Source organism: Arthrobacter sp. UYEF20, assembly GCF_040546335.1.
Classification (GTDB): domain Bacteria; phylum Actinomycetota; class Actinomycetes; order Actinomycetales; family Micrococcaceae; genus Arthrobacter.
Map to the genome: position 1 here is coordinate 1 of NZ_JBEPNP010000009.1, position 55774 is coordinate 55774.

General features: G+C 66.4%; 48 protein-coding genes, 7 tRNA genes, 5 pseudogenes and 1 riboswitch. Of the genes and pseudogenes, 18 read left to right on the forward strand and 42 right to left on the reverse strand.

From position 1 onward, the window contains the following. Positions 1-274: 274 nt before the first annotated feature. The 6 genes and pseudogenes from ABIB26_RS11570 to ABIB26_RS11595 form a co-directional block, all read right to left on the reverse strand. Positions 275-654: pseudogene (locus tag ABIB26_RS11570) on the reverse strand (RidA family protein). Then, positions 654-1931 (reverse strand): flavin-containing monooxygenase, encoded by a 1278-nt coding sequence (locus tag ABIB26_RS11575; RefSeq protein WP_354242902.1) that lies wholly within the window; start codon positions 1929-1931, stop codon positions 654-656. Before ABIB26_RS11575 ends, ABIB26_RS11570 begins: the two are co-directional and overlap by 1 nt. Before the next feature lie 628 nt (positions 1932-2559). Further along, positions 2560-4005: an aspartate ammonia-lyase gene (locus tag ABIB26_RS11580; protein ID WP_354242905.1), complete on the reverse strand. Its 1446-nt coding sequence runs from the start codon at positions 4003-4005 to the stop codon at positions 2560-2562. 37 nt (positions 4006-4042) lie between these two features. Beyond that, positions 4043-5209, reverse strand: a complete 1167-nt coding sequence (locus ABIB26_RS11585) for a M20 family metallopeptidase (protein ID WP_354242908.1) — start codon at positions 5207-5209, stop codon at positions 4043-4045. Further along, positions 5199-5870, reverse strand: a complete 672-nt coding sequence (locus ABIB26_RS11590; RefSeq protein ID WP_354242910.1) for a DUF1028 domain-containing protein — start codon at positions 5868-5870, stop codon at positions 5199-5201. The genes ABIB26_RS11585 and ABIB26_RS11590 overlap by 11 nt, the downstream gene beginning before the upstream one ends. Next, positions 5867-6292, reverse strand: coding sequence for a RidA family protein (locus tag ABIB26_RS11595; protein ID WP_354242912.1), 426 nt, complete (start codon positions 6290-6292; stop codon positions 5867-5869). The genes ABIB26_RS11590 and ABIB26_RS11595 overlap by 4 nt, the downstream gene beginning before the upstream one ends. A 142-nt stretch (positions 6293-6434) precedes the next feature. Between ABIB26_RS11595 and ABIB26_RS11600 the strand changes: the two genes are divergently transcribed. Then, positions 6435-7355 (forward strand): LysR substrate-binding domain-containing protein, encoded by a 921-nt coding sequence (locus tag ABIB26_RS11600; RefSeq protein ID WP_354242914.1) that lies wholly within the window; start codon positions 6435-6437, stop codon positions 7353-7355. A gap of 334 nt (positions 7356-7689) precedes the next feature. On the opposite strand, the gene ABIB26_RS11605 is transcribed toward ABIB26_RS11600, so the two are convergent. After that, positions 7690-8469 (reverse strand): type 1 glutamine amidotransferase domain-containing protein, encoded by a 780-nt coding sequence (locus ABIB26_RS11605; protein ID WP_354242917.1) that lies wholly within the window; start codon positions 8467-8469, stop codon positions 7690-7692. Between the two features lie 305 nt (positions 8470-8774). After that, positions 8775-9806, reverse strand: coding sequence for an NADPH:quinone reductase (locus tag ABIB26_RS11610; protein ID WP_354242919.1), 1032 nt, complete (start codon positions 9804-9806; stop codon positions 8775-8777). A gap of 792 nt (positions 9807-10598) precedes the next feature. Between ABIB26_RS11610 and ABIB26_RS11615 the strand changes: the two genes are divergently transcribed. The 4 genes from ABIB26_RS11615 (at position 10599) to ABIB26_RS11630 (ending at position 11994) form a co-directional block, all read left to right on the forward strand. Beyond that, the gene (locus ABIB26_RS11615; RefSeq protein ID WP_354243286.1) at positions 10599-11210 is read left to right on the forward strand and encodes a helix-turn-helix domain-containing protein; all 612 of its coding nucleotides are present in this window, start codon (positions 10599-10601) and stop codon (positions 11208-11210) included. Beyond that, a complete protein-coding gene (locus ABIB26_RS11620) occupies positions 11207-11335 on the forward strand; it encodes a hypothetical protein (protein WP_354242922.1) in 129 nt (42 codons plus the stop codon). Before ABIB26_RS11615 ends, ABIB26_RS11620 begins: the two co-directional genes overlap by 4 nt. 217 nt (positions 11336-11552) lie before the next feature. Continuing rightward, positions 11553-11762: a hypothetical protein gene (locus ABIB26_RS11625; protein WP_354242925.1), complete on the forward strand. Its 210-nt coding sequence runs from the start codon at positions 11553-11555 to the stop codon at positions 11760-11762. A gap of 94 nt (positions 11763-11856) precedes the next feature. After that, positions 11857-11994 (forward strand): hypothetical protein, encoded by a 138-nt coding sequence (locus ABIB26_RS11630; protein WP_354242928.1) that lies wholly within the window; start codon positions 11857-11859, stop codon positions 11992-11994. Positions 11995-12784: 790 nt separating this feature from the next. On the opposite strand, the gene ABIB26_RS11635 is transcribed toward ABIB26_RS11630, so the two are convergent. Then, complete coding sequence (locus tag ABIB26_RS11635; protein WP_354242930.1) at positions 12785-13090, reverse strand: helix-turn-helix domain-containing protein; 306 nt, start codon at positions 13088-13090, stop codon at positions 12785-12787. Continuing rightward, complete coding sequence (locus tag ABIB26_RS11640) at positions 13090-13374, reverse strand: type II toxin-antitoxin system RelE/ParE family toxin (RefSeq protein ID WP_354242933.1); 285 nt, start codon at positions 13372-13374, stop codon at positions 13090-13092. Before ABIB26_RS11640 ends, ABIB26_RS11635 begins: the two co-directional genes overlap by 1 nt. 458 nt (positions 13375-13832) lie before the next feature. Between ABIB26_RS11640 and ABIB26_RS11645 the strand changes: the two are divergent. From ABIB26_RS11645 to ABIB26_RS11655, 3 genes and pseudogenes are all read left to right on the forward strand, one after another. Then, positions 13833-14576, forward strand: a pseudogene (locus tag ABIB26_RS11645) (thiolase family protein); the annotation flags it as partial. A gap of 2 nt (positions 14577-14578) precedes the next feature. Further along, a pseudogene (locus tag ABIB26_RS11650) lies at positions 14579-15237 on the forward strand (3-oxoacid CoA-transferase subunit A). Between the two features lies 1 nt (position 15238). Then, on the forward strand, positions 15239-15931 hold the full coding sequence (locus ABIB26_RS11655) for a 3-oxoacid CoA-transferase subunit B (protein WP_354242935.1): 693 nt from the start codon (positions 15239-15241) through the stop codon (positions 15929-15931). 840 nt (positions 15932-16771) lie between these two features. Here the strand turns inward: ABIB26_RS11655 and ABIB26_RS11660 are convergent. Continuing rightward, positions 16772-16853 (reverse strand) — tRNA-Leu (locus ABIB26_RS11660). Between the two features lie 206 nt (positions 16854-17059). Here ABIB26_RS11660 and ABIB26_RS11665 point away from each other — a divergent pair. Beyond that, positions 17060-17665: an ANTAR domain-containing response regulator gene (locus tag ABIB26_RS11665; RefSeq protein WP_354242938.1), complete on the forward strand. Its 606-nt coding sequence runs from the start codon at positions 17060-17062 to the stop codon at positions 17663-17665. A 100-nt stretch (positions 17666-17765) separates the two neighbouring features. Here ABIB26_RS11665 and pyk read toward each other — a convergent pair whose 3' ends face one another. The 11 genes from pyk to hisI all read right to left on the reverse strand — a co-directional run bounded on the left by pyk (position 17766) and on the right by hisI (position 33232). After that, complete coding sequence (gene pyk / locus ABIB26_RS11670) at positions 17766-19265, reverse strand: pyruvate kinase (RefSeq protein WP_354242941.1); 1500 nt, start codon at positions 19263-19265, stop codon at positions 17766-17768. A 103-nt stretch (positions 19266-19368) separates the two neighbouring features. Continuing rightward, positions 19369-20826, reverse strand: a complete 1458-nt coding sequence (locus ABIB26_RS11675; RefSeq protein WP_354242944.1) for a glutamate synthase subunit beta — start codon at positions 20824-20826, stop codon at positions 19369-19371. After that, positions 20819-25450 (reverse strand): glutamate synthase large subunit, encoded by a 4632-nt coding sequence (gene gltB / locus ABIB26_RS11680; RefSeq protein ID WP_354242946.1) that lies wholly within the window; start codon positions 25448-25450, stop codon positions 20819-20821. Before gltB ends, ABIB26_RS11675 begins: the two co-directional genes overlap by 8 nt. A 263-nt stretch (positions 25451-25713) precedes the next feature. Continuing rightward, positions 25714-27042, reverse strand: a complete 1329-nt coding sequence (gene lgt, locus ABIB26_RS11685) for a prolipoprotein diacylglyceryl transferase (protein WP_354242949.1) — start codon at positions 27040-27042, stop codon at positions 25714-25716. 3 nt (positions 27043-27045) lie between these two features. Continuing rightward, positions 27046-27879, reverse strand: a complete 834-nt coding sequence (gene trpA / locus ABIB26_RS11690) for a tryptophan synthase subunit alpha (RefSeq protein ID WP_354242952.1) — start codon at positions 27877-27879, stop codon at positions 27046-27048. Further along, positions 27876-29195 (reverse strand): tryptophan synthase subunit beta, encoded by a 1320-nt coding sequence (gene trpB, locus ABIB26_RS11695; protein ID WP_354242955.1) that lies wholly within the window; start codon positions 29193-29195, stop codon positions 27876-27878. Before trpB ends, trpA begins: the two co-directional genes overlap by 4 nt. A 40-nt stretch (positions 29196-29235) precedes the next feature. Continuing rightward, entirely contained in the window at positions 29236-30057 is an 822-nt protein-coding gene (trpC, locus tag ABIB26_RS11700) for an indole-3-glycerol phosphate synthase TrpC (protein ID WP_354242957.1), read from the reverse strand. Positions 30058-30059: 2 nt separating this feature from the next. Continuing rightward, a complete protein-coding gene (locus tag ABIB26_RS11705; protein WP_354242960.1) occupies positions 30060-30347 on the reverse strand; it encodes an HGxxPAAW family protein in 288 nt (95 codons plus the stop codon). A 75-nt stretch (positions 30348-30422) separates the two neighbouring features. Beyond that, positions 30423-31088, reverse strand: a complete 666-nt coding sequence (locus ABIB26_RS11710) for a Trp biosynthesis-associated membrane protein (protein ID WP_354242963.1) — start codon at positions 31086-31088, stop codon at positions 30423-30425. Continuing rightward, on the reverse strand, positions 31085-32653 hold the full coding sequence (locus ABIB26_RS11715) for an anthranilate synthase component I (RefSeq protein ID WP_354242965.1): 1569 nt from the start codon (positions 32651-32653) through the stop codon (positions 31085-31087). The genes ABIB26_RS11710 and ABIB26_RS11715 overlap by 4 nt, the downstream gene beginning before the upstream one ends. 126 nt (positions 32654-32779) lie before the next feature. After that, entirely contained in the window at positions 32780-33232 is a 453-nt protein-coding gene (gene hisI / locus ABIB26_RS11720) for a phosphoribosyl-AMP cyclohydrolase (RefSeq protein ID WP_354242967.1), read from the reverse strand. Between the two features lie 154 nt (positions 33233-33386). Between hisI and ABIB26_RS11725 the strand changes: the two genes are divergently transcribed. After that, positions 33387-34031 carry a TIGR03085 family metal-binding protein gene (locus ABIB26_RS11725; protein ID WP_354243289.1) on the forward strand — a complete coding sequence of 215 codons (645 nt, stop codon included), beginning with the start codon at positions 33387-33389 and terminating at the stop codon, positions 34029-34031. Positions 34032-34330: 299 nt separating this feature from the next. Here ABIB26_RS11725 and hisF read toward each other — a convergent pair whose 3' ends face one another. The 13 genes from hisF to def form a co-directional block, all read right to left on the reverse strand. Beyond that, positions 34331-35107, reverse strand: a complete 777-nt coding sequence (gene hisF, locus ABIB26_RS11730) for an imidazole glycerol phosphate synthase subunit HisF (protein ID WP_354242970.1) — start codon at positions 35105-35107, stop codon at positions 34331-34333. A gap of 67 nt (positions 35108-35174) precedes the next feature. Further along, positions 35175-36035 carry an ATP phosphoribosyltransferase gene (hisG, locus tag ABIB26_RS11735; protein ID WP_354242973.1) on the reverse strand — a complete coding sequence of 287 codons (861 nt, stop codon included), beginning with the start codon at positions 36033-36035 and terminating at the stop codon, positions 35175-35177. Between the two features lie 104 nt (positions 36036-36139). After that, positions 36140-36403: a phosphoribosyl-ATP diphosphatase gene (locus ABIB26_RS11740; RefSeq protein WP_123254457.1), complete on the reverse strand. Its 264-nt coding sequence runs from the start codon at positions 36401-36403 to the stop codon at positions 36140-36142. A 177-nt stretch (positions 36404-36580) separates the two neighbouring features. Next, positions 36581-37084, reverse strand: coding sequence for a 6,7-dimethyl-8-ribityllumazine synthase (gene ribH, locus ABIB26_RS11745; protein WP_354242976.1), 504 nt, complete (start codon positions 37082-37084; stop codon positions 36581-36583). Positions 37085-37138: 54 nt separating this feature from the next. Next, positions 37139-37834 (reverse strand): GTP cyclohydrolase II, encoded by a 696-nt coding sequence (gene ribA / locus ABIB26_RS11750; protein WP_354242978.1) that lies wholly within the window; start codon positions 37832-37834, stop codon positions 37139-37141. A 24-nt stretch (positions 37835-37858) separates the two neighbouring features. Next, positions 37859-38545 (reverse strand): 3,4-dihydroxy-2-butanone-4-phosphate synthase, encoded by a 687-nt coding sequence (ribB, locus tag ABIB26_RS11755; protein WP_354242981.1) that lies wholly within the window; start codon positions 38543-38545, stop codon positions 37859-37861. After that, on the reverse strand, positions 38542-39195 hold the full coding sequence (locus tag ABIB26_RS11760) for a riboflavin synthase (RefSeq protein ID WP_354242984.1): 654 nt from the start codon (positions 39193-39195) through the stop codon (positions 38542-38544). Before ABIB26_RS11760 ends, ribB begins: the two co-directional genes overlap by 4 nt. Continuing rightward, complete coding sequence (gene ribD, locus ABIB26_RS11765) at positions 39195-40379, reverse strand: bifunctional diaminohydroxyphosphoribosylaminopyrimidine deaminase/5-amino-6-(5-phosphoribosylamino)uracil reductase RibD (protein ID WP_502913658.1); 1185 nt, start codon at positions 40377-40379, stop codon at positions 39195-39197. Before ribD ends, ABIB26_RS11760 begins: the two co-directional genes overlap by 1 nt. Beyond that, positions 40376-41074 (reverse strand): nicotinamide riboside transporter PnuC, encoded by a 699-nt coding sequence (pnuC, locus tag ABIB26_RS11770; RefSeq protein ID WP_354242987.1) that lies wholly within the window; start codon positions 41072-41074, stop codon positions 40376-40378. Before pnuC ends, ribD begins: the two co-directional genes overlap by 4 nt. A gap of 92 nt (positions 41075-41166) precedes the next feature. Further along, positions 41167-41317, reverse strand: a riboswitch (FMN riboswitch). A gap of 183 nt (positions 41318-41500) precedes the next feature. Continuing rightward, positions 41501-42157, reverse strand: coding sequence for a ribulose-phosphate 3-epimerase (gene rpe, locus ABIB26_RS11775; RefSeq protein WP_354242989.1), 657 nt, complete (start codon positions 42155-42157; stop codon positions 41501-41503). A 69-nt stretch (positions 42158-42226) separates the two neighbouring features. Next, the gene (locus ABIB26_RS11780; RefSeq protein ID WP_354242991.1) at positions 42227-43903 is read right to left on the reverse strand and encodes an RsmB/NOP family class I SAM-dependent RNA methyltransferase; all 1677 of its coding nucleotides are present in this window, start codon (positions 43901-43903) and stop codon (positions 42227-42229) included. Further along, complete coding sequence (fmt, locus tag ABIB26_RS11785) at positions 43900-44820, reverse strand: methionyl-tRNA formyltransferase (protein WP_354242994.1); 921 nt, start codon at positions 44818-44820, stop codon at positions 43900-43902. Before fmt ends, ABIB26_RS11780 begins: the two co-directional genes overlap by 4 nt. After that, positions 44817-45389, reverse strand: coding sequence for a peptide deformylase (gene def / locus ABIB26_RS11790; protein WP_354242996.1), 573 nt, complete (start codon positions 45387-45389; stop codon positions 44817-44819). Before def ends, fmt begins: the two co-directional genes overlap by 4 nt. Positions 45390-46058: 669 nt before the next feature. Between def and ABIB26_RS11795 the strand changes: the two genes are divergently transcribed. Continuing rightward, a complete protein-coding gene (locus ABIB26_RS11795) occupies positions 46059-48029 on the forward strand; it encodes an HNH endonuclease signature motif containing protein (protein ID WP_354242999.1) in 1971 nt (656 codons plus the stop codon). A 494-nt stretch (positions 48030-48523) separates the two neighbouring features. Here ABIB26_RS11795 and ABIB26_RS11800 read toward each other — a convergent pair whose 3' ends face one another. Both ABIB26_RS11800 and ABIB26_RS11805 read right to left on the reverse strand, forming a co-directional pair. After that, positions 48524-49369 (reverse strand): cytochrome, encoded by an 846-nt coding sequence (locus ABIB26_RS11800; RefSeq protein ID WP_354243001.1) that lies wholly within the window; start codon positions 49367-49369, stop codon positions 48524-48526. A gap of 125 nt (positions 49370-49494) precedes the next feature. Then, a tRNA-Val gene (locus ABIB26_RS11805) sits at positions 49495-49566 on the reverse strand. A gap of 307 nt (positions 49567-49873) precedes the next feature. Here ABIB26_RS11805 and ABIB26_RS11810 point away from each other — a divergent pair. The 7 genes and pseudogenes from ABIB26_RS11810 to ABIB26_RS11840 form a co-directional block, all read left to right on the forward strand. Beyond that, positions 49874-49946 (forward strand) — tRNA-Gly (locus ABIB26_RS11810). A 46-nt stretch (positions 49947-49992) separates the two neighbouring features. Further along, positions 49993-50063: transfer RNA gene (locus tag ABIB26_RS11815), tRNA-Cys, on the forward strand. 39 nt (positions 50064-50102) lie between these two features. Beyond that, a tRNA-Val gene (locus ABIB26_RS11820) sits at positions 50103-50177 on the forward strand. 59 nt (positions 50178-50236) lie between these two features. After that, positions 50237-50309 (forward strand) — tRNA-Gly (locus ABIB26_RS11825). A gap of 37 nt (positions 50310-50346) precedes the next feature. Continuing rightward, positions 50347-50421 (forward strand) — tRNA-Val (locus ABIB26_RS11830). A 147-nt stretch (positions 50422-50568) separates the two neighbouring features. After that, a complete protein-coding gene (locus ABIB26_RS11835) occupies positions 50569-50856 on the forward strand; it encodes an antitoxin (protein WP_354243004.1) in 288 nt (95 codons plus the stop codon). A gap of 170 nt (positions 50857-51026) precedes the next feature. After that, positions 51027-51708 (forward strand): annotated as a pseudogene (locus tag ABIB26_RS11840) (IS5 family transposase); the annotation flags it as partial. Between the two features lie 233 nt (positions 51709-51941). On the opposite strand, the gene ABIB26_RS11845 reads toward ABIB26_RS11840, so the two are convergent. The 5 genes and pseudogenes from ABIB26_RS11845 to ABIB26_RS11865 form a co-directional block, all read right to left on the reverse strand. Beyond that, the gene (locus ABIB26_RS11845; RefSeq protein WP_354243007.1) at positions 51942-52355 is read right to left on the reverse strand and encodes a CBU_0592 family membrane protein; all 414 of its coding nucleotides are present in this window, start codon (positions 52353-52355) and stop codon (positions 51942-51944) included. 475 nt (positions 52356-52830) lie between these two features. Then, on the reverse strand, positions 52831-53340 hold the full coding sequence (locus tag ABIB26_RS11850) for a cysteine hydrolase family protein (protein WP_354243010.1): 510 nt from the start codon (positions 53338-53340) through the stop codon (positions 52831-52833). A gap of 44 nt (positions 53341-53384) precedes the next feature. After that, entirely contained in the window at positions 53385-54893 is a 1509-nt protein-coding gene (locus ABIB26_RS11855; RefSeq protein ID WP_354243295.1) for an NAD-dependent succinate-semialdehyde dehydrogenase, read from the reverse strand. Positions 54894-55061: 168 nt separating this feature from the next. Beyond that, the gene (locus tag ABIB26_RS11860; protein WP_354243323.1) at positions 55062-55166 is read right to left on the reverse strand and encodes a riboflavin kinase; all 105 of its coding nucleotides are present in this window, start codon (positions 55164-55166) and stop codon (positions 55062-55064) included. A 143-nt stretch (positions 55167-55309) separates the two neighbouring features. Further along, positions 55310-55648, reverse strand: a pseudogene (locus ABIB26_RS11865) (NUDIX domain-containing protein); the annotation flags it as partial. Positions 55649-55774: the final 126 nt, after the last annotated feature.

Below are 55774 nucleotides of genomic sequence, written 5' to 3' on the forward strand. Positions count from 1 at the left end.
TACGCCGCCCCGCCCGGAAACCACGCCGCTACGCGGAGGTATTCAACTGAGGCAACGTATCCAGCTACGCGGAGGTTTTCTATGAGTCAACGCGGCCCGTTGACTGAGCAGTTCACAGCTCGTAGAATCAGCGGCGCTAAGCATCGTGAGGCGGCGTAAGCATCGATCCCTGCACCTTCCCGGATCACCGGAGCGACTGAGGGACCATGCCTTCGTGGCATGGTCCCTCAGCCTCAACTCGGTATCCGGACTGACCCTTGAGGGTTTCGACCGGCTACCTATTAGTGATGACGGCAGTCGCGTCTATCTCAACAACCCATTCGGGCCGTGCCAGTGCTGACACTACGAGGCCGGTCGATACGGGAAACACGCCCGTCAACCACTTCCCGACCACGCGATAGACCGGTTCACGGTACCGCGGGTCTGTGAGGTAGACGACGACCTTGACGATGTCTTCGAGGCTGCTACCCGCCTCGTCGAGAAGGAGCCTGATGTTCGCCATCGCCTTTTCGGCCTGGACCTCCACGTCGCCTATGCCTACCGATTCCCTCGTTTCGAGGTCCTGGCCAATCTGACCACGTAGGTAGACGACGTCGTTGGCTCAGGGTAGGTGTCTATTGTGTTGAAAGGCCGGATGCGGGTGTGTGTCGACATCAGACTGCGCCGCTGGGCGCAAGCGCGGCCTGCTCGTTGTGGGCGAGGTAGCTCCGCTGAATTGAAATCTGGTCGGCGACATACTTAGCGTCGTGCCAGACCCCCCATATGAAGCTTGATCCACGCCGTGATTGCCAGGGCAGTCCGAGGAAGTAGACACCGGGCTCGGACGAAACCCCACGTTGGTGCTGCGGCCTGCCGGTCTCGTCGAAGGCGTCGACCTGCAGCCAGCTGTAGTCCTGGACGAAGCCGGTTGCCCAGACAATCGACGTGACTCCGGCTCCGGCGAGGTCGAGTTCGCGGAGGGGGTTGGTGAGACTCTCGGGGTCGGGGCGCACGGTGCTAGCCTCTGGTTCCTCGGGGAGATCGAGGCCATTGTGCTCAATGTACGCGTCGGCTTCGTCGAGCAGCTGCAGATAGTGAGCGTCACCGTTCGCGATGTTTTCGCGAAGATCCGGGGCAAAGCGCATGGTTCCGTTGTCGAATGCTTCGGTCCGGCCGACGAGCCTAATGCCGTCCGCGGCGAGGGCCCGGAAATCGACGGTGTGGCCGCCATCCGCTCCGCTCACCGCGATTGTTACGTGCTCCGCGCCCAGAGGAGGAGTGGCAGCGTCCCACATGCCGAGCACTCCGAGCCACCAGCAAAAATCCCGTCCGCGGTAACTGCGCGGGGGACGGTCATGCGGTCCCACCGAGAGGTAGACCTGACGACCCGACCGCTGGATTTCTGCTGCGATCTGCACGCCCGAGGATCCGGCGCCGACGACGAGGACGGCGCCCTCAGGCAGTTGGCCGGGGTTGCGGTAGCAGCTTGAGTGTATTTGTACGAGGCCGGCGGCGTCGGGAACGACGGCCGGGATTACGGGCTTCTGGAACGGCCCCGTGGCGGCCACGACGTAGCGTGCATTGAAGTCCCCGTCCGATGTCTTCACTTCGAAGCCGGGTGCGCCTATGTTTCTGCGCACGGAGTTCACCTCGATACCGCAGCGGACCGGCGCGCCGATTTTTTCCGCATAGGCGACGAAGTAGTCCGCGACCTGTTCCTTGGATGCGAAAGCACCGGGCTCGGGCTCGGTGAACTCCAGGCCCGGGAAGCGGTCATGCCAGACCGGCCCGTTCGCAACAAGAGAGTCCCACCGCATTGAGCGCCAACGCTCGGCGATGCGGTCGCGTTCCAGAACGACGTGCGCGATGCCGCGTTCGCTTAGATGCTCGCTCATCGCAATGCCGGCCTGACCGGCTCCTACGACGAGGACCTCAACCTCTTGGCTTGACATGTGAATCTCCTAATTTCGGGCAAAATTGCCACAGTGTGACTGGACGGGCACGACACTAAAGATTCGTGTCCTTTCGCCGGTCCCTTCCATGGAACGATCGACTGGGGTGGTTTGGTAGCGGACACTGCGGCCCTCTTGTGTCCATTCTCACTTGCCGGACTGCATCTGCATAGCGAATAAAATCGCTCAATCAAATCGCAAATTTAGATGTATTAGATGCGGCTGATACGACTGCTCATCAGAACCTAAACGGTTCGTTGGACCAGCGCTTCGACCAGGCCTGTCGGTCGCGCGCGCGAACGCCCAGCCAGGCAGTTGCAGCACATGGTCCTCCCGCGCTCTTCACGGGCGGGTGCTGGCCGCGTAGCAAGTGCGGTTCGTCGTCTCAGGGGCTTCGAGGTCTCGGGACACGGCGGTGTTTGCGATAGCTCGGCTCTCTTGTGACGTTTGACGTTGCTGCGCGTTGCGCCATAGTCCAGTCGAGCCGGGAACAGCAGCGCTGTGGTCGGTTAGGGCCTCTGCCGCGGACTCCCTGTAATCGAAGGCCCTGCGGCGGTGACCGTGGTCGGCAATGATCCAGAGGACGTGGTGTCCTTCGGCCATAGTGTTCATCCGAGGTGGTTTCTTGTCACTGTAGGAGAGGGACTTCGGGTAGTTCGCCGAGGCCCGCCATCGACCTGGCCGAAAGGGCACTTTCCATCTTCTGCCTGTCTAGGAGTCCACGCTCAATCACCAGGTCCGCGATGCCCCGGTTACTGGCGAGGGCCTCTTTGGCCAGCTCGGCCGCCGCGGCATAGCCGATCAAGGGGGCCAGACCAGTGACAACGCTTATCGATTCGAGCATGCGCTGCTGCAGGACTTGGGTGTTCGCTCTGATGCCATCGACGCAGTGGGTGCGGAGTTGACGGCAGGCGACTGCAAGCCAGGCAATTGACTCGAGGAGGGCGTCAGCTATGACGGGTTCGAAGGCGTTGAGCTGCAGCTGGCCGGCCTCCACAGCCATTGTCACCGTCGCGTCAGCGCCGACCACGCGGAAGGCAACCTGGTTGACCATCTCGGGGATGACCGGGTTGACCTTTCCCGGCATGATAGATGACCCTGCCTGTACCGCGGGCAGGAAAATCTCCGCGAAGCCCGTCTGCGGGCCAGAGGAGAGCAAACGAAGATCGTTGCAGATCTTTGAGAGTTTTACCGCCGCCCTCTTCAGGACACCGGACACAAGCATAAAGACGCCGGTGTCGCCAGTGGCTTCCACCAGATTGGTCGCCGAGACGAGCTGCAGGCCCGTAACCGCATTGAGTTCAACCATGACGGCTTCCCGGTATCCGGGCGGAGCGGTGATGCCGGTGCCGATGGCTGTGGCCCCGAGGTTGGATTCCCGCAAGTGCGGTAAGAGTTCCAGGAGCCTGTTCCTGTCCTCACGCAAAGTTTCGGCAAAAGCCCCGAACTCCTGGCCCATGGACATGGGTACCGCATCCTGGAGTTGCGTGCGCCCTACCTTAATGATGCCTGCGAACTCTACCGCTTTGGCATCAAAGGCTTCGCTAAGCCTGCTGTGCTCGGAACAGAATTCCGTAAGTTCCCGCTGCAGTGCGATTTTAATGGCGGTGGGGTAAACGTCGTTGGTGGACTGACTCCGGTTCACGTCGTCAATGGGGTGCAGTATGGCGTAGTCACCCTTTTCGTGGCCCATCAGTTCCAGAGCGCGATTGGCTATTACTTCGTTGGCGTTCATGTTGGTACTGGTTCCCGCGCCGCCTTGGATGGTGTCAACGACGAACTGGTCGTCCAAAGGCCCGTCCATGACCTCCCGGGAGGCCCTTTGTATGGCCTCGGATTTGACGGGCTCCAGGAGGCCGAGGCTTTCGTTGGCGCGCGCTGCCGCATACTTCACAGCCCCCAGTCCCCACAGCAGGGAACGTAGGCTGCCGATGGACCGTCCGCTGACGGGGAAGTTTTCCACCGCCCGCATGGTGCTGATGCCCCAGTAGGCCCCGGCAGGGACGTCACGGTCCCCGAGGCTGTCGTGCTCCCGCCGGGCGCCGGTGTTGGTCGACGAAGGTTGATCTGTCATGGTCCTGTTCCTGGGAAAATCGGGAGAAACCGCCTGGCTACTTTGCCAGGAAGTCCAATGCGGTCAGCGCCAGGGCTGCAGCACCGTCATGGATTGCACGGTTGGCTGCTTCGCCAACACAGTGCGCAGCGAACTCCGGCTGATGATTAGCTGCAGGGAAGCAGCCAAGACCGATATAGGGATGGATGGCCGGAACCACTTGGGAGACATTGCCCATGTCAGTGGAGGCCCGGTTCATGGTCGCCTGCTCCGGAGGTACGTCAAAGTCTCTGCCAAGAGACTCTGCATGCCCTATGTACAGTTCCAGCGCCCGCAGGTCTGTTCGGAACTCAGAATAGGGCTCCGATTCCGGTGTGACGGACAGTTCGCAACCGGACGCCAGGGCGCCAGCTTCAAAGCAGCGGTGGACGCGCTCTTCCAGGTTTTCCAGCTGGGCGAGTGACTCGGCACGGACGTACCAGCGGCCCTCTGTCCTTTCCGGGATGGCGTTAGGAGCTTCACCGCCACGGGTTTGGATGCCGTGCACGCGGGTGCCGGCGGGCAGTTGCTGGCGAAGAAGGCCCAGAGCAACCTGGGCGACGATGAAAGCGTCATTGGCGTTGACGCCCTGTTCGGGATAGGCGGCGGCGTGAGCCGACTTGCCCCGGTACTCCACGTGGTTGTGGGCCACCGCGAAGGGGCGGGCCTCGGCCGAGTCAACAGGGCTGGGGTGCGCCATCATCGCAAGGTCAAGACCGTGGAAGGCGCCCTTCTTGAGCAGTTCGATCTTCCCGCCCCCACCTTCTTCGGCGGGGGTTCCGTAAAGTTCCACCGTCAGATCCCGCTCAGCCGCGAACTCTGCGAGGGCCACCGCTGCGCCGCACGAGATGGCGGTGATGATGTTATGGCCGCAGGCATGCCCGAGGCCCGGCAGAGCGTCGTACTCAGCCATGATGCCGATGCGGCGGGTACCGTTCCCGAAGACCGCCCGCAAGGCGGTAGGAAAACCCAAATACCCCATTTCGACGTCGAAGCCGTGCTGCTCCAGGTAATCAGCTGTCCACCCGGCCGCGCGGTGTTCCTGCCAGCCGAGCTCCGGGTTCGCGTGCAGCGTCTCGGAGAGCCGGGTCAGGTCCGGCTGCTGGGCGGCCACGGCCTCCAGCACCCGGGGACGTTGTCCACGCTGAACCGCCGGACTCAGCGCGGTTGCCTGTTCAGCGTTCATCGCCTGGCACCCCATAGCCAATGGAAGACGCGGGATCAAGTCCCCGGACCACATAATCCTGACGCTGTGGAAGCCACACTTCCAGCAGCCGTTGAAGTTCCGCAATCGGGTCCTCGTGCCAGTCCACGCGCAGATCAGTGTCCCTCCAGCCGTGACCGGAGACCACGGAGATACCCGCGGACATCACGGGACCCACTTCCCCGCCGGCGGCCTCGGCGGCCCTCAGCGCAGCCAGCAGCCGCTCTTCCAGTTCCCCGGTGGCAGCTTCGAAACCATCGCAAAGTGCCTGGGCGACAGCCGGGCTTGCCAGCATGTTGCCGGCCGCAACGGTATTTTGCCCCCGGCCCTCGCCGACGACGCCAAGGGTATGTGCGCCACTGAACACAGCGGAAGCGCCCTTAGAATCCAAAACCACCAGCTGGCGGTAATCGACCTCGGGAACTTCGCGGACAACCGCATCCAAGGCCTCCTGCGCGGAGAAACCGGCCTCCAGACGATCCAGCAGGGCGCCGCCGAGTCGGGGATCGGTGATGTTTTGCGAGCTCACCGCGCCCACGCCGTCCCGCAGGTGGGCGCAACGTGCGGCGACGGCGGGGGAAGAGGAGGAGACGGCAAGGCCAAACCGGCCCCGCCCGTCCGTGGCGGCGATGCTGAACGTCACGATGTGACCTCGGAGGTTGAGAGCACCGCGGTGGCATCGATCTCGACCAGCCACTCGGGCCGCGCCAGTGCCTGCACGACGATCCCTGTGGAAACCGGGAAGACGCCCTTGAGCCAGCGCCCCATGACGCGGTAGACAGTCTCGCGGTAGCGCGGATCGATGATGTACACCGTGACTTTGACGATGTCTTCGAGGCTGCTGCCAGCTTCCTTCAGGAGCATGTCAATGTTGGCCATGGCCTTTTCCGCTTGGACTTCGACGTCGCCGATCCCCACGGATTCCCGTGTATCCAGGTCCTGTCCGATCTGGCCTCGAAGATAGACCACCCCGTTGGCCACCACTGCCTGACAGAGGTCGTTGTCCAGGTTCTGTTCCGGGTAGGTTTCCTTGGTGTTGAATGTACGGATGCGCTGGTGGTTCACGTCGCCGCTACCTTTCGTTCTACTGGCTTATCGAAGCTCATAAACTTCTTGCACTCAGCTTCCGTCCACGGCCCGAATCTGTCCAACAGTCCTTTTAGAACAGTTACATCTGCAAATCAGATGAATGCCGTATTCTGGTGAAATGGATGTCACACTCACGCAATTGCGGTATTTTGCGGAAGCGGCGGCTCAGCTGTCAATGACGGGCGCCGCCGTCCGCCTGAACGTGGCGCAATCTGCAGTGTCGGCTGCGATCGCGCAACTGGAGCGCCACATCGGTACCCAGTTCTTCATCAGGCAGCGCTCCAAGGGGCTGGTACTGACTCCTGCCGGCGAGCTGTTTTTGCGTGACGCCCAGGCCATTCTGGCCCATGTGGAGGAAAGCCTTGACCATGCCCGAGGCGAGCAGCAGAGCGTTAAGGGCCGCGTCCGCATGGCATGTTTCAGCACCCTCGCGCCGTTCCTGCTTCCCGGCGTTCTGAGCAGGCTGCGAGAGGAACACCCGGCCCTGGAAGTAGAGGTACTTGAAACGGACATTTCAGGGTGCGTCAGCGCGCTGATCAACGGTCAGACGGACTTGGCGTTGTGTTATGACCTTGACCTGCCGGGGGGGATCGCAGGATCCGTGGTGCATACCGCCAGGCCCTATCTGGCGCTTCCACCCAATCATGGGCTTGCTGGTGCAGACAGCGTCCCGTTGTCCGCACTCAGAGATGAGTCCTTCGTGCTGCTGGATCTGCCCCACACCCGTGATCTCATGCTTTCCATCGCCCGGCTGAGCGGCGCGGAGCCGGACATCAGATTCCGTTCGGCCAGCTACGAGACCGTGCGTACTTTTGTAGCCCGGGGCCTTGGCTACTCCATCCTTCACCAGCGCCCTCAACACAAGCTGACATACGACGGGGGGCAGATAGCAACTGTGGAGATCCGGGACGACGTACCGGAGCTGAGAACAGTACTGGCCCATTTGCAGTCGCAGCGCCCAACGGCACGGGTTCGGGCAGTCGCACAGGCGGTCCGCCACCAGATTGTTGCTGCGAAGGCGGAAGCCCCTAAGAAGTAGGCGCCGGACGGCCATTAGGAATCCGGGACGACAGCACGCCCCGTAACAGCCCATTCAGGTTCGCTGGCGGGACCCTGTCAGAGGGATCACGGTTTCCGCGTCCCTGCGGGCTGCGGAGCCGGGACCGAAGAGGGTCGATCATTAACCCGCTCCTGCGTTAATCATGTGTGGGCCGTCGTCCGATGCTTGATTTGTTGAGGTGGCCGTAGATCGTGGAGCGCGGAACCTGAAGCAGGTCGGCGATGCGTTGGACAGTGTGGTTGCCGGCGCACGTACGCGGGCTGGCGGCAGCCCCGTCGTCGGGGCGGCCGCCAGTTTCAGTGCGCTGCGGGCGTTAGTGCTCGGTGCCTGCCGCAGCAGCCTTCTTGGCGTTCTTCTCGGCGTCCTTCTCGGCGCGCAGAGCCTCCGTCTCGTGCTGTTCCTCGGCTTTTTCCTGGTGGATGACCTCTGCGAAGAGCTTCTCCATCTCCTTGGCCACGCCGGCGGCTGAGGCCGGGTTCTGGCCGGTCACCAGCCGGTCGTCGACCACGACCTTCTCCTCAAAGACACCAGCGGATACGTGGGTGGCGCCCTGTTCCTCTAGCCGTTCTGCCAAAAAGAACGGGATGACCTTGTCCTTCCCTGCGGCAACCTCCTCGTCGTTGGTGAAGGCGGCCACCTTCCGGCCCTCGACGAGGCGAAGCCCGTTCTCCAATTCCACGTTCAGCAGGCCGGCCGGTCCGTGGCAGACCGCGCCCACCAAGCCGCCGGCGTTGTAGACGCTGGCCACCAGATTCTGCAAGCCTTCGCTGTCCGGGAAGTCCCACATGGTGCCGTGGCCTCCCACGAGGAAGACGGCGTCGTACTGTTCGGGATCAACGACGTTGACGCGGGCAGTGTTGTAGAGACCGGCGCGCGTGGCCTCGTCCTCCGTGAAGGCGACCTGGATGGGATCTTCTGAGTCCACCTTGTCGCGCGGGGGCTGGCCGCCCTGGATCGACGCGAAGTCGACGAAGTGCCCGGAATCCTTGAAGACCTTCCAGGGATGTGCAGCCTCGGCCACGTTGTAGCCGGTCTTCTCGCCCGTATCGCCGATCTCGGAGACGCTGGTCAGTACCATGAGGATTTTCTTCATGAAGTGCTCCTTTCGTCTAACTTCCACCCTACGCCCAGCCCAATTCAGGTCCTCCCTCGTTACTGTTTTCTGGACCCTGGTTCTGGTGCAGGATTGAAGTGTGCTGGCCTGTTGGTCCCGGCACGGTTGCCCCTCTCGGTCGTTGATATCCACGGGGTGAAGCCGCGATATCTGACCGTCCGTTAAGTTGGCCCAAAGTAGCGCCGCATTGATCCATCACGGTCCGCAGTCCGGACTACTCGGCCCGCTCAGCCCCGCGGCTGCACGGCGTGATGATCCCCGCGAGGCTCCCGAAGCGTTATCGGCTAGCCCGCTGACACATCGATCAGCACCTTGCCGACGATGCTCTCTTCCACCGCCGCGTGGGCCGCAGCCGTGTCAGCCAGGTCAAAGCGATGCAGCGGCAGGCCTGCGGCCTCTCCCACCGGAAGGGCGCCGTCGGCGATGGCCGCATTGATGTCCTCGGCGGCGGCTTGCACCGCAGCCATGCCAACGGTGTAGAGCAGCACGAACTGGTAGCGGACGTTGAGGCTGAAATGCCTGCGCACGTCCAGGCTCACCTGATCGCCGCCGTTGTTGGCGTAGACCGCGACGGAGCCACGGATGCGGATCACTGCCAGGTCGAGTTCCGCGTTCTGCGCGGGTGCCACCTCCACGATCTGGTCGACGCCGTTGGGAGCGATCCGGCGGATCTCCGCAGCCGCGTGGGTTTCCCGGTAAGTGATGACGTGATCGGCGCCGGCGGCCGTGACCAGCGCAGCCTTCGCCGGTCCGCTCACGGTCGTGATCACAACGGCGCCGGCCCACTTGGCGAGCTGGATCGCCGCATGGCCCACGGCGCCGGCCCCTCCAGCGACGAGAACTACCGTGCCGTCCAAGGTTCCCGGGTGCAGCCGCCGCGGGCCGTCCTCGGCGATGGTCAGGGCCCGGTGGGCGGTGATCGCGGGAACGCCCAGGCTTGCGCCGAGGTCGAACCCGGCGTTCTCCGGCAGCGGAAAGACCCGCTCGGCCGGCAGGACGGCGAACTCCTGCGCTGTCCCGCCATCGGCGCGCTGGTAGGCGGCCAAGGCCAGCCAGACCCTGTCACCGACGTGGAGATGCTCGACACCGGGTCCGACGGCGTCCACCACTCCGGCGCCGTCTTGGTTCGGCACGACCTCCGCGAAGGGCAAGGGCTCGCCCGGTTTGGCGCCGCGGCGCGACTTCCAGTCGGTGGGGTTCACCGCGGAGACCATTATGCGTACGCGCGCCTCCCCGCGCCCCAGGTCGAGGATCTCGCGGTCGACGAGCTCGAGAACAGACGGATCGCCGGTGGCACGGTACACGATTGCTTTCATACTCAGACCCAACGCCGGCCCCGACCGAAAATTCCCGCGGGCGCCGGACCAGATGCGGGCAACGGTCCCTCCTGGCCGCAGAACCCACCATATGCGGCGCCTATCCCAAAGGATTTGAGATGCTGATCCGGGCATCCGCGCCCGCGTGTCTCTAGGGCATGAACCGGTATCCGATGCCCGCCCCGGTGAGCACATGGCGGGGTTTGGCGGTCAGGTCACACGGAACTCGCGGCCCCATGAATGCGTGTCAGCGGAAGTATGCAAGGAGGGAGCCACAAAGGAGCAACGGCAGAACACTCACTCCGGTGTGGACAATGTACACACCCCTCTTGGCCGGACAAACGGGAACCAGCCCCCCGGAGCTCCCGAAGCCGGCAGGCCCGGACCTCGTCGACAATGCGCTTCATATGGGCGTCCACAGCAACGCGGTCAACAGGCCGCTTGGCCAAGAGTCCCTCTAATGATTTCGCCGTCACGACGCCTCCTTCAACAACCCAGCGTCGTGGCGCAGCACAAAGTCCAAGCCAGCACTGACATCACGACCGCGGCCGTGACGATGACGGTCCAACTCGGGCCCTTGACGGACCACGTCCGGTTTGAAGGTGTGCGCGCCTCGTCAGCCAACTGCCCCGCTCGGGCGGACGCTGTCTTCTGGACAGGGCCGGTTCATATCCATGCCCGATAGTACCAACGCATCACGAAACGTAGTTCGTTGACGGACAGGTTCGTTAGGCCACCGCTGTCACCATTCGGTGACATAATGGAATATGTGAAGGAGGTCGCTTGACGAACATGACCAGCATCGACACGCCTGCGGCCGCCAGCGCGATCATCCGCGCGCGCCGCCAGGAGCGTGGCCTTTCGCAACAGTCGCTCGCGGAGGCGAGTGGTGTTTCACGGAAGTTCCTCGTTGCTCTCGAAGCCGGCCACGAGCGGGCCGAACTCGGCAAGACCATGGCCGTCTTCCGCACCCTTGGGCTGTCGCTGACTGCCGCCGACCCCATGCCGCGCGGAAGCGACTACGACCCGGCACGGCGGGACTACGCCGAAACCTTCACCCAGCTGATCGGCTCACGGGACTTCGAGTTCGCCATAAAGATGCTCGCCGACTACGCCACTGCATCCCTCAAAGCCGGAAGACCGCTACTCCAGCGCAGCCCACGGATCAAGGAACCGCATTGGTCCGCAGCCCTGGCCGGCATCACCAACTACACCGCACACCGGCTAGGGCAACCCACCCCGCCTTGGACCAGACGCGTCAAAGCCCTCGATGAGGCATGGATGCCGGCAGAGTCCTACCGGAGCATCCGGGAACCCATGAAGAAACTCACCATCTCCGAAACACCAGCCGAAATCGCCGCCATGAACGTGTTCATCCGCGAACGCAGCCTGGCCACCGCATGAGCGGCGGAGAACTCAACGCCACACAGATCCATGCTCTCCTCCAGGAACTCGGCCGGCGCCTGCAGGCCCGCGGCGTCCACGGCGACGTCAAACTCGTGGGCGGTGCCGCGCTCATCCTGCAATGAGTCGGCAACCGGCCCACCGCCGACGTCGACGCCAGCTACGCCGGCAAAGCCGCCGTCAACACCGTCGTCACTGAAATGGCCGCGGACTACGATCTAGCACCCGAATGGCTCAACTCCAACGCCGCAGCCTTCGTCCCAGACAACGCGACCTGGATCGAACTCGAACAACTCGACGGACTCACCATCCAGGCCGCAGACACCGAAAACGCTCCTGGCCATGAAAATCGCCGCCGAACGCGACAAAGACACCCTCGACATCGCCCGCCTCCTACGCCGGCTCAACATCACCAACGCCAACGACGCCGTCGACCTCGCCTACGACAAATACGGGCCCCACTCCATCCCCCTGGCCGCAGGCCGAGACAACTACCTCATCGTCGTCGACGACGCCCTCGACGCAGCCACAACCCTCGAAGCTGACGACTGATCCACCACCTTTCGAGGTACTAGCGTTCCGTGGGTCGGTAGTGTTCCGTGTTAGTGGTCGCACGTCCTCGAGGCCAGATGGGCAGCTCGGCGTCATGACTCATAACGAAACCCAGCCGCTCGCTAATATCGCGACGACGGGCATGGCGCTGGCAGAAGCAACTCGGCCCCTGAAGCACAAGCCCAATGACGGCGCCACCCACCTCGGCGGCGAATTGCCAAGGCCATTCTAGGAACCTGCCAACCCGACCTTCGAAGGGATGCTGTAGTAGCGACTCCGTCCGACGCGCTTAATGAGGCCGTGACGGACAAAGCCTTCGAGGAGATCCAGGACTTCAGCGCGATTGAGGTTCGCCGAAACTCGTTCTGCATGCGCTCGTCGGAGTTTAAGCAATGCCGGCATGTCCTCAAAGGTGGACGCGGCTTCGACAGTGAGGGTGCCGTACAGGGCGAGCAAATGTCCAACGTCGTGTCGGTTGAGTCGAGGTGTCCGCCCGGTGTGGTTGCGGTGGTTCAGTTTAACGAATACCTCTTCGAGCGTTGGCTCAGAGCGGTTCTCCGGGTAGCGACAGCCGCGGCAGACCCAGGGGCTCACATTAGAACGGCGCGATTCAGGCAACTTGAATATCCTGTCACCTAGGACGACAGTCCCTCCGCAAATTCCGCAGACACCGGGAAACTTGGCAACGATGCCAAACCTCTCCTCATAGTTTCCTCGAGCCTGCTTCATAACCGCCGGGGGTCGACAGTTTGCCAAGACCTCCGTGGTTGTCATAAGACAAACCTACTGCGATAGCAGCAAGAAACGACCCTGACCTGCCGAGACAATGTGCCCGAGGTTGGACTCGAACGGGCTTCCAGCTGGGCGCCGCAGAAAACACGCGGAATCCGGGCCCGTCGGGCAGCACGACGGGCCAGCCGGAAGCCCAGGGTGTGCACATCGTGACACCCTTCCTCCCGCATTTGAACCTCTCTGTCGGCATGGCAAAACGACTGCCGAGGCGGACCTGCCGAGTCGCTATGTCAGGCGATTTGGATTCGTTCGTCGCCGAGTTCAACCTCGACACGAAGCCGGCCACCCAGCGCCTCGACGTATTTTCGCAAGGTGTCTACCTGAGCACGATCAATGTCACCGTGTTCGATGCGGGACACCCTGTTCTGGCTGACATGCAGGCGCCCAGCCAGCTCCACCTGCGTCAGCTCAGAGGCCTCACGGAGCTCCCGAAGCCGGTAGGCCCGGACCTCATCGACCATGCGCTTCTTGTGGGCATCCACAGCAATCCGGTCAACAGGACGCTTGGCCAATAGTTCCTCAATGGACTTCGCCATTACCTCTCTCCTTTCAGAATCCTCAGATGATCGTCAAGCAGATCATCCGCAACCGGAATGTTCGTCTTGTACCACTTGGTCCAGCTTCCTGCCTTGTCCCCCGCGACAAGCAGGATCGCCCGCCGCTCCGGATCGAAGGCAAATAGGATTCGGAGTTCCGACCGCCCGCTCGATCCCGGCCGCAGCTCCTTCATGTTCTTATGCCGTGAACGAACCACAGTGTCGACCAATGGACGGCCAAGTTGAGGTCCGCGATCGGCGAGAAGCTCTAACAATCTGCTCATACGAGTCTTGGTCAAGACCTAACAGCCACGGCTCCACGAGTCCCACGTCAACATTCCACATCGAGTTCATCATACAACTCACGGGTGCTACAACTCAAGTGTTATATTGCCCGTCGAGAAGAAGGCCCGCAAAGCGGACGATCTCATCAAATTCGACGTGGGACTCACGCAATCGTTCACCGCACGCCGGCATGTTGAGAACGATGTCAGCGGATTGTGATTTTCCGCGGATCAGGGAACCCGAGCGAGACATAGCCCGGAGCCCGCTTGTTCAGGGATGCGGCCAGTACGGGTGTTGATTCGTCGTAGTAGTCGTGAACTGTCGCCACAGTTTTCCCTGGGTACGGCCGGATTACCCGGCCGACGTACTGGACCAATCTGCCTTTGAACGACACAGGCGCTGCAAGGAACAGGGTATCCAGTTTGGGGCAGTCAAAGCCTTCTCCAATGTATGAGCGGAGTGGACCATTTCCCTGGGCGAGGCCACTGAACGGCTGGCCGAAAAGTGCGGGATCACCCGCCAGGCGCAGGACGAGTTCTCCGCCAGTTCGCACAACTTGGCCGCCGCGGCCTGGGATGAGGGTTTCTACGACAGCCTCGTCGCCCCGGTCCCGGGCACCGGCCTGGTCCGGGATGAGGGCATCCGTCCCGGGTCCTCGGCGGCGAAGCTTGCCGGTCTCAAGACCGTGTTCCGGGCCGAGGACGGCACGGTCACGGCCGGGAATGCCTCCCCGCTCTCGGACGGCGCCTCCGCGGCCTGGCTGGGTTCCGAGGCCGCCGCCGGGATCCTGGGGCTGGAGCCGCTGGCCAGGATCGCCGGCCGAGGCGCGCACGCGAACGATCCCCAGTTCTTCGGCTACGCCCCGGTCGAGGCCGCGAACAAGGCCCTCGCGAAGGCCGGCATCGGCTGGGACCAGGTCGGCGCCGTCGAACTGAACGAGGCGTTCGCCGCGCAGTCCCTGGCCCGTATCAGCGCCTGGGGCATCGACCCGGCCATCGTGAACCGGCACGGCGGCGCGATCGCGATGGGCCACCCGCTCGGCGCCTCCGGCGGGCGGATCCTCGGCACCCTGGCCCGGTCCCTGCAGGCCTCCGGGCAGCGCTGGGGCGTCGCCGCGATCTGCATCGGTGTCGGCCAGGGCCTGGCCGTCGTCCTCGAAAACGTCACCGCATCCCCTAACACCAGCACCGTAAAGGGCTAACCATGCTGAACTTCTTAGACACCGTCGGCGAGGCCGTCGCAGGCATCAAGGACGGCTCCACCGTAATGATCGGCGGCTTCGGCAATGCCGGCCAGCCGTTCGAACTGATCGACGCCCTGCTGGACTGTGGCGCCACAGACCTCACCGTGGTCAACAACAACGCCGGCCAGGGCGACCAGGGGCTCGCGCTGCTCATCAAGGAGGGCCGGGTCCGCAAGATGATCTGTTCCTTCCCCCGGCAGTCCGATTCCTGGCACTTCGACGCCAAGTACCGGGCCGGCGAAATCGAACTCGAACTCGTCCCGCAGGGCAACCTGGCCGAGCGGATCCGCGCCGCCGGCGCCGGCATCGGCGGCTTCTTCACGCCCACCGGCTACGGCACCATGCTCGCCGAGGGGAAGGAAACCCGCATTCTCGACGGCCGCGGCCAGGTCTTCGAGACCCCCATCCACGCCGACGTCGCGCTCATCAAGGCGCTCAGGCCGACGGCAAAGGCAACCTCGTCTACCGCAAGACCGCCCGGAACTTCGGCCCGATCATGGCCGCCGCGGCCAAACACACCGTGGTCCAGGTGACCGAGATCGTCCCCACGGGCGGCCTCGATCCGGAGATCATCGTGACCCCCGGAATCTACGTCAACAGCATTGTGAAGGTGGCCTGAGATGAGCATCCCGACAAATGACCGGGCGGGTGTCCGGACAAGCATCCGGACTGCAGACAAGCCGCTGGGCCGCGATGACCTGGCCCGCTTGGTGGCCCGCGACATCAAGCCCGGCTCCTTCGTGAACCTCGGCATCGGCCAGCCGACCCTCGTCTCCAACTACCTCGAGCCGGAACAGAACATCACGCTCCACACCGAGAACGGCATGCTCGGCATGGGCCCCGAAGCCCCCGGGGACCAGATCGACGGCGACCTCATCAACGCCGGGAAGATCCCGGTCACCGAACTCCCGGGGGCGTCCTACTTCCACCACGCCGACTCCTTCGCGATCATGCGCGGCGGACACCTGGACATCTGCGTCCTCGGCGCGTTCCAGGTCTCCGCCACGGGCGACCTCGCCAACTGGCACACCGGCGCCCCGGACGCCATCCCCGCAGTCGGCGGCGCCATGGACCTCGCCACCGGCGCCAAGGACGTCTTCGTCATGATGACGCTCCTGACCCGCGAAGGCGTGTCCAAACTCGTCGAGACGTGCAGCTACCCGCTGACCGGCATCGGCTGCGTGACCCGGGTCTACACGGACAAGGCCGTCTTCCTCACCGGCCCGGCCGGCGTCGAGGTCCGCGAGACCTTCGGCTGCACGCTCGAGGAGCTGCAGGACATGGTTCCCATGCCGCTCCAGGCCGCCGATTGAAAGATGAGTAGCCGACGACATTTGCCGGCGGATGCCCGGGACAGGACGCCCTAGTGTCCGCTGATATACCGCCAGGCCTTCTTGCACTTGCAGATGAACGACCTGGCAGGAATTTGGCACATCGCCGGAGTCCCGCAGTTATCGATCCATTCACTGCCTCCAAGCGCTACGGCGGCTCCGCAACAGTCACCTCCTGAAGGTGGGCCCTCACGCGGGCAGCCAAGTCGCGAGAAGGCAACAGCAACCACTGAACCTTGAGCCCATCAACGATGGGCGATAACGTCGGGCTCCAGGCCCTCCAGCTCGATGTGAGGTCGAATAAGTGAACGAGAAGCCAATTCCCCAAGGCTGCTTTGGTCCTATTCAAAGCGCGTTCGTAGCGCGCCACGAGGCAAGCGTGAGGCGGGTGCGCAGCATCCGAGGCCTCGGTGGACAGAACCGCGAACAGGCTCACGATGCCTGGGTTCCGTGAGTTGTGCTCCATCACCTTGATGAGCCGGCTAACGTATGGGTTCTGAGGAGCCCTCAAGAACTCACCACGCCCCAGCCGTACGCGAGTTGAGTCGTGTGGTCATGCAGCAACTCTGGAACTCCGCCATGAACAGTCATGACAGCAGAGCTAGTTACGTCCGGCCCGAACCCTCAGTCCCCGATCGGTCATGCAGTTCCAGACGCTCCCCGCCATGAAGGAGTAAGCAGCAACACCGCTGTCCAAGCCAAGAGAAGGAGCCACCCGGCCACAGCAACGGCCGCCAACAAAAATGGGCCCCCGCAGGGGCCCATCAGTGAAGATTTGTGCACAGTCAGCGGCCCACAAGCCCCTGAACAGCGAAAACACTGTGCCCGAGGTGGGACTCGAACCCACACACCTTTCGATACCGCATTTTGAGTGCGGCGCGTCTGCCAATTCCGCCACTCGGGCGCGGAGTACACCGGTGTAACAATCGCTGAGCCACGGGGCTGTGAGCAACGCGATCGCTTCCAGTGCGCGAAATTACTCTACATGCAGATAGGCTGAATTCCAGAATCGCGCCAGTGACGCCGCATCGAACCCAAACCGGTCCCCAGTACACCAGCGGATAAAACCTATGATGGTCTAGTTCCGCCGTACCTTTCCAAGGAGTTCCCGTGTCAGAACAGACGGAGTCAACCCCCACTTCCAAGCCGGCGCGCCGCGTTGTCGTCGCCGAGGATGAGACCCTCATCCGCCTGGACATCATCGAAATCCTGCGGGGCGAGGGCTACGATGTCGTCGGCGAGGCGGACAACGGCGAGAAGGCCGTGCAGCTCGCCGAGGAACTGAAGCCGGACCTGGTCCTGATGGACGTCAAGATGCCGATCATGGACGGCATCACCGCCGCCGAGAAGATCGTCAAGGCCCGGATCGCCCCGGTGGTCCTGCTGACCGCCTTCAGCCAGAAGGAACTCGTGGAGCGGGCCCGCGACGCCGGTGCCATGGCCTACGTCGTCAAGCCCTTCACCCCGGCGGACCTCATCCCCGCCCTCGAAATCGCGCTCTCCCGCCACGAGGAAATCAAGGCCCTCGAAAGCGAAGTGACGGACCTGCAGGAGCAGTTCGCCACCCGCAAGCTCGTGGAGCGCGCCAAGAGCCTCCTGACCACCAAGATGGGCCTCACGGAGCCGGAAGCCTTCCGCTGGATCCAGAAAACCTCCATGGACCGCCGCCTCAGCATGCGCGAGGTTGCCGAGACCATCATCAACCAGGTCAACTAGCCCCGGCAGGTTAGAAGCAAACAAAGAAGCCAAACAAAAAGGGAGGGTCCCCGCCGCGAAACGATGCGGCGGGGACCCTCCCTTGCGTGGTGCGCAGGAACTAGTCCTGGGCACCGTTCTTCTTATTTTCCGGCCACGGGCCAAGCTTGTCCCTGGCCACGGCTGCCTCGCCGTGGCTGCCGGCGTCTGCCAGGTCGCCCACCTTGTGGACCTTCAGCATATTCGTGGAACCGGCTTTTCCGGGAGGCGAACCGGCGGCGATAACCACCAGGTCGCCGTCCTCGACGACGTCCATGTCCAGCAGGCTGCGGTCCACCTGGGCGGTCATCTCGTCGGTGTGGCCCACCATCGGGACGAGCACCGGCATGATGCCCCAGGTCAGTGCCAGCTGGTTCCAGACGTGCTCCACCGGAGTGAACGCGAAGACCGGACGGATCGGGCGCAGCCGGGACAGGCGCCGCGCGGAGTCGCCGGACTGGGTGAAGGTACAGATGTACTTCGCATCCAGCTGGTCGGCGATTTCGACGGCGGCGCGGGTGATGGCGCCACCGCGGGTCTTGGGCTTGGTGCCCAGCGGGGGGACGCGCTCCAGGCCGTGGACCTCGGTGGATTCGATGATCCGGGCCATGACCTTGACGGTCTCGATCGGGAACTTGCCCACGCTGGTCTCGCCGGAGAGCATGACGGCGTCGGCACCGTCGAGCACGGCGTTGGCGCAGTCGGAGGCCTCGGCCCGCGTCGGGCGGGGGTTGTCGATCATGGACTCAAGCACCTGGGTGGCCACGATGACCGGCTTGGCCCAGCGGCGTGCCAGTTCGATGGCGCGCTTCTGCACGATCGGCACTTCCTCGAGGGGAAGTTCCACGCCGAGGTCGCCACGGGCCACCATGATGGCGTCGAAGGCGTCGATGATCTCGTGCAGCTGTTCGACGGCCTGCGGCTTCTCGATCTTGGCGATCACCGGCACGCGGCGGCCTTCCTCGTCCATGATCTCGTGCACGCGCTTGATGTCCGAGGCGTCGCGGACGAAGGAAAGGGCAACCATGTCCACGCCGCGGCGCATGGCCCAGCGGAGATCGTCCTCGTCTTTCTCACTCAGCGCCGGCACGTTGACCGCAACGCCGGGCAGGTTGATGCCCTTGTTGTTCGAGACGTACCCGCCGACCGTCACCCGGGCGACCACCTTGACGTCGTCGACGTCGATCGCCCGGAGGGCCACCTTGCCGTCGTCGATCAGCAGGGCGTCGCCGGGATTGACGTCATCGGTGAGGCTCTTGAGGGTCGTGGAGGCGATGTCTTTGGTGCCCGGGACGTCCTCGGTGGTGATGGTGAAGGTGTCACCGACGGCCAGGAGGTGCGGGCCGTCAACGAAGCGGCCGAGGCGGATCTTCGGCCCCTGCAGGTCGGCCATGATGGCGACGGGCTTGCCGAGCTGGCCTGCGGCCTTGCGGACGTTCTCGTAGGTGCTGTCATGCACGGCGTAATCGCCGTGGCTCATGTTCATGCGGGCGACGTCGACGCCGGCTTCCAGCACGGCGAGCGTGTTCTCAAAGCTCGCGATTGCCGGTCCGAACGTGGCCACTATCTTAGCGCGTCTCATATACCTACCCTAGTAGTCGATTGCATGGATTAAGTTGTTGCGGTCGGGGTCCGGCGGGAGCCGTTCCGGCGGGAGCCGTCCTTGGGTGTGCAGGGGCTGCGGACTACAGGACGGCCATCGCCCGGTCGGTCGGCGCCACGGGAGCGGGCAGGATGGTGCTGCCCATCAGGAACTTGTCCACCGCGGCCGCGCACGCGCGGCCCTCGGCAATGGCCCAGACGATGAGCGACTGTCCGCGGCCGGCGTCTCCGGCCACGAAGATGCCTTCCGTGTTGGTCATGTAGTAGCCGTCACGGGCCACGTTGCCGCGGCCGTCGAACTCGGCGCTGACCTGCTCGGTGATCCCGGCGGGTTCGGCACCGGTGAAGCCGAGCGACAGGAACACCAGGTCAGCGGGGATGATCCGCTCGGTGCCGGCTTTCGGAAGGCGCTTGCCGTCGACGAACTCCGTCTCGGCCACCTTCACGCCGGTCAGTCTGCCTTTTTCGCCGACGAACTCCACGGTGGAGGCGAGGTAGGTGCGTTCGCCGCCTTCCTCGTGGGCGCTGGCAACCTCGAACAGGGTGGGGAACGTCGGCCAGGGCTGGTGGCCGGCACGCTCCGCCGGGGGCTGCTTGCCGATCGCCAGGGTGGTCACGGAGGCGGCCTGGTGGCGGTGTGCGGTGCCGAGGCAGTCCGCGCCGGTGTCGCCGCCACCGAGGATGACGACGTGCTTGCCGGCGGCATTGATCTGGTTCTCGACGGTCTCCCCCGCGACGACACGGTTGGACGGGACGAGGTAGTCCATCGCAAAGTGGACGCCCTCGAGTTCGCGGCCCGGAATGGGCAGGTCACGCGGGACGGTGGCGCCGGTGGCGACCACGACGGCGTCGTACCGGCGGCGCAGCTGCTCCCACGTCACGTCGGTGCCGACGGCGACGCCGGTCCGGAAGCGGGTGCCTTCGGCCTTCATCTGCTCCAGCCGGCGGTCCACGTGCTCTTTTTCCATCTTGAAGTCGGGGATCCCGTACCGCAGGAGGCCGCCGATCTTGTCATCGCGCTCGTAGACGGCGACGGTGTGGCCCACCCGGGTCAGCTGCTGTGCGACGGCGAGGCCTGCGGGGCCGGAGCCGACGACGGCGACAGTCTTGCCGCTCAGGCGCGCGGGCGGCAGCGGGTTGACCCAGCCGTTCTCGAACGCCTGGTCCACGATCGAGACCTCGACCTGCTTGATGGTCACCGCGGGCTGGTTGATGCCCAGCACGCAGGACGCCTCACACGGGGCCGGGCACAGCCGGCCGGTGAACTCGGGGAAGTTGTTAGTGGCGTGCAGCCGCTCCATCGCTTCCTCGCCCTTGTCCCGCCAGATGAGGTCGTTCCACTCGGGAATGAGGTTCCCGAGCGGGCAGCCCTGGTGGCAGAACGGAACCCCGCAATCCATGCAGCGGCCGGCCTGCGCCTTCAGGACACCCTTTTCCTGGGCCTCGTAGACCTCCTTCCAGTCCATGATGCGGACGGGAACGGGGCGGCGCGGCTGGGTTTCACGCTGGCGTACTTTCAGAAATCCGCGTGGATCAGCCACCGGTCACCTCCAGGATTCGAGACCAAACTTCTTCGCCGTCGGGGTCCAGGCCCTCTTCGATGGCGTCAAGACGGGTTTGCAGTACGGCCGCGTAGTCCCGCGGCAGCACCTTGGTTATGCGGGCTGCGGTGTCGTCGAAGTTCTCGAGCAGCCGGGCCGCGAGCAGCGATTCCGTTTCCTCGAGGTGCTTGACGAGCAGTCCGTGGACAATGTCGCGGTCCTCGGCGTCCAGTTCGCGCAGCTGCAGCTCGCCGGACTCCAGGGCCTGCTTGTTGACGCGGGTGGTCTGCAGGTCCAGCACGAAGGCGGTGCCGCCGGACATGCCGGCGCCGAAATTGCGTCCGGTGCGCCCGATGATGAGTGCCTGGCCGCCGGTCATGTACTCGCAGCCGTGGTCGCCGATTCCTTCGGCCACCGCGGTGGCGCCGGAGTTGCGGACCATGAAGCGTTCGCCGACCTGGCCGCGCAGGTAGAGCTCACCGCTGGTGGCGCCGTAGCCGATCACGTTGCCGGCGATGACGTTGCGTTCCGCCGCGAAGACGTTGGTGCGGTCCGGGCGGACGATGATCCGTCCGCCGGAGAGTCCCTTGCCGACGTAGTCGTTGGAGTCGCCATACATGCGCAGGGTGATGCCAGCCGGCAGGAACGCGCCGAGCGACTGGCCGGCGGTGCCGGTCAGGGTGATGTCGATCGTGTCCGGCGCCAGCACGTCGGTGCTGAAGGTCTTGGTGACCACATGGCCCAGCATGGTGCCCACGGACCGGTCCGTGTTGATGACGTCGACGGCGATCTTCACCGGGGTGCGGTCGCTGAGGGCCTCGGCGGCCATCGCGATCAGGCGCTGGTCGAAGTGCTTGTCCAGCTCGTGGTTCTGGCCGGTGAGGTTGCGCAGCGGGGCGTCGTCGTCGAACTCCAGCCCGTGCAGGATCGGGTCCAGGTCCAGCCCTTCGGCCTTCCAGTGGTTGATCGCCTCCCGGGTGTCGAGCATTTCGGCGTGGCCGATCGCCTCCTCGATGCTCCGGAAGCCAAGCTCGGCCAGGATCTCGCGGACTTCTTCGGCGAGGAATTCGAAGAAGTTGACCACGAACTCGGGCTTGCCGTTGAACCGGGACCGGAGTTCCGGGTTCTGCGTGGCAACTCCCACCGGGCAGGTGTCCAGGTGGCAGACGCGCATCATGATGCAGCCGGAGACCACCAGCGGGGCGGTGGCGAAACCGAACTCTTCACCGCCCAGCAGCGCCGCGATGACCACGTCGCGGCCGGTCTTGAGCTGGCCGTCCACCTGCACCACCACGCGGTCCCGCAGGCCGTTGAGCATCAGGGTCTGCTGGGTCTCGGCGAGGCCCAGCTCCCACGGGACACCGGCGTGCTTGAGCGAGTTCAGCGGCGAGGCGCCGGTACCGCCGTCGTGGCCGGAGACCAGCACGACGTCGGCCTTCGCCTTGGTGACACCGGCGGCCACCGTGCCGATCCCCACCTCGGAGACGAGCTTGACGTGCACCCGGGCCGAGGGGTTGGCCCGCTTGGCGTCGTAGATCAGCTGCGCGAGGTCCTCGATCGAGTAGATGTCGTGGTGCGGCGGCGGCGAGATGAGCCCCACGCCGGGCGTCGAGTGCCGCGTCCGGGCCACCCAGGGGTAGACCTTCTGCGCCATCAGCTGGCCGCCTTCGCCGGGCTTGGCGCCCTGCGCCATCTTGATCTGGATGTCATCGGCGTTGCTCAGGTACAGGCTCGTGACGCCGAAGCGGCCCGAGGCGATCTGCTTGACCGCGGAGCGGCGCTCGGGATCCAGCAGCCGGTCCACGTCCTCGCCGCCCTCACCGGTATTGGACTTGCCGCCCAGCCGGTTCATAGCGATCGCGAGGGTCTCGTGGGCTTCCTGCGAGATGGAGCCGTAGCTCATGGCGCCGGTGGAGAAGCGCTTGACGACGCTGGAGACGGACTCGACTTCCTCCAGCGGTACCGCGGGGCGCAGCCCGGACTTGAACTTCAGCAGCCCGCGCAGGGTCATCAGGTTCTCGGACTGGTCGTCGACGCCGCGGGTGTATTCCTTGAAGATGTCGTAGCGGCGCTCACGGGTGGCGTGCTGCAGCCGGAAAACAGTCTCCGGGTTGAACAGGTGCGGCTCGCCGTCGCGGCGCCACTGGTACTCGCCGCCGCCCAGGAGCGGGCGGTGCGGCTGCTCGATGCCGTTCTCGGGGTACGCCATCTGGTGGCGTGCCGCGACTTCGGCGGCAATGACATCGAGGCCGACGCCGCCGAGCTGCGAGTGCGTGCCGGCGAAGTACTCGTCCACGAGATCCTGGCCCAGGCCGAGTGCCTCGAAAGTCTGGGCGCCCGTGTAGGAGGCCACAGTGGAGATGCCCATTTTCGACATGATCTTCAGGACGCCCTTGCCCAGGCCCTTGATCAGGTTGTAGACACCGTCCTGCGGGGTGACCCCGAGGACGTCGCCGGAACTGATGAGCTGTTCCACGGATTCCATCGCCAGGTACGGGTTCACGGCGGAGGCGCCGTAGCCGATCAGCACGGCCACGTGGTGGGTCTCGCGGACGTCGCCGGCCTCGACCACCAGCGCGGTCTTGGTGCGGTTGGCGCTGCGGAGCAGGTGGTGGTGCACGGCGCTGACGAGGAGCAGGGACGGGATGGGCGCCCACTGCGCGTTCGAGTCACGGTCCGAGAGCACGACGTACTGGACCCCGCGGTTGATGGCGCCCGAGACCTGCTCGCAGATTTCGGTCAGCCGCGCGCGCAGCGCGTGCTCGCCGCCTTCGGGGCGGTAGAGGCCGCGGACTTTCATGGCGACCCTGTCGCCGTCGGCGTTCTCGATGTTGGCGATCTTGGCGAGCTGATCGTTGTTGATCACGGGGAACGGCAGCGCGACCTGCGGCTGGCGGACCTGCTTGGTGTCCAGCAGGTTGCCGTTGGGACCGATCGCGCACATCAGGGAGGTGACGAGCTCCTCGCGGATGGCGTCCAGCGGCGGGTTGGTGACCTGCGCGAAGGACTGCACAAAGTAGTCGAAGAGCAGCCGCGGGCGCTTGGAGAGCACCGCGACGGGAGTGTCCGATCCCATCGCGCCGAGCGGTTCGGCGCCGGTGCGGGCCATCGGGCCCAGCAGGATCTTCAGTTCCTCGGTGGTGTAGCCGAAGGTCCGCTGGCGGATGTTGACCGACGCCGCCGTATGCACGACGTGCTCGCGTTCGGGCAGGTCGTTGAGGTCGATCAGGTTGTCCTTGACCCACTCGGCCCACGGGTTGGCCGCGGCCACCTCGGCCTTGACCTCGACGTCATCGATGATCCGGCCTGCCTCGGTGTCCACCAGGAACATCTTGCCCGGCGAGACGCGGCCCTTCTTGACCACCTTGGAGGGTTCGACGTCGATCACGCCGACCTCGGAGGCGAAGACGACCAGGCCGTCTTCGGTGATCCAGTACCGGCCCGGGCGCAGCCCGTTGCGGTCCAGGGTGGCGCCGACCAGGTTGCCGTCGGTGAAGGAAACGGCCGCGGGGCCGTCCCACGGTTCCATCAGCAGCGAGTGGTACTCGTAGAAGGCCCGGCGGGCAGGATCCATTGTGGCGTGGTTTTCCCAGGCCTCGGGGATCATCATCATGATCGAGTGCGTGATGGGACGTCCGGAAAGCCAGAGCAGCTCCGCGACCTCGTCAAAGGACGCGGAGTCCGAGGCGCCCGGGGTGCAGATCGGGTACAGCTCTTCGGGCGAGTTCCCCAGCAGCGGGTTGGCCAGCTGGGACTGCCGGGCGCGCATCCAGTTGCGGTTGCCCTTGACGGTGTTGATCTCGCCGTTGTGCGCGATGGTGCGGAAGGGCTGGGCCAGCGGCCAGGACGGGAAGGTGTTGGTGGAGAAGCGCGAGTGGACGATCGCAAGCTTGGTCTTGAAGCGCTTGTCCGAGAGGTCCGGGTAGAACGGCTCCAGCTGGGCCGTGGTCAGCATGCCCTTGTAGACGATGGTCCGGGAGGACAGCGACGGGAAGTACACGCCGAACTTGTTCTGCGCGCGCTTGCGGATCCGCCAGGCGCGCGAGTCGAGTTCGTTACGCTCGAGGGTTTCCCCGGTGCTGGAGGCGAAGAACGGCTGCGAGAAATACGGCATGCAGGCCCGGGCCATGGCGCCGACGAGGTCGGCCATGATCGGGACTTCGCGCCAGCCCAGGACGGTCAGGCCCTCGTCGGCGGCGAGGCCCTCGATCCCGGCCTTGGCCGCGTCGGCTTCGCGCTGCTCGGCCGGCAGGAAGGCCGTGCCCACGACGTACTGGCCGGGAGCGGGGAGTTCGAAGTCGCTGACGGCACGGAAGAATTCGTCCGGCACCTGCATGAGCAGCCCGGCGCCGTCGCCGGTCCCCTCATCGGCGCCCACGGCGCCGCGGTGCTCAAGGTTGCGCAGGGCGGTCAGGGCGGCTTCAACGATGTCGTAGCCTGGCTCCCCGCGCAGGGTGGCAATGATGGCGAGGCCGCAGGCGTCCTTCTCGTTCTCCGGGTTGTACAAACCGGCGGCTTCCGGCATGGCCGCGAACCGCTTGAACGGTGACATTGCCGACGGCGGCATGGCGGCCGGTGCCTGGTTCGGCTCGGACCAACTGGGGCTGTGCAGGGTTTGGGTCATGGGAGACGTCCTTCCTCCTGATCGTGCGTATGGGAGGGACAACATTGGCCCGAATCGGTGCGCCGGCGTGACGGGCACAACAAAGAGTTTCTAACTGGAATTGTAAGCCAGCCCGGCGTCCTGTAAGAACAGTTACGCGGCCTGCTGGCCCGGGCTTGCGCGGACGGCAACGCTCTGCTGTCCGCAGCATTCCCTGCTGCCACGACGTTGTGGACACGGGCCCGGCGAGCGGTGGCTCTGCGGCCCGGTTTGCCGATGCTGGGCTACTTGGTGCCGCCAGCTTCCGGCGCGGATCCGGGGGCATGGTGGCCGGGTGCTCCGGCCGCCGGTGCTCCGGTGGCGGTGGTGCCGCCGGTGGATTCCTTTGATGCAACAGACTTTGATGCGACAGCTGGGGCAGACGCGTCACCGGGACCGCTTTGGTTATCAGGGAGACTACCACGCGACCCAGTATCTGAGACAGAAGATTCCGAATGGCGGACATCTCCGCTGTAGGCCGGAACAGTGTCGGCGGGAACGGCGGCCGGCTGCTTGTTGTCCGCGTCGTTCCTGGCTTCGGCGGGGGCGGTTTCGGTGTCGTCATCTGCGTGGTCAACTGCGTCACGGTCGCCGTCGGCGGCTGGCTTCCCGTCAGCGTGCACCGCATCGGACTTCTCGACGGCGGCCGTCCCGGCGTCCCCGGCGTCGGCCGGTTCGCGGCCCGGCAGGAACGGGGTGTCGGGTACCTCGGGCTTGCGCCGCCCCAGGACGATGAAGGCGACCAGCGCCGCAAGAAGGACGAAGATGCTGGTCCACACGTTGAGCCTGGTGGTGATGCCGAAGAGGTTGATCTGCTCGGCGTCGTCGATCCGCATCGCTTCGATCCAGACCCGGCCCAGCGTGTAGTAGACCGCGTAGAGCCAGAACAGGCGGCCGCGGCGGAACGAGAACCGCCGGTCCAGCACCAGCAGGATGGCGACGCCGGCCAGGCTCCAGAGCGACTCGTAGAGGAACGTCGGGTGGAAGAGCGTGTCCGCCGGCATGCCGGGCGGGAAGTTGGGGTTGTCGGCGTCGACCTGCAGTCCCCACGGCAGCGTGGTGGGGCCGCCGAAGAGCTCCTGGTTGAAGTAGTTGCCCCAGCGGCCGATCGCCTGGGCCAACAGCAGCCCGGGCGCGGCGGCGTCCAGGAATGCGGTGAGTTTCACGCCGGCCCGGCGGCAGCCGATCCAGGCGCCCACCGCCCCGAGCAGCACGGCACCCCAGATACCCAGGCCGCCGCGTTGGATCTGCGGGATCAGCGAGAGGTCACCGGTGCCGTCGAAGCCCGGGCCGAAATACGCGTCCGGTGAGGACACCACATGGTAGAGCCGGCCGCCGATGATGCCGAAGGGAATGGCCCAGATCGCGATGTCCCAGACGCTCCCCTCCGGGGCTCCCCGCCGCGCCCAGCGGACGGAGGTGAGCCAGAGGCCGACGATGATGCCGGCCAGGATGCACAGCGCGTAAGCGTGGATGCGCAGGGAACCCCACGGCAGCGGGATGTCGAATCCGGACCAGTCCGGGCTCGGAATGCTCGCGGGAACCATCGCCGCCATGTGGAGGACTGACTGCATTGCTTAGGCTTCTTCCTTGGTAAGGCCGGTGCTGAGGTCTTTCGTCAGGGACGCTACCGCATCCACACCGCCGTCGCGGATCGCCGCGACGAGGGCGGTGCCCACGATCACGCCGTCGGCGTAGGCGGCGATCTCGCGGACCTGGTCCGCGTTGGACACTCCGAGGCCCACGCAGACGCGTTCGGCGCCGGCCGCATGCGCGGCGGCGACGACGCCCTCGGCTGCCGAACTGACGGAGGACCGGGCGCCGGTGACGCCCATGATGGACACGGCGTAGACGAAGCCGCGGCTCGCGTCCACGGTCCGCTTCATCCGTTCCGGGGAGGACGAGGGCGCCACCAGGAACACCCGGTCCAGGCCGTACTTGTCCGAGGCGGCCATCCATTCGGAGGCTTCGTCCGGGATCAGGTCGGGGGTGATGAGCCCGGCTCCGCCGGCCTCGGCCAGGCGGCGGGAGAACTCGTCCACGCCCATCCGCACTACGGGATTCCAGTAGGTCATGACAAGTACGGCAGCGTCGGTCTTGCTCGTGATGCCACGGACCACATCGAAGACCTCGCGGACGCGGAAGCCCTTGGCGAGGGCCTCGCCGGTGGCGGCCTGGATGACCTGGCCGTCCATGACGGGGTCCGAATACGGGACGCCGATCTCGATCAGGTCGGCGCCGTTCTCCGCGAGGGCGATCCCGGCTGCGATGGTGTCCGCAACGCTGGGGTAGCCGGCGGGCAGGTAACCGATGAGGGCCGCGCGGCCCTGCGCCTTGGCGCGGTCAATCGCGGCCGCCGACTTGCTGGTGCTGGTGATGCCCCGGCTGGTGGTCGATTCGACGCTGTTCACAGCTGCTCCCCCTCTTTGGCGATCTCCGACTCGGGTGAGTCCTTGTCCAGCAGCTCGAACCATTCCGCGGCGGTGGCCACGTCCTTGTCGCCGCGGCCGGACAGGTTCACGATCACGATCTTCTCTGATGCTGCTCCGCCTTCGGCAGCCAGCCGCTGGCCCACCTTGATCGCACCGGCGAGGGCGTGGGCGGACTCAATGGCCGGGATGATGCCCTCAGTGCGGCAGAGCAGCCGGAACGCGTCCATGGCCTCGCTGTCCGTGATGGGCTCATAGCTGACCCGTCCGATGTCCGCGAGGTAGGAATGCTCCGGTCCAACGCTCGGGTAGTCCAGGCCGGCCGAGATGGAGTGCGACTCGATGGTCTGGCCGTCGTCGTCCTGCATCAGGTAGGAGCGGGCGCCGTGCAGCACGCCGGGCTTGCCGAGCGTGATGGCCGCCGCGTGGCGTCCGGTTTCGACGCCCTCGCCGCCGGCTTCGAAGCCGTACATGCGGACCGATGGATCGTCCAGGAAGCCGTGGAAAATGCCGATCGCGTTGGAGCCGCCGCCGATGCAGGCGCAGACGGCGTCGGGCAGTCGGCCGGTCTGGTCCAGGATCTGGGCGCGGGCCTCCTCGCCGATAACCTCGTGGAAGTAGCGGACCATCGCCGGGAAGGGGTGCGCGCCGGCCACCGTACCGAGGAGGTAGTGCGTGTTATCCACATTGGCGACCCAGTCGCGGAGCGCCTCGTTGATGGCGTCCTTGAGCGTCTGCGAACCGTTCGTCACCGGGATGACAGTGGCCCCGAGGAGCTCCATCCGGGCCACGTTGAGGGCCTGCCGGCGGCAGTCCTCCGCGCCCATGTAGACGACGCATTCCAGGCCCATCAGGGCCGCGGCCGTGGCGCTGGCAACGCCGTGCTGTCCGGCACCGGTTTCGGCGATGACGCGGGTCTTGCCCATCCGCTTGGCGAGCAGCGCCTGGCCCAGGACGTTGTTGATCTTGTGCGAGCCGGTGTGGTTCAGGTCCTCGCGCTTGAGGAAGATGCGCACTCCCCCGGCGTGCTCGGCGAAGCGCTTCGCCTCGGTCAGCAGCGAGGGCCGGCCGGTGTAGTTTTTGTTCAGCTCGGCGATCTGCGCGGTGAAGTCAGGATCGGCCTTGGCCTTCTCGAAGGTCTCCTCGAGCTCATCCAGGGCCGCGATGAGCGACTCCGGCATCCACCGGCCGCCGTAGGGGCCGAAGTAGGGCCCGGGGGCGTGCTGCAGGGATTCTCCACCCTGCAGGAACGCGTCCACGACGCTTTCGTCGGAGCCGGCTGCTGGCGCATCGACCATCAATCTCACCATCCTGTTCCACTGCTAGCTAGTAAAGCCTCTAAAAAGTTCTGCGGGCGATTTCTTCCGCACCGGCCGCCATGAATTCGGCGATCCGCTCGCGCGGGGTGGCATCGCTGACGAGGGCTTCGCCCACCAGGACGGCGTTGGCGCCGTTCGCCGCGTAGTGCCGGACGTCGTCGACGCCGCGCACACCCGACTCAGCGATCACGAGCGCGCCGGCGGGGATGCCCCCGGCGAGCTCCGCGAAGATGGCGCGGTCGACGTCGAGCGTCTTGAGGTTGCGCACGTTGACGCCGATGATCCGGGCCTCGGCGGCAACTGCCCTCTCGATTTCCTCCGCCGTATGCGTCTCTACCAGCACGTTCATGCCGAGTTCGCGGCTGAGGGCGCTGAACTCGCGCAGTTGCGCGTCGGACAGGGAGGCCACGATCAGTAGGATGAGGTCGGCGCCGTGGGCGCGGGCTTCCCAGATCTGGTACTCGTCGATCATGAAGTCCTTGCGCAGCAGCGGGATGTCCACGGCTGCCCGGACGGCGTCGAAATCGGCCAGCGAGCCGTTGAAGCGGCGCTGTTCGGTCAGGACGCTGATCGCTGCCGCGCCGCCGTCGGCGTACTGCACGGCGAGGGAAGCGGGGTCCGCGATGCTGGCGAGGTCACCCTTGGACGGGCTGCGCCGCTTGATTTCGGCGATCACCTTCAGCCCGTCCCGCGCAGCAGAGCCGCCGCCGAGAGCGGCCCAGGCGTCACGTGCGGGCGAGGCTGCGGCGGCACGCTCCTTTAGTTCCGCAAGCGTGACGAGGCGCTGGCGGGCCTCCATATCCTCCTTGACACCGGCGTTGATGTCATCGAGAACGCTCACGCTTAGTGGCCGGAGTTCTTCAGCTTGCTGCCGCCGACGCCGTAGCCGGCCTTGCGCATGCCGAAGCCGATCAGCAGGCCGATCACCATGACGACGCCGCCCGCGATGAAGATCGGGGTGTTGGCGATGATAAAGGCGATGGACATGACGAGGCCGCCGGCAAGCATGACGAACACGGTGGTCCAGGCGGCGGGGCTGTTGCCGTGGCCGGTGGGTTCGCTGTGGTCGATGTCGTCGTAGTTGTACGTTCCGGCGGCAGGCTTGGCGGCGGAAACGGTGGCTTTGCTCATTGAAATCTCCTCAGGATGAATACTTGTTACATTCTGCCATTTATTGGCCGTGTTTTTGGCCGCGCCCGCGTCGGCTCACGTGGGGTCGTCACCGCGCGACAGCCGGTCCCAGCTGTCGATCTCGTCCGCGGGCCCGGTCGGCGCTGCGGCAGTGCCGGCGGCGGAGCCGATGGCGGTGTCGTATTTCGTGCGTGCTTTCCAGTAGTGTCCCGCCGGGACGATCGCCAGCGCGCTGAGCCCCAGCAGGGCGCCGGCGACGACGGCGAGGGCGGGGAAGGCGGTGACGTCCACCTGGACGCTGCTGCCGCTGATCCCGGTGGCGGCGGCGATGGAGCCCTGGGCTGCCGCCAGCGGATCCGCCAGTACGATGGCGGCCGCGCTGACAATGCCGGCGGCCGCGAGCAGGATGATCGCTGTGATGATCCAGCGCGCCGCCCGTCCCGCAATCGAGGCGGCGAGTCCGCCGGCGAGGGCCACGAGCGCCAGTGCCGTCACGGTGGTGGCGGCCTTGCTGCCCTGCACCTGCAGGCCGTCCTGGCTGCTGACGGCCTGGCCCAGCTGCGTGGGGTCGAGGTGGACCGTGAGCCAGGTCTGCGTGGTGGTGCCGAAGACCGCCAGGGACAGGGCGGCAATGACCAGGACCAGGGTGGATTTCCGGGCCCAGCGCGGAACCACCGGGCTGGTGCTCTTGACCGTGGGTTCGTTGGGTGCGGGTTCCTGGGGCGCGGTCCCGTTGCTCATGACTGCTCCGTCCCGGAAGCCGGGATGGAATCGGCCGTGATGTTGTGCAGTGAGCCCGCCGTATGGACGGCGCGCAGCGGGGCGGCAGCCTTGTTGACCGTTTCCTGGGCCTCGGTGGGGTTGACCGAGTCCGCCACGATCCCGCCGCCGGCCTGCACATAGGCGCGGCCTTCCCGGAGCAGTGCCGAACGGATCGCGATCGCCATGTCCATGTCACCGGCGAAGTCCAGATAGCCCACCACACCGCCGTAGATCCCGCGGCGGTGGGGTTCCAGCTCGTCCAGGAGGCGCAGCGCCCGCGGCTTGGGGGCTCCGGAGAGCGTCCCCGCCGGGAAGGTGGCCTTCAGGACGTCGTAGGCCTTGGCGTCCGGGGCGAGCTTGCCGACGACGGTGGAGACAAGGTGCATGATGTGGCTGAAGCGCTCCACTTCCATGAACTGGGTGACGTCCACCGTCCCGGCCACGCAGACCTTGGACAGATCGTTGCGGGAGAGATCGACCAGCATCAGGTGCTCGGCGCGTTCCTTCTGGTCCGCCAGCAGTTCCTCGGCCAGGGCCTTGTCCGCCTCGATGGTCTTGCCGCGCGGCCTGGACCCGGCGATGGGGTGCGTGATGACTTCCTCGCCCGTCACGGTCACCAGCGCCTCCGGGGAGGAGCCGACGATCGAGTACTGGCGGCCGGCGGCGTCCTCGAGGCTGAAGATGTACATGTACGGGCTGGGGTTCGTGTTCCGGAGCACCCGGTAGACGTCCAGCGGGTCGGCGCCGCAGTCCATTTCGAAGCGGCGGGAGATCACCACCTGGAAGACTTCGCCGTCGACGATCGCCTCCTTGCCGCGGTCCAGGGCGGCCAGGTACTCCGTCTCGTCCCAGCGTTCCTGCACGCTCGAGGCGAAGTCCAGGGCGGCGGCCTCCAGCACCGAGACGGGCTGCTCCACGGGGGTACTGACCTTGGCCAGCAGCGCCTTCACGCGGGCGACGGCGTCGTGCCAGGCCTCATCGACCCGTTCCGAGCTGTTGTCGAAGTTGATGGCGTTGGCGATCAGCAGGACGGTGCCGTCCATGTTGTCGTGCACCGCCATGTCCGTGACAAGGTTCAGTGCCATCTCCGGCAGGTCCAGATCATCTTCCGGCGGGCTGGTGAGCTTCTCCCAGTGCCGGACTGCTTCCCAGCCGAGGAATCCGACGAGGCCGGAGGTGAACGGCGGCAGTCCTGCAAACCGTTCGGTGCGGAGCGCCTCGATGGTGTCACGGATCGCGTCGACCGGGCTGCCGTCCAGCGGCACACCGACGGGCGGCTCGCCGAGCCAGTGCGCCTGCCCGTCCTTGGTGGTCAGGGTGGCCCGGGAACGGGCGCCGATGAAGGAGTAGCGGGACCAGGCGCCGCCGACGGCGGCGGATTCCATCAGGAAGGTGCCGGGCTGGCCGTGCGCGAGCTTGCGGTACAGCCCGATCGGGGTTTCGGCGTCAGCCAGCACCTTCAGCCGGACGGGAATGACGCGGCTGTGGCCTGCGAGTTCGCGGAACTCCGCCAGGCCCGGGCTGATGATTCCAAGGTCCTGCATGGCTGTGATTTCCGCCTGTTCTTTCGGTGGTCCTGAAGGTTCAATTTCTGCCCGGAGATTCAAGTGCCGGGCTCTGCCCGTGCGGCTCGATGGGCCGTGCATGGTGTGTGCGCCGGGGCCGCGGGGTCAGTCCGCGTGGCCGGTCACGGCGTCGAGCTCGCGGCCGTCGAAGCAGGTCCGGGTTCCGGTGTGGCAGGCTGCACCGATCTGGTCGACGCGGACCAGCAGGGCATCGCCGTCGCAGTCCATCGCGAGGGACTTGACCCACTGCACATGGCCGGACGAGTCACCCTTGCGCCAGTATTCCTGGCGGGAGCGCGAAAAGAACGTCACTCGTCCGGTGGTCAGGGTCCGGTGCAGCGCCTCGTCGTCCATCCAGCCCAGCATGAGCACCTCATGGGTGTCGAACTGCTGGACGATCGCTGCCACCAGGCCTGCACTGTCCCGCTTGAGAGCCTCGGCAAGCCCGGCGGGGAGGGGGCTGCCCGAGAGGGGGTTGCCCGGCGGCGTCGGGCCCGGGGCCGTCACATTCGGGGCCGTCGAACTCGGGAAAGGGGCGGGGGCGGGCTGCTCAGACATCAGGTCAAGTCTAGTGCCTCCAAGGGGGCGGGGGCCTTTCGCCTCAGCACGGCGCTTAACATCGGAGCCAACGAGCAGTGAAAAGCCTGCGGGCAGCCAAACGGCGGCGGTTCCAGTGCACACGCCACGCCGTCTCGTGCTAGTTTCACAAGTGATGCATTTCGTCGATCCGTCCCGAGAAGTCTTGGCCGAAACCCTGCTGGCGGCCGGCCCTGACTCCCCCACGCTCTGCAAGGGCTGGCTCACCCGCCACCTTGCCGCCCACCTGTACCTGCGCGAGCGTAAAGCCGCCGTCGGACTGGGGCTCCTGATCAAGCGGCTGTCCAAGGCCTCGGACCAGGCCACGGCCAAACTGGCGGCCAAGCTGAAGACGCCGGAGGACTACAACAAGCTGGTCACCGCCTTCCGCGCCGGCCCGCCGGCGCTTTCGCCGATGAAGATCAAGGCCCTGGATGAGAGCTCCAACCTGATCGAGTACTTTGTCCACACCGAGGATGTCCGCCGGGCGGTGGACCGCTGGGCGCCGCGCGCCCTGGACGAGGAGTACTCGGACGCGCTCTGGGATGACCTGATCAAGCGCGCCGCGATCCTCTACCGCGGCGTGGATCTGGGCATCGTGCTGGTGCGTCCCTCCGGGCCCCGCCACGTGGCCAAGCGTGCTCCGGTGTCCGTGGCCATCGTGGGCGAACCGGGCGAACTGTTGATGCACGCCCACGGCCGCACCCGCCACGCCCTCGTGACCTTCGAAGGCCAGCCGGACGCCGTCGCGCTGCTGCAGTCCGCCGAAGTCGGTCTCTGAGGTACCACCCAAAACCAGGCAACGCGGGGGCCCAGTCTTCGCGCCCGGGAGGACATGCCCAGTCTTCGCCCCGGCGACCGGGCATGTCAGGGATATGTCCATGCGCCGACCCCGGCGCGGGGCATGTCCTGACCCGGGGGCACGTGCAGCGGCTCCGCCGGGCGCGTCGGGCCGCTTCCCCGGGAGGATATGCCCAGTCTTCGCTCCGGGGACCGGGCATATTCGGACTATGTCCATCCGCCGACCCCGGCGCGGGGCATGTCCTGATCCGGGGGCGGACCCAGCGGACCGAGTGGACCTCAGCGGACCTCGAAGCCTGCCTCGCGGATGGCGGCCTTGACCTGGGCGATCATGTCGAGCGGGCCGAAGTGGAAGATCGAGGCCGCGAGGACCGCGTCGGCGCCGGCTGCGACGGCAGGCGGGAAGTGCTCCGGCCTGCCGGCGCCGCCGGAGGCAATCAGCGGCACCTTGACCCCGGCCCGCGCGAGGCGGATCAGTTCCAGGTCGAAGCCGTCCTTGGTGCCGTCGGCGTCGATCGAGTTGAGCAGGATTTCGCCCACGCCCCGGTCGGCCGCTTCACGCGCCCAGGCGATGGCGTCGATCCCGGTCCCCTGGCGTCCGCCGTGGGTGGTGACCTCGAAGCCGGAGGCGGTGGGCTGCGAGCCCGGGCGGGTACGGCGCGCGTCGAGGGACAGCACGAGGACCTGGGAGCCGAAGTGCCGGGTGATCTCATCGATCACGTCCGGCCGGGCCACGGCCGCGGTGTTGATGGCTGCCTTGTCCGCGCCGAAGCGCAGGAGCTTGTCCACCTCGGCCACACCGCGGACACCGCCGCCCACCGTCAGCGGGATGAAGACTTCCTCGGCGGTGCGGCGGACGACGTCGAAGGTGGTCTCCCGGTTGCCGGAGGACGCGGTGACGTCGAGGAATGTCAGCTCGTCGGCGCCGCCGTTGTCGTACCGGTGCGCCAGTTCCACCGGGTCGCCGGCGTCACGCAGGCCCTCGAAGTTGATGCCCTTGACCACGCGGCCGGCGTCGACGTCGAGGCACGGGATGACGCGCACGGCTACAGTCATGGCTTCTCCTGGTATTGGCTCACGGACGGTTCACTGACGGAAAATTGAGTCACGGACGCGTCGTCTGTCAGATGCGGCAGGCGTGGATGGTGCTGACCAGGATGGCTCGGGCGCCCAGGTCATAGAGCTCGTCCATGATCCGGTTGGTTTCCCGCTTCGGCACCATAGAGCGCACTGCCACCCAGTCCGAATCGCGCAGCGGCGAGACCGTGGGCGATTCCAGGCCGGGCGTCAGTGCGGCTGCCTCTTCGACGAGTTCCTTGCGGATGTCGTAGTCCATCAGCACGTACTGCCGCGCCACGAGGACGCCCTGGAGGCGCCGGATCAGCACTTCGATTTCCTTGACGGTTCCGTTCGCGGCGCCGCCCTGGCCGATGCGGCGGATCAGCACGGCCTCGGACCTGAGGATCGGTTCCCCGAAGATCTCCATGCCGGCTGCCTTGAGGGTGCTGCCGGTTTCGACGACGTCGGCGATCGCGTCCGCGACACCGAGCCGGACGGAGGATTCGACGGCGCCGTCGAGCCGGACGACCTTGGCCGTGATGCCGCGCTCGGCGAGGTAGCCGCGGAGCAGGCCGTCGTAGCTGGTGGCGAGGCGCTTGCCCTCAAGCTGGTCGACGGACGTGAAGTCGCCCACCGGACCGGCGAAGCGGAAGGTGGAGGCTGCGAAGCCTAATGGCAGCAGTTCTTCGGCTTCAACCTCGGCGTCGAGCAGCAGGTCGCGGCCGGTGATGCCGACGTCGAGCGTGCCCCGGCCGACGTACACGGCGATGTCGCGCGGGCGGAGGAAGAAGAATTCAATGTCGTTGTCCGGGTCCACCATCACGAGCTCGCGGGTGTCGCGGCGCTGGCGGTAGCCGGCCTCGGCGAGCATGGCGGAGGCGGCTTCGGACAGGGATCCCTTGTTCGGGACGGCAACTCTCAGCATTAGGGAGGTCTTTCTGGGTTAGGAACAGTCGGTTCAGGCACAGCGGGCCACGCAAAACACCGGATCCGCGTGAAAATTTCAGGCGGGCTCCGGCGCGGACGTGGCTAGAGATGCTTGTAGACGTCTTCCAGGCTGAGTCCTTTGGCGAGCATCAGAACCTGCAGGTGATAGAGCAGCTGCGAAATTTCTTCCGCCGCGGCTTCATCGGATTCATACTCGGCAGCCATCCAGACCTCGGCTGCTTCCTCCACGACTTTCTTGCCGATGCCGTGGACTCCGGAATCCAGTTCGGCGACGGTGCGGGAGCCCTCCGGGCGGGCGGCTGCCTTCTCACTCAGTTCTGCGAACAGCGACTCGAAATTCTTCACACCCTCCAGCCTACTTGCTCGCGGCCGGGCAGCGCCTGCGGGGCGCTTGCATGACGGCCGGCATGTGAGCGACTGCACAGTGCCGATACCACAGAGCCGATTCCACCGTACTGATGCCGCAGTGCCGATTGCACCGCGACGCCGGTTCCCCCGCGGCCGGCGCCGCGGCCCTCCCCGTCAGCTGTATTGCTGGATTCGGCTGTATTGCTGGAGGGTCACGGCGGTGGCGAGGGCAGCGTTGGCCGCCTCGTGGCCCTTGTCCTCTATGGAGCCCGGCAGCCCCGCCCGGTCGATGCCCTGCTGTTCGGTGTCGCAGGTCAGCACGCCGAAGCCGACCGGCACGCCGGTGCGCACCGAGACTTCGGTCAGGCCCAGGGTGGCGGCCTCACAGACGTACTCGAAGTGCGGGGTTCCGCCGCGGATCACGACGCCGAGCGCCACGACGGCGTCGAAGTGCGGCGCCAGCCGGGCCGCGGCGACGGGAAGTTCGAAGGTGCCGGGAACGCGCAGCACGGTGGGTTCGCTGATGCCGGCGTCCTTGGCCGCACGGAGGGCGCCGTCCAGGAGCCCGTCCATGATCTGGGTATGCCAGCTGGCGGCCACGATGGCCAGTTTCAGCCGGGAGGTTTCCTCCGGCTTGAGGGTGCTGAGGTCAATCTGTGGTGCGCCGTGTCCGCTCATCTGGGATTCCTTGTTCTGCTAAGTCTCAATTAAGTCTCAATGGGTGTTGCTAGGTCAGTCTTGCTTGAAGTCGAATCCGCGCGGGCCCGCTGCCCGCGCTGCCGGCTCCATGTCCAGGACCAGCCGGTGTTCCATCCGGTCCTTCTTGGTCTGCAGGTAGCGGATGTTCTGCTCCCGGGAGGGGACCTCGGTGGGAACCATCTCCACCACGCGGACACCGGCCCGGGCGAGGCGGTCCTGCTTATCAGGGTTGTTGCTCAGCAGGCGGACCTCGTGCAGTCCCATCTCGGCGAGGATCTGGGCCGCGGCCTTGTAGCAGCGGGCGTCCACCGGCAGGCCCAGCTGCTCGTTGGCTTCAACCGTGTCGAAGCCGGCTTCCTGCAGGGCGTAGGCCTTCATCTTGTTCGCCAGGCCGATCCCGCGGCCTTCCTGCCCGCGCAGGTACAGTAGCGTGCCGCCGAATTCGTTGATCATCTCGAGGGCGTAGGCCAGCTGTTCGCCGCAGTCGCAGCGGTACGAGCCGAACACATCGCCGGTGAGGCACTCCGAATGGAGGCGCACCAGCGGTGCCTTGCCATCAACGGGAGGCAGCGGCGAACTGACCGCGAGGTGTTCGGCTCCGGTGGCCAGATCGGTCCAGGCCTGCGCCACAAAGTCGCCGAAGGCCGTGGGCAGCTGCACGATGGGTCCCGCGCTGACCGGATGCGGCCGGCGTCCGTTGCTGATCTCTTGTGCTTCCGACGTCGTCATCGTCTCTCCTTCATCAAACGGCTATCAGATGGTGTCCGCGGCGCGGCCGGCAGGCTGCCCGGCGTCCAGGTATGCCACCAGGTCCGCAATCGAGATCAGGGGGCAACCGTGCTCCAGGGCAAATCCCCGAAGTCCGTCCAGCCTCATCATTTCACCGTCGTCGTACACCAGCTCTGCAATCACACCCACGGGCTCCAGGCCGGCCAGCCGGCACAGGTCCACTGCCGCCTCTGTGTGGCCGGGACGTTCCCGCACTCCACCGTTAACGGCCCGGAGGGGAAAAACATGCCCGGGCCGGGTCAGCGCCGACGGCGTGCTGCCCGGGTCCGCGAGGATCCGGGCCGTCAGGGCCCGGTCGGTTGCGGATATTCCGGTGCTGACGCCCGCCGCGGCGTCGCAGGACACCGTGTAGGCCGTGCCCTTGGAGTCCTGGTTGATTTCCACCATCGGTGGGAGCGCCAGAGCGTCGGCCCGGCCGGCGTCGAGCGGCACACAGATCACTCCAGAGCTGTAGCGCACCGTCCAGCCCATCAGGGCGGGCGTGGCATGCTGGGCGGCGAAAATGATGTCGCCTTCGTTTTCGCGGTCCTCGTTGTCGACCACGAGGACCGGACGGCCGGCCGCCATGGCGCGGACCGCGTCTTCGATCGGATCAAGTCCAGAGCGCGTGGCGTTGTCCGTTGCCCCGGACAGGTCCTTGAGGTGATTCACTGTCCCGTCACCTCCCCGCGTACTGCTCCCCCGGCTGCTCCGCTGGAAAATGCGAGCAGGCGCTCAGTGTACTTCGCCAGCACGTCCACTTCGAGGTTTACCCTGCCGCCGGGGCGTTTTGCGCCCAGCCCAGTGTCGGCCAGCGTGGTGGGGATCAGCCCCACCTCGAACCACGGCTCAGGCTCCGGTGCCGGGCTCACGACCGTCACGGTGAGGGACACGCCGTCGACGGCGATGGATCCTTTTTCCGCAATGTAGCGGGCCAGCCCGGCCGGCACGCCAAAGCGGAGGCGGTCCCAATTACCGAGCGCCTCGCGCTCCCGCAGTTCGCCGACGCCGTCGACGTGGCCCTGGACGACGTGGCCGTCGAGGCGGCCGCCCGCCGGAACGCAACGCTCCAGGTTGACAGGGTCCCCCGCGGTGAGTTCGCCGATGGTGCTGCGGGTCAGCGTCTCCCCCATGACATCGACGCTGAAATCCTTGCCGTCGATCTCGGTGGCGGTGAGGCAGACGCCGTTGACGGCGATCGAGCCGCCCAGGGCGAGTCCCTCGGTGGTGCCGGGTGCGCGGAGCCGGACGGTGGCGCTGATGTCCCCGTTGCGCTCAACGGACAGCACCTTTCCCTGCTCGGCGATAATTCCGGTGAACATCAATTGCCTCCTGCGGCGGTGTCCGCGCCGGTGCGGCGCGGGGTGGAATCGGATGAAGTGGTGCGGGCGGCCGGTACGGAGCCGGTCGCCGGGGCGGGGCGCAGGTGCAGCCGCAGGTCGCGGCCGAGCATCCGGACCGCCCCTCCGGACGCGGGGTCCCATTCCCAAGGCTGGGCGTCGGCCAGGGTGGTGATGCCGAGGTCCTCCAGCGCCGGGGTACCTGAGCCGAGGAGCGTCGGGGCGAGGTAGACGATCAGTTCATCCACGAGCCCTGCGGCGAGGAAGGCGCTCAGGATCCGGGAGCCGCCTTCGACCATGAGGTGGCGCACGCCGGCCGCGAACAGCTCGTCGAGCGCCGCACCCGGATCGCGCGTCGGCAGGTGCAGCACCTTGCCGTCGTCGCCGTTGATGGCCGCGCCGTCGGGAATCCCGCGGTAACCCATCACGGCGCGCAGCGGCTGCTTGCCGGCCGGCTCGCCGTCTGCGTTGCGGGCGGTGAGGCGCGGATTATCGACGAGGACCGTCTGGGTTCCGACCAGGATGGCGTCGATCCGGCCGCGCAGGGCGTGGTTGTCGGCGAGGGATTCCGGGCTGGAAATCCACTGGCTGGTGCCGTCGCTGGCAGCGATCCGGCTGTCGAGGGTCTGCGCGATGTGCAGGGTGACGAAGGGCCGCTGGGCGGCGACGGCGTCGAACCAGCGCCGGTTCATCTCCAGCGCTTCGACTGCCCCGAGCCCGGAACGGACCCGGACCCCCGCCGCACGCAGCGTGGCGGCGCCGCCGGCGGCGGGGTCGTGCGGGTCATCGACGGCGTAGACGACGTCGGTGATCCCGGCGTCGATGATCGCCTGCGCACAGGGGCCGGTCCGTCCGCAGTGGTTGCAGGGCTCCAGCGTGACCAGCATGGTGGTGCCGCCGAGGTCGTAGCCCGCCGCGGCCGCCTGGGCGATCGCGTCCGCTTCCGCGTGGGCCGTGCCGGCGCCGCGGTGGTGGCCGGTGACCAGCCGGGTTCCGTCGGCAGCGATGACGACGGCGCCCACCAGTGGGTTCGCCCCCCGCGGCCCCTGCAGAGCCGCCTCGACGGCCGCGTCCATGGCGGCGATCTCGGCAGCGCTGAAGCCGGCAGCGGTGGAACCGGCACCGCTGGAGCCGGCAGTCAGCCTGGCAACGTCGGGGGCGCTCATTTGGCCACCATCGGGTCCGGGAAGGCCACTTCGACCGTCACCGGTTTGTCCAGCTGCTTCGAGGCGCGCCACCAGACGAAGAATCCGGCGAGCGTGAAGAAGCCGTAGAACAGGTACATCAGGGCGCTGGCGTAGTAGCCGGCGCTGAACAGCAGCGGTATACCGACGATGTCCACCGCCACCCAGATCAGCCAGAATTCGGTCCAGCCGCGGGCCATGCCGTAGGTCGCCAGCAGCGAGCCCATGAAGGTCCACGCGTCGGCCCACACCGGCGGGTATGAGCCGATCGAGTCGAATACCGGGGTGAGGGCAGCGGTTCCGGCCACGAGGCCAAGAGCCAGGATGACCCGGGTCTTGCTGCTGGCCCAGCGTGGCGCGATAGCCGCGCCACCGGCGGAGGACTGCCGGCTCTGCTGCCAGCGGTACCAGCCATAAACAGCGACGCCGATGAACATGATCTGGCGTCCGGCTTGGCCCCAGAGCGTGGCTGGAGTGGCCGAGCCGAAGACGTTGCCCAGGAAGACCGTCAGGAGCAGGAGGTTGCCGGCGATGCCCACCGGCCAGGCCCAGACCCGGCGGCGCATGCCGCCCACGGCGCTGGCGAGCCCAAAAATGTTGCCTAGCACTTCACGAAGAATCAGGACAGATCCACCAACCGGGATCTGCGCTTCGAAGAGCCATCGCAAGAGGTCCATGCGTGTGTCGTTCCTTCCCTCAAGAACCGCGATGGCTCCGGGGGTATACGACAGCGCAATGCCGCGGCACCAAAGGCGCCGCAGTAACAGCTGTACGTGCTTCTCTCATCCAGACTTTAACTGTCGGTACCGGAGTTCCACCGGTTCAACCGTCCGCCGGCTCCTTCCCGAAGGAAAACGCCGGCTCGCGGGTCGCGGACTATAACCGCCGGTTCGGACTTACACCGACCCCGGAGCACGTATGTGTGTTGTTATTCTGACACAACCGCCGGGCAGCTCCGGCTATTCCCCACAGCGGATGTTACGCAGGGCGTCATTTTTCGATTCCTCCGGCCCGCGGCTCGGCACTCCGCGGCTTGGGTTCCTGCCGACGGCCCGCCGCAGGGCGGCCGCCGGCGGCGCGGCGGCTCGGCGGCTGCCGGCGCGTCAGAGGCTGCCGGCGGCGCGGAGCCGTTCGATGGCCTCCGCCGGATCCGCGGCGCCGTAGACGGCGGACCCCGCCACGAAGACATTCGCTCCGGCCTCTGCGGCACGCACGATCGTCTCCTCGGTGATGCCGCCGTCGACCTGCAGTGCCACTCCGACGCCGGAGCCGTCGATCGCTGCCCGGGCCCGCCGGATCTTCGGCAGCGTGAGGTCCAGGAAGGACTGTCCGCCAAAGCCCGGTTCAACCGTCATGATCAGCAGCAGGTCCAGTTCGGAAAGCATGTCCAGATACGGCTCCACCGGAGTACCGGGCCGGAGTGCCATTCCTGCCTTCGCCCCGCGGGCGCGCAGCTCCCGGGCCAGTTTTATCGGCGCAATCGAGGCTTCCGCGTGGAAAGTCACCGAGGCAACGCCGGCGTCGGCGTAGCCCGGAGCCCAGCGGTCGGCGTCGGCGATCATGAGGTGCGCATCCAACGGCACCGGGCTGACGGCCTGGATCCGCTGGACAACGGGCAGCCCGATCGTCAGGTTGGGCACGAAGTGGTTGTCCATGACGTCGACGTGCACGGCATCCGCGGTGCTGATTCTGCGAAGTTCGGCTTCCAGGTTCGCGAAGTCGGCTGAAAGGATGCTCGGGTTGATGCAGCACTGGGCCATGAAATTCCTTTACGTTCTGCTGGGTGGTCTGCTGGGCATGGTTTCCAGTGACCAAGTGTGTCCTGAAACTCAGGCCTTTTTGTGGATGAGCGCCAGGAACATGGCGTCCGTCCGGTGCACGTGCGGCCAGAGCTGGGCGGTGAGTTCGTGCCCGGCGTCGAGGTGGCCGGTGAGGCTGACGCTGTCCAGCGCGGCTCCGGCGTCGAGCAGCTCCAGGTCGTCGCGTTTGCGCAGCACATCGCTGACGACGGCGGTGGTCTCCGCCGGGTGCGGCGAGCACGTCACATACGCCACGACGCCGCCGGGCTTGACGGCTGCCAGCGCGGACTTGAGCAGTTCGCGCTGCAGCGGGCCGAGGTCCGTGAGGTCCTTGGGCGTGCGCCGCCAGCGTGATTCGGGACGGCGGCGCAGGGCGCCGAGCCCGGTGCAGGGGGCGTCGACGAGGACGCGGTCAAAAGTTTCCGCCATTTCCGTGCCGAGCTCGCGGCCGTCGCCGGTCCGGACATGCCAGATTTCGTGCGGAACCGCGGCCAGGGCCTGCCGGACCAGCTTCGCGCGGTGCGGTGCGGGCTCGTTGGCCAGCAGAGTGGCGCCCTGCTGCCGGGCGAGGGCACCGAGCAGCGCCGCCTTGCCGCCGGGACCGGCACACAGATCGAGCCAGCGTTCGCCGGTTCTGTCAGTACCAGTCCCGTCAGTACCAGTCCCGTCAGTGCCAGTCCCGGTGCCGCCGGCGGCGAGGCGGCCGGTGCCGGCGGTCCCAAGGTCGACGGCGGCCATGGCGCGGGCCACGAGCTGCGAGCCGACGTCCTGGACCCGGGTGCTGCCCTCGCGCACCGAGGCGAGCCGGCCGAGGTCGCCGCCGCTGGAGAGCGCCGAGCCTTCGACGAGTTCGCCGGGCGTCGCGCCGCCTTCGAGGGCCTCGTCCAGGCTTCCCAGCCCGGGCAGCGCCACGAGGTTGACCACAGGTGCGGCGTTGTCCGCCTCGAGGAGGTCACTGATTTCAGTGACCGGACGGCCGTGGGCCACGAGGGACTGCCGCAACGCACGGACGATCCATTCCGGGTGGGCGTAGCGGATCGAGGCGATCCTGGTTTCGTCCGTCTCGTCGCTGAGCAGCAGCGCCAGCCACTCCTCAAGGGTGTGCGCGGAGACCTTCCGCAGGACGGCGTTGATGAGGGCCGAGGGCCCGGCGCCGATCACGGCGCGGGCGAGGCCGACCGTCTGGTCCAGGGCGGCGTGCGCGGGGACGCGCATGGCCACCAGCTGATGGACGCCGATCCGCAGCGCATCCAGGATGGCCGGGTCCAGCTGGTCCAGCGGCCGGTCCACGCAGCGGGACAGGATCGCGTCGTAGGTGCCCTGGCCGCGCAGCGCGCCGTAGCTCAGCTCGGTGGCGAATCCGGCGTCGCGCTTGTCCAGTCCGTGGTGCCGGATCCGGGCCGGCAGCACGAGGTTCGCATACGCGTCCTCGGACGCGACGGCGCGCAGCACCTCGAAGGCGACCAGCCTGGCCGGATCCGCACGGCGGGTGCGCTGGGAGGGGGCGTTCTCGGTGAAGCCGCGCTGGGGGCCGCGGTTGCGTTCCCGGCCCTGCGCGTCGCGCTGGCTGCCGTCGCGCGGGCTGCCATCGCGTCCCCGGCCGCCCGGGCCGCCACTCTGCCCGGTACCGCGCTGGCCGCCGCCACCCGCTCCGCCGCGCTGGGGGCCCCTGCCACGGCCGCTGCCGCTCGTCCCGGACTCGCTCATTCGAATACCACGCTTTCAAGTGTTGCCTGCCCGCGCGCCCAATCGGCGGCGGTCATCATTTTCTTGCCCGAAGGCTGGACCCGGGTGAGTTCAACCGGGTGAGAGCCGGTTCCCACCAGCACGCTCCTGCCGTCCACGGCCAACTGTCCGGGCTGCAGGGCGGGGGCCTCGGGCCGGAGCAGCACCGGTTCCACCTTGATTCGCTGCCCATCCAGGGCGGTCCAGGCGCCCGGCTCGGGCGTGACGCCGCGCGCCCGCCGTCCGAGCGCAAGGGCCGGCTGCCGCCAGTCGAGCCGGCCGTCCTCGAGGGTGAGTTTGGGGGCAAGGCTGACGTCGCCGTGCTGCGGCACGGCCGTCGCCTGGCCGACGTCGACGGCGGACAGCGTCTGGGTGAGCAGTACGGCGCCGCTGTGGGAGAGCCGTTCGAGCAGGACCCCGGCGGTGTCGCCGGGGCGGACGGCTTCGGTCAGCGTGCCGAACACCGGACCGGTGTCCAGCCCCTCTTCAAGGAGGAAGGTGACGGCGCCGGTGACGTCGTCGCCGGCGATGAGGGCCCGCTGCACCGGCGCGGCCCCGCGCCAGGCCGGCAGCAGGGAGAAGTGCAGGTTGATCCAGCCGTGGCGGGGGACGTCCAGGGCGGCCCGCGGAATGAGCCCGCCGTATGCCACGATCGCGGCGACGTCGGGGGCGGCGGCGGCAATCCTGGCGGTGACGTCGGCGTCGACCTTGGCCGCATGGATGACCTCGATGCCGAGTTCGGCGGCCCGGGCGGCCACCGGTGACGGCGTCAGCACGCGCTTGCGTCCCAGCGGCGCATCCGGGCGGGTGAGGACGGCGACGACGTCGAACCCGGCCTCGACGAGCGCGTCCAGGGACGGCACGGCGACGCCAGGCGTCCCCGCGAAGAGTACCCTCACTGGGGGTTTCCGAAGGAGCCGGTGCCGAAGCTGGACCCTACAGTCCTGGCGCGCTTCGCCGTCGTCTGCTCGGTGATGGCGTCGTAGTTGGCGTTCCGGATCGCCCGCAGCGCCGTCTTGCGGTCTTCGCCTTCGAGCCGGTCGGTGAAGAGGATGCCGTCCAGGTGGTCGGTCTCGTGCTGGAAGCAGCGGGCCAGCATGCCCTCACCCTCCACCGCGACGGGGTTGCCGTGGAGGTCGACGCCGGTGACTCGGGTGTGCCGGCGGCGCCGGACCGGGAAGCCCAGGCCGGGGATGGAGAGGCAGCCCTCGCCCTCGTCCGGCTGGAAGTCATCGCTGTTTTCCAGCACCGGGTTGATGATGTGTCCCTCGACGCCGCCGATGCAGTAGGTGAAGACGCGCCGGCTCACACCGACCTGGGGCGCGGCCAGGCCTGCGCCGTCGACGTCCTCCATGGTCTCTGTCATGTCCGCCACGAGCTTCGCCAGTTCAGGCCCGAATTCCGTCACGGGATCGGCAACTGTGCGCAGCACAGGATCACCGATGATGCGGATATTCAAAATGGCCATGGGCAGTCTGTCCTTACGATGGGCGGCTACGGGATCCAATCCAGTTTAGTTGCCCCGGCCCGCGTCCCGAACGTCCTCGCCCGATCCGCCTCGGTGGGCCGGATCGGCTGGGGATGCAGACGCTGGGGCGGATCGGCTGATGGATGCCGAGGTGGGGAGCGGATCGGCTGAGGGATGGCGCCGTCGGGGCGGATATCCCGTTTTTCGGAGCTTCAACAAGATCAACGGGCATCTCGGCTCCCGGCTGCCTACGGCACGCCTGGTGCCCCCTGGCGGGGTGCGTTGGGATCCCGCTGACACGACTGGCCCGACCGGCGAGTATGCGGTGCGCCGGTTCACGAAGCGCGGAACGCCCGACGGCGGGGACTCCGGCGCCGCGGAACGTGGAGTGGCAAACAATGTCAGAGCCCTCTGATTGAGTGTAGCTATGGAAGCCATCGGGGATTTCATTCCCTTCCAGGACACAGACGCAGAGCGGGACGCGGGCACAGGCCGTGGTCCAGCCCGGGCCCTGCAGCGCCACCCGGGGCCCAAGGCAACGGATCACAGCAAACCGGCGCTCCCGGACCGCCCGGCGATAATGGCCGCCGGGACGGGCAGGGATTCGAACAACACCCCCACCTCATATCGTCGCCTGATAATGTCCGAGCCCTCTGATTGAGTGCAGCTATGGAAGCCATCGGGGATTTCAATCCCTTCCAGGACGCAGGGCGGGATGCGGGCCGGGTCACAGGCCGTGGTCCGGCCCGGGCCCTGCAGCCTGGTCTGGACAGCGCCCTCGCCGCGCTCCACGAGGTGGGCTCGGCGGCGGCAGGGGACGCGGCGGACTGGGGATTCCGGACGGCGTCTGACTTCGCCGGCCGGGTGGAGGAACTCTCGCGGACGGTGGAGTACCTGCAGCTCGTGGCGGCCGCCGCCGTGGACCGGACCCGGAAACAGTCCGCCGCGGCTCCTTCGAGGGGCAGCGCCAGCTGGACCACCGGCTGGCGCGACACCTCCGGCGGGTGGGAGACCGGCGGCGGCCCGGCCGGCGCACCCGGGGCCGTCGCTGCCGCCGGGGCCGTCGCTACCGCCGGGGCCGTCGCTACCGCCGGGGCCGTCGCTACCGCCGGGGCCGTCGCTTCCGCCGGCGCCGTGGCAACGTCCGGAGCGGTAGCTCCCTCGGTCGCCGTGGACGGTATGCCCGGTGCGGTGGCTACGTCCGGGGCGGTGGATCCCTTGGTTGCCGTGGACGACGGCTACCGGAACACCGCGGAGTTCCTGCGGGCGCGGCTGCGGATCAGCGCCTCCGAGGCCCGGCACCGGCTCTGCCTGGCCGCGAAACTCCTGCCACGGCCGGGCCTTGCCGGACGGCAACTGCCTCCCGCGCACGAGGAACTCGGCGCCGCCGTGTCCTCCGGAGACGTCGCGTCCCGGGCCGCGACGATCATCACCGCCGCGCTGGACCGGGTCCGGCACACCGGCGACGCCGAGGCAGCCGCCCGGATGGAGCACGCCCTGACGCGCACCGCCGCCGAGAACGACCCGGACTTCCTGGCCCGCGTCGCCCGGGGCTGGACCGACGCGCTGGACCAGGACGGCGCCGAGCCCTCCGAGGAGCTGCTGCGCCAGCTCCAGGGCGCCTTCATCCGCCGGCCGCGCCATGGCCTCCAGCACCTCGAGATTTTCGCGACCGCCGAGCAGTTCGAACACCTCCTCACCGTCATGAACACCGCCACCAACCCCCGCACCACCATCCCGCAGACACCCGGCGCCCCGGCAGCCGGGGCCGCGGCAACAGCGGCCCCGGCAGCGGGTGAGGGTTCCGTCGACGGCCCCGCCGGAGGGGACACCCCTGCCGCCGGCGTGTCCGCCGCCGCTGCGAGTGCCGCCGCCGTCACGAGTGTTGCGGGCATCTCGAGTGTTGCCGCCGCTTCGAGTGCTGCGGGCGTTTCGGCCGCCGCGGGTGTGTCGGGTGCTGCGGGTGCTGCGGCCCCGGAGGATGACCCCGGGGCCCCGGGACTGGATCTCCGCTCGCGCCCGCAAAAGCTGCTCGACGGCCTCATCGGGGCCTGCAAAGCCGCCCTCGCCGCGGGCTCCCTGCCCGCCGCCGGCGGACTCCGCCCCCACGTCATGGTCACCATCGACTACCGGGACCTGCTTTCCCGGCTCGGAGACGGCCCGGCAGAAGGTCCCGGATCCCCCGGCCGGCCCGCGGCCCGGACCGGAACACTGCTGTTCACCGGCCCGGTCACGGCCTCCACCGTCCGGAAGATCGCCTGCGACGCAGACATCATCCCGGTCCTCCTCGGCGGCGAAGGCAGGATTCTGGACATCGGCAGGGCCTCGAGGGTCTTCCCGCCCCACATCCGCAAGGCCCTCACCGCACGCGACCAGGGCTGCGCCTTCCCCGGCTGCACCATCCCGGCACCATGGTGCGAAGCCCACCACATCACCTACTGGTCCCGCGGCGGAACCACCGGAACTGACAGCGGAGTACTCCTTTGTTCACGCCACCACCACGTAATCCACAAAGAACAATGGACCATCCAGGTCCGCACCGGGATCCCCTGGTTCATCCCGCCACCACACCTCGACCCGGGCCAAAGACCCCGGCGCAACGCCTACTTCCGGCCCGCAGATCTCGGCACCGCCACGTAACGCCCGAATGACGCCCGGGTGACGGCGGCCGCGGGTTAGGGCGTGCGAAGCGACCGCGGTGGCGTGTGATTGCGTGAATTCCATCAAGCGCTGCTCCGATGGCCCAGATATCGCCATGGCGGAGATCTCATCGAGCTGTGACCGACGCGATGCCGTTCGGTCTCGATAACCCGACAGCAGCCGTTCGCCCTGATGCCCCGATGTAAGCCCCCAGGTTCGGAGCCCCACGTCGGCGCAGAAGAGCCGCTGAAATCCCCGTCGCCGACGTCCGCCGTCCTGAGGTAGGCAGTCTTGAACTCCGCGGCCCCACACACACGAGCGGTGCCCTCAGGTCAGAGCGCCGATCACGGTTCCGCTCTGGATTCTGCTCATCACCGGTGCCGTCCTGGCGGCCACCCACTCGGCCCACCCTGCTCCCGGCCACCGTTGTTATCGGAATTCGGCGGCCCTTCGGCACACCGCGGGTTCAGCGCTGCGGGTTCAGCGCTGCGGGTTCAGCGCTGCGGGGGCGGGGCCAGCGGCAGCAGTGCCGTTCCGGCTACGGCCGTATCGGCGGACATCTCCCAAACACGACGCAGGGCGCAGAACTTCCACCAGTGGTGTTTCAGGACGTCCGGGTTGGCCCGCAGGGGACGCACTTCCGTCTCGCCGACGGCAACCGCCAGCAGGATCGGGGATTCGCCGTGTTTCCAGGCCTCCCATTCCCCGGCCGCCGGATCCACGAGGCTTTCTTCGGCCTTCATGCCGGCCACGAGTTGCATCACCACTTTGTCATCGAGGGGCTTGACCGTGCCGTCCCTGCTGGTGCCCTTGGTCTTGTAGTCGATGAGGCAGATGCGGCCGTTGATCTTGGCGACGAGGTCCAAGGTTCCGGCGTAGCCGACCGTCCTGTTCCAGACCGTGATCTCCGGCGCGATCGGCTCCACCTGGAAGAGCTCCCACCACTCGTCGAAGCGGGCGGCGAAGGCTTCCTCGCCGTTGGCGGCCAGCAACTCCCTGGTTTCCTTCATCTGGTGCGGCCGGCCGAGGGCACGCAGGGCCACCTGCTCGCAGTAGTTGTGGACCCGGTCCCCGCGTTTCGCGGCGTCGTCGCGGTAAGTCTCGGCCGCCTTGGCCGCACGGCTCACCGCCTGGCGCACCTTGGCCGGGCTGCCAAGAATGCCGGGCAGCGTGGGGTCCTGGGCGAGGCTGTTTGCGCCCATGTACCCGAACCAGCCGTCCAGGCCGTGGGGCTGCTGCCCGATCACGTTGGTGATGGAGGGTACCGAAAACTGCTCGGACGTGGATCGTGCGTACATCCGGCCATGGTCCGTGGCGTGGGCAAGAAGTGGAGCGGTCATGGAAAGACTCTTTCACAGGGGTCGGACAGCGGAACTGCAAGAGCGGCCCAGCAAGCTGCCGGATCAGCGGGGCGGAAACAAAATGGTCCGCCCCACTCGGTGAGCGGAACGGACCATTTATTGGGTGGGCGATACTGGGTTCGAACCAGTGACCTCTTCGGTGTGAACGAAGCGCGCTACCACTGCGCCAATCGCCCCAATGCCATTGAATGCTAGCCCACCCCGGCGGATTTTAGAAATCGGCCTCTCGTGAGCCGGAATGCGTCGATCGCGGATCCGACGGCCAGCCGCCGTCGAACGTCTGCCCGCCCCCAAAGTCATCCGCCTGACAGGAGCGAATTACACAGCTGTAATTAGCAAAAAGCCCTAGAATCCAAGGATGAACGGGGCTTCGAGGCCCCCCGCGACGTCGCGATTTGTAGATTCCCTGAACCTCCTATAGAGTTCTTACTCGTTGGAACGCGAGGAAATGCCGAATTGCGGCGCGGAATTGCAGACAATAATGCGGACGTAGCTCAGCTGGTAGAGCACCACCTTGCCAAGGTGGATGTCGCGAGTTCGAATCTCGTCGTCCGCTCGCAGGACACTGTCACGGCAAAGGTTCTTCGGAATCCTGTCTACACGGTGGGTTGGCCGAGAGGCGAGGCAGCGGCCTGCAAAGCCGTATACACGGGTTCGAATCCCGTACCCACCTCGGTGAAAACCCTGGTTTCCGGTTCCGGCCGGATGCAAGGGGCGATTGGCGCAGCGGTAGCGCGCTTCCCTGACACGGAAGAGGTCACTGGTTCGATCCCAGTATCGCCCACCAAAGCAAGGCAACTTGCTTGACGTAGGAACCACCCGGGCATACCGGAAAGTACTACAACTGCGGACGTAGCTCAGCTGGTAGAGCACCACCTTGCCAAGGTGGATGTCGCGAGTTCGAATCTCGTCGTCCGCTCTCTGTTTACAACTCCACTCCGGATCCTTCCGGTTGCGGGCGATTGGCGCAGCGGTAGCGCGCTTCCCTGACACGGAAGAGGTCACTGGTTCGATCCCAGTATCGCCCACCATGAAAGCAGCTCCCCGGAGCTGCTTTTTTTGTGCCCACTCCCTGGCCCCATTCCCCTGTGGGCGGATATCCTTGGCACTCCCCCGGGCGGCGGCTAGGGTAGAAATCGCTAGGGGCGATCTGGCTCCGCGACCGAAGGGAGGTGCCCGTGGGTATTCTTGACGATCTGAAGGGCAAGGCTCAGAAAGTAATTGGTGGCAATCAACAGGCCATCAAGGACGGCATCGAAAAGGCAGGCGACTTCGTCGACTCCAAGACCGGCGGAAAGCACGCCGACAAGATCGATTCCGTCCAGCGGGGCGCTTCCGACTTCGTGGACAAGCAGGACGGCACGCCAGGCACTGCGCCGGCGGCCGGAGAGCCTCCTGTAGCCGGACAGCCCCCCGTCAACGTTGAGCCCCCTGCCACCGGGGAACCCCGGCAGCAGGGCCTCTGACCCAGGTACGTCAGCGAGGTGCCGGTCCCGCCGAGAGGCGGCGCCGGCACCTTCGGCGTTTACGGCGCCTTAAACCCACACGACGCTGACTCGCTTGGCGCCCATCCGAGGCCTCAGGATGGGCGCTCGGGCGTGTGTCCTAATTCTTGGGGTGACTTTTTGGCAAAATTGAGGGGATCTGGGACAAGGTACTGGCTGCGTTGTTGACCCGTGCCGACGCGGCAGGGTTGATCAATTGGGAGGTGTCGGTGGACTCCACGGTGAACCGCGCCCACCAGCATGGCACGAATCTTCCCCGCCCCACAGGGGGTCCTCTCGAATTACATGAATCTGCTCGATGAGCCTGATGATCACGCCATAGGCCGCTCCCGCGGCGGGCTGACCACCAAGATCCATGCCTTGGTTGACGGCAGCATGCGCCCATTGGTCCTGCTTCTGGGGCCTGGCCAGGGCGGGGACTCGCCCATGTTCGAAAACCTTATGGGGGCACTCAAAGTCGAACGGGAAGGTCCCGGAAGCCCCCTTACCCGCCCGGACCGGGCCATGGCTGACAAGGCCTACTCATCCAAGGCAATCCGGACCTACCTGCGCGGGCGCGGCATTGAATGCGTCATCCCCGAAAAGGAAGATCAGAAAGCCAACCGCAAACGCAAAGGCTCCTCCGGCGGACGACCCGTCACCTACGACAAAGAAGCGTACCAACGGCGCAATGTCGTCGAGCGCAGTTTCAACACCCTCAAGCAATGGCGCTCCCTGGCCACGCGCTACGACAAACTGGCCCTCACCTACCGCTCACCGACCGTCCTGCACGCCGTCGTCGTCTGGAGCACCCTATTGGGAGACACGCCCTAGCCGACGAATCATGCTTGCCCTCGATCCTGACGATCGTCGTTTTCGCGACACCGAGTAGACATGGGGCCCCGGATGTTGTGACCTAGAGCGCGGCTTTAAGTATGCCCCTCCTGCGGTTCGCTGAGTGTCGGGCGAGTAGACCGGCTGCCGGGGACTGGCCAGCTTGCGAATGCCTGACGGGGTCGATTACCAAGGGCGGCTGCGCGGAGGTCTCGGAGCTTTCGCGCAGGCGCTTAATCCCGAGTGGAGTCATCCTGTTCAGGCGAATCGGCCTGACGCTCAGGCAAACATCCGTCGACGTCATTGCGAATGGAACCGGTGAGGGCCTCGGCAGCAGCCAGTTGCCCGGTTGTGTCAGGGACGCCCGGGAATTGAAACAGCGGAGCATCAACAGCTGCTACAGGCGGTTGGCCCGCCGAACGCATGCGAAGAAGCGCGACGGCGGAAATGAGGAACCACGCGATGTTTGTGACCACGGAGGGCCATGCTTCGTGGAATGCGCCGTTGACGATGAAGGCACATGCGCCGAGGAGGTTTGCGGCCTGGAAACGTCTGCCCGCTTTAACCCAGCCCACGGAGACAGCCAGGTACGCACTTAGGATCGTAGCCGCACCTGCCCAGCCGGCGATTTCCCACAGCGGTTCCATGGTGTCCTTTCACATGCGGTGCCCGGCTTGCTGGCGGCGGGGCGGGGTATTGACGGTGGGATTTAGGAGTTTACTTTCGGGTGGGGCCTTGCCGAATGGATCAGGCACCGCCGGATAAGGCGTTTGCTCAGACCCGGCCGCCGGCGGGCGAGGAACCTCTGCGACTCCGAAACTGCGGCCCGGCCACCGTCCGCAGCGTTGCCCACGGCATCGTCGACTTCGAGGTAGAGTCCTTCCCACGGCGCCGCGGTGAATCCGGCGCTCACCCCGGCGGCCCGCACTTCAGTGACCACGGGAGCTTGACTGGACCGGGTGGCCCGACGGCGCGTGGCGGGGCCGTGTTGGAAAGCGGCAGAAAAGGTGCGCTGGACGATGGTCATGATGGCTTCCTCTCTGAAGCTATCGGCAAACTTACGAAGTGTTAACCGCATTTCTCGGGCGCAGCGCTTCGTTCCGCCGGCTCATCTGCAGGCAGTCACATAAGGAGGGCTTTGCTTTTGACGACGTTAATCATTGGGGAAAGTAGTTCCAGAAGGGTTAGTGCCTGATCATGCGCAGCGTCGCTCTGGCCGGCGCAGGCGTCCTCGACCACCGTGACGTATCGTCCTGCGTCTGCGGCGCCCAGGGCGGTGGCAAGGATGCAGCAGTCGGTTGCTACACCGGTGAGGATAACCTCGTCCCCGACGGGAATCCGGCCTGCCAGCGCTTCGCCCCATTTGGAGAACGTCGGAAGGTCAATGGAGCCATGGGCCTGAACGTCTGGAAGCTCGATGTTCCACACGGGATCGGCGGGATCCAGGCGCATGCTCTGCCAGCGGTCGTAGTACGAGGACCACGAGCCTTCCTCGGCGGGGTCGGGGATAAAGCGTGTGATGATTGGTTCCAGCCCCGCGGCTGCCAGACGCGCGATGGTTCTCGCCGCTTCGTCGTAGCGCGGGATGTGCCACTCCCCCGGTTGGCGGAAGGCGCGTTGCATGTCAATCACGACCAGATGACGCTTTGGTCCGCCCGTCGAGGCTCTGCTGCCGCTCACGATTTTTGGCCTCCCTCTTCGGCGTAGGGATCGGCGATGCCGATGTATTGGGTGGTGGTGTATTCGGCGATGCCTTCGGAGCCGCCTTCGCGGCCCAGCCCGGACTGCTTGACGCCGCCGAATGGTGCGGCGGCGTTGGAGATGACGCCGGCGTTGAAGCCGACCATGCCGAATTCGATTTGCTCGGCCACGCGCAGCAGCCGGTTGAAGTCGCGGCTGTAGACGTAGGAGGCCAGCCCGTACTCGCTGGCGTTGGCCAGGCGGATGGCGCCCTCTTCCGTGCTGAAGGTGGTGATGGGGGCGACGGGGCCGAAGATTTCCTGCTGGAGGATCGCGGCGTCGTTCGGCACGTTGGCGAGCACGGTGGGAGGGTAAAAATAGCCAGGCCCGTCAACCGGGGAACCACCGGTGACGGCGGTGGCTCCGGCCTCGACGGCGGCGCTCACCAGGGCGTGCACGTCGTCACGGGCGCCTGCGTCGATGAGGGGTCCCACCTGAGTGCCGGGTTCGGTGCCGCGGCCGGTGGCCAGGGCGCCCATGGCTGCGGCAAACTTCCGGGTGAACTCGGCAGCGACGGACTCGTGAACCAGGAAGCGGTTGGCGGCGGTGCAGGCTTCGCCCATGTTTCGCATTTTCGCGGCCATGGCACCGTCTACGGCTTTGTCCAGGTCGGCGTCCGCGAACACGATGAACGGTGCGTTGCCGCCCAGTTCCATGGAGGTGCGCAGGACGTTCTGCGCGGCGTCGGCGATGAGGCGTTTGCCCACGGGCGTGGAACCGGTGAAGGAGACCTTACGCAGGCGCGGGTCGGCGAGCAGCGGGCCGGAGATCCCGGACGCGCTGGACGAGGGGATCACGTTGAGGACTCCGGCGGGCAGGCCGGCGTCGAGCATGGTCTGGGCGAAAAGCTGCGCGGTCAGCGGCGTGAGTTTGGCGGGTTTGAGGACCATGGTGCAGCCGGCGGCGACGGCGGGGGCAACCTTGCGGGTGGCCATGGCGAGCGGGAAGTTCCAGGGCGTGATCAGCAGGCAGGGGCCGACCGGTTTGTGCTGGACCAGGATCTTGTTCTTGCCTTCGGGCGTGGTGAGGTAGCGGCCGTAGTCCCGGACGGCCTCTTCGGAAAACCAGCGCAGGAACTCGGCCCCGTAGGTCACTTCACCCCGTGCCTCGGCGAGCGGCTTGCCCATTTCCAGGGTCATCAGCAGCGCGAAGTCGTCGGCGCGTTCGGTGACCAGGTCAAAGGCGCGGCGCAGGATTTCGGCCCGTTCCCGCGGTGCGGTGCGTGCCCAGGAAGCCTGGGCGGCGTCTGCCGCGTCGAGCGCGGCGACGGCGTCCTCGCTGGTCGCCGAGGCGAGGGTGGCGAGAACCTCGCCGGTGGCGGGGTCATGCACGTCGAACGTGCCGCCGTCGGACGCGTCCCGCCACTGTCCGTTGATAAGCAGGCCGGTGGGCACAGACGCGAGGAGCTTTGCTTCATGCTCGGTGATCACGATCTCGGTGGTCATGGTGTTTCCTTCAGCCACGTAGGGCTCCTTCCAAAGGCTTGATGGATTGATCATTGTGCGGCAGCCAACGTCCGGGACAGCTGCTTAGGCCAAATCGCGGCGCCGCTCTCGTGGTGCGATCCTGGCGAACGAGCCAGGGATAGTGCTGTTGGGCCCAAGTCCGAGGTGCTATAACATCGTGGCGCAGTTGGGTCCGCCGTCGTCCTCGGTGGGGAACCCGAGTGTCCTGCCTCGTTCGTCCCCGTATTCGACGATGCCTTGAATGACCGCCATGATCCTGCTCCATGTTGGTCGGGCCGTACCGGGGCCCCCTCGAGTACCTGATCCAGCCACGTAACGCGGTTGCCGAATCGCCTGATCTTCGAAGGCTCCGCCCAGCGGAAAGTGTCGTGTTCGTCATTGAGCGTCAGTCTGCGGCGCCGGGTGACGGCTGTGAAGGTGTGCACCAGCCACGGATTGCCTTGCTGGTCTGGCAGGAGAAGCGGTGCTCCCTGCCGGAAATCGATCAGGTCGTTCTCGGTCAGCCCTGTTTCCTCACGAAGTTCCTTGATGGCCTGCCCCTCAGGAGAGGTTCCAGGCTCGAGATATCCGGTGATGCAATGCCAGCGTCCGCGGTCATGTCCGACGGACTGGCTTCGCTTGAAGAGGGCGATCCGTCCTCGCCACTTAACGATCACGGCCACTACGGTGCGGGGCGGGCATTCTGCGGGTGAATGTGCCTTCCCGCTTACCGGTACCAGCGTTGCGGTACTCATATTGATCCTCGTCCGGCTCGGTTGTTGTAGGGCGGATGTGGTTGTGCCGTATGGCCGTGGCTATCCATGCCTGTTGTGGATTGGACAGGTGGCTCCCCCGCCTGCCGGCGGGGGAGCCACCTGGCC

Excerpts from the sequence above, each read along its gene's own strand:
- ABIB26_RS11575 (WP_354242902.1), bottom strand. The coding sequence starts at position 1,931 with ATGTCAAGCCAAGAGGTTGAGGTCCTCGTCGTAGGAGCCGGTCAGGCC.
- ABIB26_RS11580 (WP_354242905.1), bottom strand. The coding sequence starts at position 4,005 with ATGACAGATCAACCTTCGTCGACCAACACCGGCGCCCGGCGGGAGCAC.
- ABIB26_RS11585 (WP_354242908.1), bottom strand. The coding sequence starts at position 5,209 with ATGAACGCTGAACAGGCAACCGCGCTGAGTCCGGCGGTTCAGCGTGGA.
- ABIB26_RS11600 (WP_354242914.1), top strand. The coding sequence starts at position 6,435 with ATGGATGTCACACTCACGCAATTGCGGTATTTTGCGGAAGCGGCGGCT.
- ABIB26_RS11605 (WP_354242917.1), bottom strand. The coding sequence starts at position 8,469 with ATGAAGAAAATCCTCATGGTACTGACCAGCGTCTCCGAGATCGGCGAT.
- ABIB26_RS11610 (WP_354242919.1), bottom strand. The coding sequence starts at position 9,806 with ATGAAAGCAATCGTGTACCGTGCCACCGGCGATCCGTCTGTTCTCGAG.
- ABIB26_RS11615 (WP_354243286.1), top strand. The coding sequence starts at position 10,599 with ATGACCAGCATCGACACGCCTGCGGCCGCCAGCGCGATCATCCGCGCG.
- ABIB26_RS11620 (WP_354242922.1), top strand. The coding sequence starts at position 11,207 with ATGAGCGGCGGAGAACTCAACGCCACACAGATCCATGCTCTCCTCCAG.
- ABIB26_RS11625 (WP_354242925.1), top strand. The coding sequence starts at position 11,553 with ATGAAAATCGCCGCCGAACGCGACAAAGACACCCTCGACATCGCCCGC.
- ABIB26_RS11630 (WP_354242928.1), top strand. The coding sequence starts at position 11,857 with ATGACTCATAACGAAACCCAGCCGCTCGCTAATATCGCGACGACGGGC.
- ABIB26_RS11635 (WP_354242930.1), bottom strand. The coding sequence starts at position 13,090 with ATGGCGAAGTCCATTGAGGAACTATTGGCCAAGCGTCCTGTTGACCGG.
- ABIB26_RS11640 (WP_354242933.1), bottom strand. The coding sequence starts at position 13,374 with ATGAGCAGATTGTTAGAGCTTCTCGCCGATCGCGGACCTCAACTTGGC.
- ABIB26_RS11655 (WP_354242935.1), top strand. The coding sequence starts at position 15,239 with ATGAGCATCCCGACAAATGACCGGGCGGGTGTCCGGACAAGCATCCGG.
- pyk (WP_354242941.1), bottom strand. The coding sequence starts at position 19,265 with ATGAGACGCGCTAAGATAGTGGCCACGTTCGGACCGGCAATCGCGAGC.
- gltB (WP_354242946.1), bottom strand. The coding sequence starts at position 25,450 with ATGACCCAAACCCTGCACAGCCCCAGTTGGTCCGAGCCGAACCAGGCA.
- lgt (WP_354242949.1), bottom strand. The coding sequence starts at position 27,042 with ATGCAGTCAGTCCTCCACATGGCGGCGATGGTTCCCGCGAGCATTCCG.
- trpB (WP_354242955.1), bottom strand. The coding sequence starts at position 29,195 with ATGGTCGATGCGCCAGCAGCCGGCTCCGACGAAAGCGTCGTGGACGCG.
- ABIB26_RS11705 (WP_354242960.1), bottom strand. The coding sequence starts at position 30,347 with ATGAGCAAAGCCACCGTTTCCGCCGCCAAGCCTGCCGCCGGAACGTAC.
- ABIB26_RS11710 (WP_354242963.1), bottom strand. The coding sequence starts at position 31,088 with ATGAGCAACGGGACCGCGCCCCAGGAACCCGCACCCAACGAACCCACG.
- ABIB26_RS11715 (WP_354242965.1), bottom strand. The coding sequence starts at position 32,653 with ATGCAGGACCTTGGAATCATCAGCCCGGGCCTGGCGGAGTTCCGCGAA.
- hisI (WP_354242967.1), bottom strand. The coding sequence starts at position 33,232 with ATGTCTGAGCAGCCCGCCCCCGCCCCTTTCCCGAGTTCGACGGCCCCG.
- ABIB26_RS11725 (WP_354243289.1), top strand. The coding sequence starts at position 33,387 with ATGCATTTCGTCGATCCGTCCCGAGAAGTCTTGGCCGAAACCCTGCTG.
- hisF (WP_354242970.1), bottom strand. The coding sequence starts at position 35,107 with ATGACTGTAGCCGTGCGCGTCATCCCGTGCCTCGACGTCGACGCCGGC.
- hisG (WP_354242973.1), bottom strand. The coding sequence starts at position 36,035 with ATGCTGAGAGTTGCCGTCCCGAACAAGGGATCCCTGTCCGAAGCCGCC.
- ribH (WP_354242976.1), bottom strand. The coding sequence starts at position 37,084 with ATGAGCGGACACGGCGCACCACAGATTGACCTCAGCACCCTCAAGCCG.
- ribA (WP_354242978.1), bottom strand. The coding sequence starts at position 37,834 with ATGACGACGTCGGAAGCACAAGAGATCAGCAACGGACGCCGGCCGCAT.
- ABIB26_RS11760 (WP_354242984.1), bottom strand. The coding sequence starts at position 39,195 with ATGTTCACCGGAATTATCGCCGAGCAGGGAAAGGTGCTGTCCGTTGAG.
- ribD (WP_502913658.1), bottom strand. The coding sequence starts at position 40,379 with ATGAGCGCCCCCGACGTTGCCAGGCTGACTGCCGGCTCCAGCGGTGCC.
- pnuC (WP_354242987.1), bottom strand. The coding sequence starts at position 41,074 with ATGGACCTCTTGCGATGGCTCTTCGAAGCGCAGATCCCGGTTGGTGGA.
- rpe (WP_354242989.1), bottom strand. The coding sequence starts at position 42,157 with ATGGCCCAGTGCTGCATCAACCCGAGCATCCTTTCAGCCGACTTCGCG.
- ABIB26_RS11780 (WP_354242991.1), bottom strand. The coding sequence starts at position 43,903 with ATGAGCGAGTCCGGGACGAGCGGCAGCGGCCGTGGCAGGGGCCCCCAG.
- def (WP_354242996.1), bottom strand. The coding sequence starts at position 45,389 with ATGGCCATTTTGAATATCCGCATCATCGGTGATCCTGTGCTGCGCACA.
- ABIB26_RS11795 (WP_354242999.1), top strand. The coding sequence starts at position 46,059 with ATGGAAGCCATCGGGGATTTCAATCCCTTCCAGGACGCAGGGCGGGAT.
- ABIB26_RS11800 (WP_354243001.1), bottom strand. The coding sequence starts at position 49,369 with ATGACCGCTCCACTTCTTGCCCACGCCACGGACCATGGCCGGATGTAC.
- ABIB26_RS11845 (WP_354243007.1), bottom strand. The coding sequence starts at position 52,355 with ATGGAACCGCTGTGGGAAATCGCCGGCTGGGCAGGTGCGGCTACGATC.
- ABIB26_RS11855 (WP_354243295.1), bottom strand. The coding sequence starts at position 54,893 with ATGACCACCGAGATCGTGATCACCGAGCATGAAGCAAAGCTCCTCGCG.
- ABIB26_RS11860 (WP_354243323.1), bottom strand. The coding sequence starts at position 55,166 with ATGGCGGTCATTCAAGGCATCGTCGAATACGGGGACGAACGAGGCAGG.